This window comes from Streptomyces sp. NPDC006529, assembly GCF_040611795.1.
Taxonomy (GTDB): domain Bacteria; phylum Actinomycetota; class Actinomycetes; order Streptomycetales; family Streptomycetaceae; genus Streptomyces.
On sequence record NZ_JBEXPB010000005.1, the window covers coordinates 171,498 to 229,168 of the forward strand.

The following is a 57,671-nucleotide window of genomic DNA, read 5'->3' on the forward strand; positions in this document are numbered from 1 at the left end:
GGTTGCACGCCCGGCGTGCTGACGGTGGGCGCGGTCGACCGCGACGACACCACCGCCTCCTTCTCCAGCCGCGGGCCGGCCGGCCTCGCGCACACCCTCAAGCCGGAGATCGCCGCCCCCGGCGTCCAGATCTCGGCCGCCGCCATGGGCGGCCGCGGGGTGTACGCCTACCAGGCCATGTCCGGTACCTCGATGGCCACCCCGCACGTCGCGGGCGCCGCGGCCATCGTCAAGCAGCGCCACCCGGACTGGACGGCGCAGCAGGTCAAGGCCGCGCTCGTCGGCTCGGCAGAGACCGGGATCCCGGGCGACGTCCGCGAGACCGGCGGCGGCCGCCTCGACGTGCAGCGGGCCATCGGGACCACGGTCACCTCCGCCCCCGCCGTGCAGGGCGGCGCGTACAACTGGCCGCAGGACCGGAGCGACCGGACCACCGTGACCGTTCCGTACACCAACACGGGCAGCGCGCCGGTCACCCTCCGGCTCGGCGTGGAACACCTCACCGGCAACGACGGCTCCGCGGTCCGCAGCCAGGTCGCCCGCCTGGACCGGCGCGAGGTGACCGTCCCCGCCGGAGCCACCGTCACGGTGCCCCTCGCGCTGGACCCCGCGGCCCGCCTGGAGCGCGCCCAGTACGGCGACGTCACCGGCCGGGTGATGGCCACCGGCCCCGGCGGCGTGCGCGTCTCGACGCCCTTCTCGCTGTACGTGCAGCCCGAGACCGTCACCCTGCGCGTGAAACTGCTCGACCGGGCGGGCAGGCCCGCCGCCGGACCGTCCTCCCTGGACGTCATCGGCACCGACGACGCCAGCGGCGAACGCCGCTTCAACGACGGCTCCGCCGACCAGGTCTACCGGCTCCGCCCGGGCTCGTACTTCCTCTCCTCCTTCGTCGCCACCCCGGACGCGGGCGGCGCCGAGAACGCGCTGGTCGACTCCCTGACCTATCTCGGGCGCCCGCAGGTCGAGTTGCGGAAGGACACCACGATCGTGCTGGACGCCCGCACCGCCGGGCGGCTCGCGATCGAGGCCGACCGGCCCACCGAGACCCGCGGTGCCACGCTCGCCTTCGCCCGCCACTGGGAACCCAACTGGCTGCACGCCGGCACCGCGATGGGCGGCCGCACCATCCGCGGGTTCTACGCCTCCGTCGAAGGCCGGGCCACCGAAGGCGGCTTCGAGTTCGGCAGCTACTGGCGGCAAGCCGCTCCCCTGCTGGCCGAGTTGAAGGTGTCCGGCGGCCCGGTGCTGCACCCCCTCACCGCCTCCACCGGCAGCGACAACCTCGACGGACGCGGCAGCGCCCCGCTCGTCGACGCGGGCGCCGGCACCCCCGCGGAACTGGCCGCGGCCGGCGCGCAGGGCGCGATCGTGCTGGTGAAGACCGGGGACGGCTCGCTGTACGACCTCGCCGAGGACGCGAAGGCGGCCGGTGCCCAGGCCGTCCTCGCCCACCGCGACGCCCCCGGCCGCTGGGTCGGCTTCAACGGCTACACCGGCGGCCCGCTGCCCGCGCTGTCCATCGAGTCCGCCGAGGCCAAGGCGCTGCTCGCCCGGCTCGCGCGGGGCAAGGTGACGCTGACCTGGCAGGGCACCGCGAAGAGCCCGTACGTCTACAACCTCGCCCAGACCGAACAGGGCACGCTGCGCGGCGACCGGACCTACCGGGTGCGCGACCGCGACCTCGGTACGGTCCGCTCCACCTACCGCGCGATGGGTGTCGCCTCCGCCTACATGGACCTGACCGGCGCCTACCGCCCGCTGGGCACGGCCGTGTCCTTCGGCTCCCTGGACACCGTCGCCGTCCCGGGGGAGCGCACCGAGTACTACACCGCCGGGGACACCGCCTGGGACCACATGGTCTCCAGCAGCTTCCCCTGGGGCGAGCTGATGACCGACCAGCAGCGCACCCACACCAAGGGCGGCCGGCGCTCCGAGACCTGGTACGACGGGGTGATCGGCCCGGTCGGCGCCCGCGACGCGAGCGGCAAGCCGCTGCTCGCCGCCGAGCGGCAGGGCAACCTGATCGGCTTCTCCTCCGCGATGTGGGGCGACAGCGGCCACTACGCGCTGCCCGGCTCCTTCGGTGACATCGGCGGCCTGACCCTCACCCGCGACGGCGCGGAGATCGGCACCGGCTGGTACCCGAACGCGGGGGTCTTCGAGGTCCCGGCCGAAGCGGGGACGTACGCGCTCACCCAGACCCTGGAGAAGATCGGCGGACCGGCGCGCGACTGGCAGCGCTCGCAGGGCGTACGGACCACCTGGACCTTCCGCTCCGCGCTCGACGCGTCGGCCTACTCGACGGGCCTGCCGGTCCTCTTCCCGGCGCTCACCCTCCCCGAGGACGGCCTGAAGAACCTCCCCGCCCGGAACGGGCAGCGCATCGGGCTGGGAGTCACCGGGCACGCGGGCTACGCGCCGGGCGCCCTCGCGAGCGCCAAGCTGTCCTACAGCTACGACGAAGAGCACTGGACGCAGGCTCAGGTCGGCGAGCGGGACGGCCGCTGGAGCGCGGTCGTCGACCACGCGGGCGCGGCCGGCAAGCCGGTCTCGCTCCGGGTCGAGCTGACCGACGCGAAGGGAGCCACCGTCACCCAGACGGTCGCACGCGCCTACGACGTCCGGTAACCCGTTCGGCGCCAGAGGGCAAGGGGTCCGCCGGGCAGTAGCCCGGCGGGCCCTTTTCCGCGCGTTCCGCGTTTTCCGCCGCCCCGGGCGGCCGACACTAGGGGCATGAGTCAGCAGGGGGACGCGGACAATTGGTGGCAGAAGCTCTACGAGGACCCGGCCGGGCCGGAGCCGGGACCCACCGGTTCCGCCGCCCCCGCCGATCCCGCCGACACGCTGGACAGCCGCTTCAGCTCGGCGTCGGTGCTGGTGGGAGAGGTACCACCGCCCCGCGATCCGGCCCCGGCAGCGGACACGGCGCCCGGCCCGCTGCCGGGGGCACGGTCCGGCCCGCTGCCCGGCGCCACGCCCGGCCCGCTGCCCGGTACCCGGCCCGGACCGGTGCCCGCCGCGCCGTCCGGCGCGGAGCCGGGGGGCGAGGGGGCGGGCGCCGCCGCGCCGACCGGGTACGCGCTCGGGGACACGGCCGTGCCGCCCGTGCCTCCGCCGCTTCCGCCCCCGCCCCCGCCTCCACCGCCGGCGCCTCCGCTGCCCGCGGCGCCGCCGACGGCCGTCGTACCGGAGCCCCGCCGCGGCGGACCGGGGCACGCCGACCCCCGCCGCCCCGCCCCGGGCCCCGCCGGGCCGCCGCCCGTACCGCGCCCCGAGGTGCGCCACCTGGGGGACCGGGCGCCGACGTACGCCGCGGAGCCCGGCGCGCTGCCCGTGGCCGACCCGGGCGCCCTCGACGCGCTCGTGCCCGACACCGTCCTGGAGGGCGCCCGGTACGGGACCTACACGCTGCGGGCCGCCTCCGTGCGCGGCGACTCCGCCCGCTTCCGCGCCGAGCCGCGGCGCGACGTGCTCCTCACCGCCCGCTTCGGCGGCGGTGACGACGCGCTGGTGCTGGTCGCCCTGGCGGGCGGGGCCCGCGGCGCGCCCGGCGCGCAGGACGCCGCGGCCGAGGTGTGCCGCTGGGTCGCGGCCGCCGTCGGCCGCAGCCGGGCCCGCCTGGCCGACGACATCCGGGCGGGCCGGCGCGACGCCCTGCGCTCGGGCCTGCAACGGCTCACCGACCGCGGGTACGGGCGCCTGCGGGCCCGCGCCGCCGAACTGGGGCTGCCCGAGGAGGGGTACACGGCCGGTCTGCGCGCGCTCCTCCTCCCGGTCGACCCCGAGTGCCGCACCCGGGTGTGCTTCGGGGCGGGGACCGGCGGACTGTTCCGGCTGCGGGCGGGGCAATGGGAAGACCTGGAACCGGCGGGACCGGGCCCCTCACCAGCCGGAGCCCCCGCGCCCGCGCCCGCCGCGGCGCTGCCCGGACCGGCCTCCGCGCCGGGGGAGCCCGCCGGCCCCGGTTTCCGGTTCCGCGCCACCGTGGCCCGTCCGGGGGACACGCTGCTGCTCTGTTCCGGCGGACTGGCCGAACCGATGCGGGAGGAGGCCTCCCTGCCCGCCGAGCTGGCCGCGCGCTGGGACGGCGCGGATCCGCCGGGCCTCGCGGCCTTCCTCGCGGACACCCAGCTCCGCCTGAAGGGGTACGCGGACGACCGCACCGCCGCCGCGGTCTGGGAGGCGTAACAGGCCCGGCCGTGCGTGGATGGGAGGCGCACGCAGAGCCGGACCGGAAAGGGCGCCCCCTCCATGGCCAAGCAGAACGTGGCGGAGCAGTTCGTCGACATCCTCGTGCGCGCGGGGGTGCGCCGGATGTACGGAGTCGTGGGGGACAGCCTCAACCCCGTCGTCGACGCCATCCGGCGGACCGCCGCCATCGAGTGGATCCAGGTCCGGCACGAGGAGACGGCCGCCTTCGCGGCGGGCGCCGAGGCCCAGCTCACCGGGCGGCTGGCCGCCTGCGCGGGCTCCTGCGGTCCCGGCAACCTCCACCTGATCAACGGGCTGTACGACGCCCACCGCTCGATGGCCCCCGTGCTGGCGCTGGCCTCGCACATCCCCTCCAGCGAGATCGGCCTCGGCTACTTCCAGGAGACCCACCCCGAGCAGCTCTTCCGCGAGTGCAGCCACTACTGCGAGATGATCTCCAACCCGAAGCAGATGCCGCGGCTGCTGCAGAGCGCCGTCCAGCACGCCATCGGCCGGGGCGGGGTCAGCGTGGTGACCCTGCCCGGGGACATCGCCTCGCTGCCCGCCCCCGAACGGTCCATCGAGCACGCCCTGGTGACCGCGCGGCCGACCGTACGGCCCGGGGACGCCGAGATCGACACGCTGGTCCGGATGATCGACGGGGCCGACCGGGTCACCCTGTTCTGCGGCAGCGGCACGGCCGGGGCCCACGCCGAGGTGATGGAGTTCGCGGGCCGGGTCAAGTCACCGGTCGGGCACGCGCTGCGCGGAAAGGAATGGATCCAGTACGAGAATCCCTACGACGTCGGCATGAGCGGGCTGCTCGGTTACGGCGCGGCCTACGAGGCCACCCACGAGTGCGACCTGCTGATCCTGCTGGGCACCGACTTCCCGTACAACGCCTTCCTGCCCGATGACGTCAAGATCGTCCAGGTCGACGTGCGCCCCGAACACCTGGGCCGGCGCTCGAAGTTGGACCTCGCCGTCTGGGGCGACGTACGGGAGACCCTGCGCTGCCTGAACGCCCGGGTCAAGGTCAAGACGGACCGCCGGTTCCTGGACCGGATGCTGAAGAAGCACGCGGACGCCCTGGAAGGCGTGGTCAAGGCGTACACGCGCAAGGTGGAGAAGCACACCCCGATCCACCCCGAGTACGTGGCCTCGGTCCTCGATGAACTGGCAGACGACGACGCGGTGTTCACCGTGGACACGGGCATGTGCAACGTGTGGGCCGCGCGCTATCTCTCCCCGAACGGCAAGCGGCGCATCATCGGCTCCTTCAGCCACGGCTCGATGGCCAACGCCCTTCCGCAGGCCATCGGCGCGCAGTTCATCGACCGGCGGCGCCAAGTGGTCTCGATGTCGGGCGACGGCGGCTTCTCGATGCTGATGGGAGATTTCCTCACCCTGGTGCAGTACGACCTGCCCGTCAAAGTGGTTCTCTTCAACAACTCGGCCTTGGGGATGGTGGAGTTGGAGATGCTGGTTTCCGGCCTGCCGTCGTACGGAACCACGAACCACAATCCGGACTTCGCCGCCATCGCCCGAGCGGCGGGGGCCTACGGGGTCCGGGTGGAGAAGCCCAAGCAGCTCGCGGGGGCCCTGAAGGACGCGTTCCGGCACAAGGGGCCCGCCCTGGTGGATGTGGTGACCGATCCCAACGCGCTGTCGATCCCACCGAAGATCAGTGCCGACATGGTCACCGGATTCGCACTGTCGGCCAGCAAGATCGTGCTCGACGGCGGCGTCGGCCGCATGATCCAGATGGCCCGGTCCAACCTGCGCAACGTGCCGCGGCCCTGAGGCCGTGGGGGGCGGTCCGGAAGCCCGGGCCGCCCCCGGGGCCGGGTTAGAGCCGCCCGGCCTTGACGGCGTCGACGAACACCGTCCAGTGGGCATCGGCGACGAGGAGCGCGGGGCCTGCGGGGACCTTCGAGTCACGGACGGGCACGGCGCCGGGGAACTGGCCGCTCGCTACTTCGAGGCACTGCCCGGCATCGCTGCTGTAGCTGGACTTTGCCCATGTCAGACCATGGGCGGATGAGTCTGCGAGAGTGGTCATTTGTGCTCCTGCTTGATTCTTGCGGTGAGGTCGGCCGACGCGGCGAACGGGAGGGCGTGCGCGCGTAGATGCTCGAACGCGGACCCGTAGACGACTACGTCAGCGGCGTCTTCAACGTACAGGGCACTCGCCAGCCCCTCCACGTGCACGACGTCGAGGTCCGCGGACTCGGGGAACGCGAGAACCGTGAAGGGACCGGCCATCCCCGGATGCGCCGGAGCGCCGAGCGGCAGGATCTGTATCGAGACGTGCGGAAGGTCCATGAGATCGAGCAGCCGCTGGCACTGGTCCCGCATGACGCCCCGCGCTCCCACGGTGGGCCGGAGCGCCGCCTCGTGGATGATCGCCCACACCTGCAGCGGCTCCGGGCGGGACAGGACCGCCTGGCGCTGCTGCCGTACCTCGACGAGGGCGTTCACCTGATCGGGTGTGGACGACATGTTGATGGCCGCGATCGACGCACGGGCGTACGCGGCCGTCTGCAGCAGACCGGGGACGAGGAGCGTCTGGTAGGACCGCAGGCTCTTCGCATCGGCCTCTAGCGCGATCAGCTCGGCGTAGGCGGGCGAGATGATGTCCTTGTAGGTCTGCCACCAGCCGCGGCGAGTGCCGGCCTGGGCGAGAGCCGCCAGCGCTTCGCGCTTCTCCGGGTCGCTCACGCCGTACTTGTCGAGCAGCAGTTGGACGACGTCGGGCTTGATGCCCAGCTGGGCGCGCTCCACGCGGGACAGCCGCGTCTTGTCCCATCCCGGGCCCGCTGCCTGCGCGCCCTCCTCCTGCGTCAGCCCCTTGGCTTCGCGCAGGGTCCGCAGTTCGGCCCCAAGTCGTCGCTGACGTACTGACGGAGCGCTCATGGCCTCGCCCTTCCCCTCGTGCCTCACCGGCTTCCCTGCACGCATGCTTCCACACGCGCAACTGTCACCGGGCCATGCAATTTCGCAGAGTCTGCGGCTGTGGTTGCAATACTGCTATGCAACTGCCACGCTGGGTCTGCGAGCACGGTGCGTAGTGCACCGATCACAGTGAGGGGCGACGTATGTCCTACGAGATGAATGCGCCGGTTGTGGCAACGGTCGACCAGCTCTTCCCCCGTGTACCGATCGCTGCGCCCGGATGCGACGTCTGCGGCGCGCTGCTGCGGCAGTGGCGCGGACGCAAGGACCCCCGCTCGCCGGAGTACGACCCGTCGGGTGCGGCTGACGCGGCCGTGGAGATCCGCCGGCACCCGGGCCACGGGCCGTCGTCCGCATGAGCGCCGGCGGCGCCCACGGCTACCGCTTCAGCGCGCGGTACCTGGCGGAACTGGAGCGCGCGGTGAAGACGGCGGTCGAGCAGCGGAGCGCGTCGGTCTTCGCTGTGGCCGCCGCAGAGTACGCACACGACCTCGCGGTGCACCTGGAGTGCCCCGCGGGTGGACCCACGGACCCGCCGCCGGCTGCCCGTTCGGCCGGCGCGCGGAGGGGCGACAGGACCGGAATCGGGTGAGGCCTTCCGGTCCTGTCGCCCCTGACGGCCACACCCGGCGGGACTCGGTCCCGCATCATGGGTGTAAAGCATGACAACTCCTATGCATAAGAGGGGAATCACCATGCTCGAAGACGGCAAGCACGGCGGACCGCCGGAGGACAAGCCGTGGACACCGCCCCCGACCCCGCCGAGCCCCGACGGCGACCGGCCGCGAGCCCGATGAGCGGGCTCGACCGGGCCGTGTGCCGTACGGCGCTGGAGACCATGGCGTTGCTCCGTGAGCCGTGGATGTCCGCGGCGTTCGACGCCGTGGACCGTGAAGCGTTCGTGCCGGCGGCCGTGTGGCTGCCGGAGCGTGACGAGCGGGGCCTCTGGAAGTTCCTCGACCGCGCCACCGACCCGGGGGCCTGGAGCAGTGCCGTGTGGGACCCCCACCGGTCCGTCGTCACGCAGCTCGACGACGGGCGGACCGCCCCGACCGGCGCGGCGGACGGGGACTTTACGTCCTCCGTGTCCGCCCTGGACATCGTGCTGCGCAAGCTGTCCCACTTGAAGCCGGGCGCTGCGGACAGGGTGCTGGAGATCGGGTACGCCTCCGGCTATCACACCGCACTGCTGTGCGAGCGCGTCGGCTCCGAGCGGGTCACGTCCGTCGAAGTGGACGCGGCGCTCGCGGCGCGGGGCGCCGAGAACCTCAAGGCCGCGGGCTACGAGCCGCACCTCGTGTGCGGTGACGGACTCACGGGGGTGCCGGAAAGAGCGCCCTTCGACCGCGTGATCAACACGGCCTCCGTCAGGCGGGTTCCGTGGGCCTGGGTCGAGCAGACGCGGGACGGCGGCGTGATCCTGACGCCGTTCGGCACCGCGTACAGCAACGCCGGGCTGCTCCGGCTCACGGCGCACGGTCGGCGGGCCACGGGCCGCTTCGCGGGCAGCTCCTCGTACATGTGGGTGCGGGACCATCGGCCGCCCCACACCATCCGCGTCGACGGAAGACCGCGCCGCCGGGCGTCCCCCGTCCGCCCCGCGGAGGTGCTGGGCGGCGGATGGGAACAGAACTTCGCCGTGGGGCTCCAGGTCCCGGACGTCACGTACTCGCACCGCGGGGACGGAGAGGAGGAGGAGGTCCAGTTCGTCGACCTGACGGGTACGTCGGTGTCGATCGTCCGATACGGCGGCTGGTGGGAGCCCGATGCCGTCCGCTCGTGGGGACCGCGTGATCTGTGGGCGGAACTCACGTCCGCGTACACCTGGTATCAGGAGCGGGGCCGTCCGCCGGTCACGGAATTCGGCCTGACGGTCGATGAGCGGGGACAGCGGGCGTGGCTGGGGCACAGTGGTAATCCGCTGCCCATGCCCGTCGGCTTGGGCGGTGTGGGCGCTTAGCGTCCCCCGCGGATCACCGGTCACGCGGTGTTCACCCCGGAGAGGGGCATGTGCAATGTGTGGGCCGCGCGCTATCTTTCCCCGGACAGCGCCCTTCCGCAGGCGATCCGTGCGCAGTTCACGACCGGCGGCGTCAAGGGGTCCCGGTGCCGGGCATGGTGGTTTCTCGCTGCCGAGGGGAGATTTCCTCACCCTGGTGCAGTACGACCGCCCAGTCAAAGCGATCCTCTTCGACAACTCCTTTTTGCAATGGTGGAGTTGAAAGTGTTGGTTTCCGGCCTGCGTTCGTACGGAACCATGAACCCCGGGCCAGCAAGATCGTGCCCGACGGTGGCGTCAGCGGCATGATCCGGATGGCTCGATCCCGCCTGCGCCACGTGCCGCGGCCCTGAGGCGCGAGGCGTGCGGATTCCCCCGAAGGGAAGAAGCCCTCCCGTAGGCCTGTTCGAGAAGGATGCGGGATACGGAGGGCTGTCGCCGTGCGGGTGGGGGCGAATACCGGGAAACTGACGAGAAGAGGGCGGCCCGTGCCGCGGGAACCGTCTGCCGTGGCCGACCCGAGCGCGGGGGAGACCCTGTGGGTCACCCGCCGGGTGCGCCGCGCGGACTTGAGTGCCATCGGCGACGTGCGCCGGACTTTACGGGAGTTACTGCGGCACCGCTGCCGGTGCGACACGGCCGACGTGGCGGAGCTGCTCACCACCGAGATCGTCACCAACGCCCTCGTCCACACAGACCGGGGGGCCGAGGTGTACGCCAGCCTCACCGCCGCCCGGCTGCGGGTGGAAGTGCGGGACTACGCCGACCGGCGGCCCAGACCGTACGTACCGACCGCCGACGACGGTACGCACGGGCGGGGACTGGTGCTGGTGCAGGCCCTCGCGGACACCTGGGGAGTGGACGCCCTGGGCAGTTCCCTGGGCAAGGTGGTCTGGTTCGAACTCGACCGGGGCGCCGACGCGGTGTGGGCGGCGGAGCCGGCCTGAGCGCCGGGCGCCCGGTACCGGCCCCCGCCGCCGCGGTGGCCGGCTCCCGGCACCGGCCGACCGGGTGATCAGCCGAACTGCTGTTCCAGATCCTTCAGTTTGCGCTCCAGGGAGTCGAGCCGGGGGATGGTCTGGGTGTCGTCCTCGGCGGTGAGGTCCACCGTCCGGGACGCCGTCTCCGCCGGATCCGATCCGGTGACGGCCTGGAGCGACGGACGCCGTCGCAGCGGCAGTTGGCCCGCCTCGGGTGGGGACGGATCCGCGCCGAGGGCTGGCGTCGCACCCGCCGCCGCACCGGGGGCGGGGACGACCTCCCGGTCCTCCCTGACGACCTCCTCCAATTGGCGGCCCCGCGAGCGGCCGAAGGCCCGGCTCTGGCGACCCATCGCCTTGATGCGGGCCCGGTCCAGCCGGTTCTGGTCCCGCCTGCGGTGCCGGTCCTGCGCCTTCTCCCGCTTGTCCTCGCGGACTTCGTCGACGGCCTCGTCCAGGGTGCGCACGCCCTCCAGCAGCATCAGCGACCACGCGCCGAAGGTCTCCCGCGGAGCCCGCAGCCAGCGCACGATCCGGATCTGCGGCAACGGCCGCGGCACCAGGCCCTGTTCGCGCAGCGCCGCACGGCGCGTCTGCTTCAGGGCCCGGTCGAAGAGGACCGCCGCGGACAGCGACATCCCGGAGAAGAACTGCGGAGCGCCGTCGTGGCCGAACCCCCTGGGCGCGTGGACCCAGTTGAACCAGGCGGCCGCCCCCGCGAAGAGCCACACCAGTATCCGCGAGCCCAGGGCCGCGTCGCCGTGGCTGGCCTCGCGGACGGCGAGCACCGAGCAGAACATGGCGGCGCCGTCGAGCCCGAAGGGGACCAGGTACTCCCAGCCACCGGAGAGGTTGAGGTTCTGCCGGCCGAAGCCGACCAGTCCGTGGAAGGACAGCGCCGCCGCGACGGCTGCGCAGCAGAAGAGGAGGACATACGACGCGGTGCCGTAGACGGCCTCCTTGCGGCGGCGGCGGTCCTCGCTGCGTTCCCAGCTGTCCTCGGACGCGGCCTTCTCGCCCTCGCGCTTGCTCTTGGCCAGCACCGCGACTGCCGCAAGTACGCCCAGGATCAGCAGGCTGCCGGGCAGCAGCCAGTCCAGCGATATGTCGGTCAGTCTCATGCGGTGTCCCTTGCCTCGCGTATGCGGCTTTCCGGGCGCCATAGTGGCCGATCGCGCAAGGGCCGCACGCGGGTTTCGGGGCAAGAGGACGCCAACGGGGGGCGGTGACCGCCGGATAGGGCGTTGTGGGTCGAACTACCGCTCGTACAAGGTCATTTGAGTTCGAAGGGACTCACCCGAACGGGTGGCTTCGCGCGCGGCGTCACGCCGCGGCGGCCGCCGTCAGCCGGGCGACCCGGTCCGCGTCGCGGGTCCGGGGGCAGGTGACGCAGGTGTCCGCCGGGCGGATCGTGTAGAAGAGGCAGCAGCCGGCCCGGTCCCGGGTGGGCAGTTCCTCGCCCGCCGGGCCGGTGAGCGTACGGAAACCGCTGCCGCCGGTGTACGGAGCGGTCGCGCCCGGCAGCAGCAGGTCCAGCTCGGCCCGGGCCCGGCGCCCCTCGCCCCACTGCTCCGCGACGTACCAGAGCCCCTCGACGACCTCGTCGGTCACAATGCCCCACAGGGCGCGGCGGCCGCGTCGCATCCGGGGGCCGAAGCCCTCCAGCACCGGACCGAGGTGCTCGGCCACCGCGGCCCGCACCTCCGCGCGCAGCGCCTCCTCGTCCGGCACCACCCGGGCTCCCGGCAGCGCGGCGGCCGGATCGTCGGGCAAGCATGCGAACCGGTCGGCGCGCACGCTGATGCGCCCCGTGCTCCGGTGGAAGGCCACCTGGTCGGCGGGCAGCCGGGGGACGCGCCGCGCCAGCAGCCACGGGACCGTGAACAGCAGGCAGGCGGGCCACGCGTAGCGGTGCAGGCCGAAGCCGGCGATCACGTCGGGGCGGCCCTGGTGGCCGTAGTCCCGCAGGACCTGGTCGTCGTCCCACGCGAGGAAGGCGTCCAACACGGGCCCGGCGTCGGCCAGTTCGTCCGCGCCGACCCAGCCGGCGCCGCGGGGGGTGGGGTGGGCCGCCGGGCGCTCCGTCACCCGCGGTCCCGCGGGGAGCGTGGCGAGGCGGGCGTAGGCGTCGGCGAGGGGGGACGGCGAGGGCGTCGCCGGGACGGCCGGGGAGACCATGCGTGACCACCGGGGGGATCGGGGGCGGGCGAGGAGGCAGATAGGTAAGGCAAACCTTACCCGATCCGTCTCGTACGGTCCGTACCGGCGGCGACCGCGCTGCGTCACCTATTCTCGGGAGCAGGCGACAGCAGACAGGGCCCGACCGCAGGAGGACCGAGTGCAGGACACGGCCCGTGCCCGGGTGCCCGAACAGGCGCGTACGGAGGGTGACGAGGAGTGCGGCCCGCAAGGCCCGCAGGCCCGTCCCGCGCGGCGTCCGGTGCTCCGCCACTCCGTCCGCGGACAGGTCCTCGACGCGCTGCGCGCGGCGCTGGTCGACGGCGGACTCGTCCCCGGCGAGATCTACTCCGGGCCCGCCCTCGGGGAACGCTTCGGGGTCTCGGCCACGCCGGTGCGCGAGGCGATGCAGCAGCTGGCGCTGGAGGGGGCCGTGGAGTGCCTCCCGAACCGCGGCTTCCGGGTCATCGCCCGGACCGCCGCCGAGCTGGCCGAGTTGGCGGAGGTAAGGGCCCTGCTGGAGGTGCCCGTGATGCTGGGGCTGGTCCGTACGGCCGAACCCGCCGCCTGGGCCGCGCTGCGGCCGCTCGCCGTGGCGGGCGTGGCGGCGGCGGAGGCGGGGGACCTGGCCGGGTACGCGGAGGCCGACCGGGCGTTTCACCGGGGGGCGCTGGGTCTGGCGGGCAACGGTCAGCTGATCCGGGTGGCGGACGAGGCGCACCGGCGGGTCCAGTGGGCGGCGGCCCGCAGCCTCCCCTCGGTGCTGCGCACCGACGCCGGGCAGCACGTCGCCCTCCTGGACGCCTTGGCCGCCGCCGACCTCACCACGGCCGAAGCCCTCATCCGGGCCCACTTCGCCTGGCCCCCGCACTAGGCCCTCAAGCGCCGGGCGGGCTGGAGGGTGGCGGTGCCGCCGCGGCCGGCTGTCGAGCCGAGGCCGGGCAATTCCAGCCCCGCCGGCGTTTGAGGCGCGGGTGCGATGGCCCGGGGTCCGGTTGGTCGGGTGTTCTTGGGTGCGGCCTCCGGCGGGCCCTCAAGCGCCGGGCGGGCTGGGTCTGGTGGGGTGCCGTCGTCGCCCGGCCCCGGTGACGTATGCGGGGCCGGGCAATTCCAGCCCCGCCGGCGTTTGAGGCGAGTGGCCGTCCGGGGGCGGGGGTCGCGGACCCGGCGGCCGGGGTGGTCAGGCTGCGGGGGAGAGGTGGGCGGCCAGCCAGGTGGGGATGCCGCCCAGGAGGCGGAAGAGGCGGAGGGCTTCGGCGCGGAGGCGCGCGGCCTCCGGCTCCGGCTCGGCCTCCGCGAGCGCGGCCAGGGCGGGCGCGGTGCCCACCAGGAACCCCAGCTCCTCCCGGATGCGGAGGGATTCCGCGAAGCCGTGCCGGGCCTCGGCCAGCTCTCCGTCCCGCAGCGCGAGCCCGGCCAGGTGCCGCCAGGTGAAGGACAGCAGCAGGGTGTCACCGTGCGCCGTGGCCCCCGCGTGCGCCCGCCGGTACGCGGGCCGGGCCGCCTGCGGGGAGTCGGCGAGGTGCTCGGCCACCAGTCCGCGCCGGAAGTCCAGCAGGGGCCGCGTCGGCGACCCGGGGGCCAGCAGCGCCGCCGCCCGCCCCAGCGCGGAGCGCGCCTCGTCGGCCCGGTCCCGGACCCCCAGCACCGTGGCCGCGTACGCCAGTTGGCCGCGCTCGCAGGCGGCCGCGCCCCGCTCGTCGTCGTCCCGCGCCACCGCCTCGGCGATCCGCAGCGCGTCCTCCGCCTCGGCCCACCCCTGGCCCGTGAACAGGCACCGCTCGACCAGCAGCGCCGTGCGCTGCACGGCAGGTCCCGCGCTGCCCGCGTGCGGGTCCAGCAGGGCCGCCGCATCCGTCCAGCAGCCCCGCGAGCGAAGCCGCCATATCGCTCGCTGGAGGGGGTCGTCTCCCCCGGTCATTCCGGCACCCGACATGGCGGTGTCCGCCACATTGCCCTCCCCAAAGCAACCACGCAGCGCGCTGCCCGCGCCCTGGGGCGACATGAGAGCACGGATGCGCATGATCGGCCAAGGGGTCGGGTGAACCTTTTCACAAAGTCCGGACACCTCGTCAGCCGCCCCCAGGAGCCCGGCGGAACCCCCGGCCGGGCCGCTGATCAGCTCATCCGCAGCGCCAGGAAGAAGTCCAGCTTGTCCTCCAGCCGCGAAAGATCGCGCCCCGTCAACTGCTCGATCCGCCCGACGCGGTACCGCAGCGTGTTGACGTGCAGGTGCAGCCGGGTCGCGCAGCGGGTCCAGGAGCCGTCGCAGTCGAGGAAGGCCTCCAGGGTCGGGATCAGTTCCGCCCGGTGGCGCCGGTCGTAGTCCCGCAGGGGGTCCAGCAGCCGGGCGGTGAAGGCGCGGCGCACGTCGTCCGGGACGAAGGGCAGCAGCAGGACGTGCGAGGCCAGCTCGTGGTGGCCCGCCGCGCAGACCCGGCCGGGCCGGGCGGCCGCCACCCGGCGCGCGTGCCGGGCCTCCTCCAGCGCCCCGCGCAGCCCCTCGGCGGAGTGCACCGCCGCGCTGACGCCCAAGGTGAGCCGCCCGTCGTCGGCGAGACCGGCCGCCAGGGGCTCCCGTACGGCCGTCAGGAGCACGTCGGCGTGCAGGGCGGTGTCGGGGCCCTTGTCGGCCGCGGGCTCGCCGGACTCCGCCGCCAGCGCGGGCAGCGGTACGAGCGCGATCGCTTCGTCGCCCGCGTGCGCGACGGCGATCCGGTCCGAGGGCTCCGGACCCGACACCGACGGGTCGATCAGGATCTCCTCCAGCAGCGACTGGGCCACCGGGCCGCCGGGGATGTCCCCGCCGTCCCAGTCCACCCGGGCCACCACGACCTGCCAGTGCGGTGCGGCGCCCAGCCCCGGCAGCAGCACCGGGGCCGCGACCCGCAGCCGGGCCGCGATCTCGGCGGGCGGGGCACCCGTCTGGACCAGTTCCAGCACCTCCTGGGCGAGCCGCCGCCGGACCGTACGGGCGGCGTCCCGCCGGTCCCGCTCGACCGCGATCAGCTGGGTGACGCCCTGGAGCAGGTCCAGCCGCTCCGCGGGCCAGTCGCCGGCGTCGGCCTCGACGGCCAGCAGCCAGTCCGACAGCACGCTTTCGCGCACGTCGCGGGCGGCGGGGCCGCCCGGTCCCCGGCCGTGTCCCCTGATCGGGAAGAGCGAGTAGGTAATACCCTGAAGGGAGATCCGGTGCGGGCCCCTGCGGCCGGTCCGGACCGCCGCCAGGTGTTCGCTGGCCAGCGCCGCGCAGATGCCGGGCGCCAGCGGCTCGCCCGCCCCGGCGATCTGCCTGCCCGTGGGGGACAGCACCCAGGCGCGCAGATCGAGGTCGGTGGTGAGCAGATCGAGGACCACATCGGGGCCCCCGCCCGCGGGGCCCGAGGTCATCAGGCGGCGGTGGCGGTCCACGACGGCCGCGAGGTCCCCCGCGCGCTCCCCGGACACCTGCCGGACGACGTACTCGGTGATGGTGGCGAATGCAACGTCTTCGTTCACGGCGAACAACGGCAGCCGATTGCGCCGACAGGCTGATACCAGATCGTCCGGGATGTCTCCCAGCTCGGCCTCACCGGCGGCGAGGCCGGCCACTCCGGCGCTCGCGAGGATTCGTACGAACGGCTCGGAGTCGTCCGAATTTCGTCTCCAGGCCAGGCCGGTGAGGACGAGTTCGCCTCCGGACAGGTATCGGCTGGGATCCCTCAGGTCCGTGGTCATGACGCCCCGGACCGTCCGGTCGAGCTCTTCCTGGCCGCCCAGCAGCCGCAGCCCCAGCGCCTCGGTTTCCAGCAGTGCGCGCAGCCGCATGGTGTCGCCGCCGATCTGTCTCGATGTTGCCGTTGGAAATCGGGCAGGTCAGTGCATCCTGCCTTTCATACGAATCTACAAGACGAGGGAGGCCGTCAGCCAACTCCTTCATGGTTTCGGTGACTGCACCCGGGGGACGCGCGGCTTGTGTACTGACTCCACACCGCGTTAACAGCAGATGAACGACCAGTCGAGGGTCTTTGGGCCCGCTGGCTTGAAGTGATCGACACGATGAAGAAGAAGAGAGCCGCTCATGGACTTCCTTCGCCCCGCCAGCTGGGAGGAGGCGCTCGCCGCTAAGGCCGAGTACCCCTCAGCTGTGCCGATTGCGGGTGGCACCGACGTGATGGTCGAGATCAACTTCGACCACCGTCGGCCGGAGTACCTTCTGGACCTGAACCGCATCGGTCTCCTGCGGGAGTGGGAGGTCGGCGAGGATGTGGTCCGGCTCGGCGCTTCCGTCCCGTACACGCAGATCATGGAGAACCTCCGCACGGAGCTTCCCGGTCTCGCGCTCGCCTCGCACACGGTCGCGTCCCCGCAGATCCGCAACCGCGGCGGCGTCGGCGGCAACCTCGGTTGCGCCTCGCCGGCCGGTGACTCGCACCCCGCGCTGCTCGCGGCCGGTGCCCAGGTCGAGGTGGAGTCCGTACGCGGCTCCCGCCTCATCCCGATCGACGAGTTCTACACCGGTGTGAAGCGCAACGCGCTCGCCGCGGACGAACTGATCAAGACCGTCCACATCGACAAGGCGGACGGTCCCCAGCAGTACTCCAAGGTCGGCTCGCGCAACGCGATGGTCATCGCGGTCTGCGCGTTCGGTCTGGCACTGCACCCGCAAACCCGCACGGTCCGCACCGGCATCGGATCGGCCGCGCCGACCCCGATCCGCGCGAAGGCCGCCGAGGAGTTCCTGAACGCCGCGCTCGAAGAGGGCGGCTTCTGGGAATCCGGCAAGGTCATCACCCCGTCGATCGCCAAGCAGTTCGGTGACCTCGCCTCCGGCGCGGCCAACCCGATCGACGACGTCCGCGGCACGGCGAAGTACCGCCGTCACGCGGTCGGCATCATGGCTCGCCGCCAGCTCGTCTGGACCTGGGAGCAGTACCGCGGTACCGGAAACGGCCGCTCGCTTGAAGGGGCTGCGTAATCATGCGCGTCAATTTCACTGTCAACGGCCGTCCGCAGGAAGCCGACGACGTCTGGGAGGGCGAGTCCCTCCTCTACGTCCTGCGCGAGCGCATGGGGCTGCCGGGTTCGAAGAACGCCTGTGAGCAGGGCGAGTGCGGTTCCTGCACCGTCCGTCTCGACGGCGTGCCGGTCTGTTCGTGTCTGGTCGCGGCCGGTCAGGTCGAGGGCCGCGACGTCGTGACCGTCGAGGGCCTGGCGGAGTTCGCCAAGCAGCGCCAGGAGCACGGCCACGGCGGTGCGTGCGGCACCGGCGGCGGCTGCGGCGGCAAGGGCGGCGTCTCCCTGGACGCGGCCAAGCAGTGGCAGGCCAAGCCCGCTGACTCGCAGACCGGCGAGGGCGTCGAGCTCTCCACCATCCAGCAGGCGTTCATCGACGCCGGCGCCGTCCAGTGCGGTTTCTGCACCCCGGGCCTCCTGGTCCAGGCCGACGCGCTGCTGGAGGAGAACTCCTCCCCGTCCGACCAGGACATCCGTGAGGCCCTGTCCGGCAACCTCTGCCGCTGCACGGGTTACGAGAAGATCCTCGACGCGGTCCGCCTCGCGGCCGCCCGTCAGGGAGAGGCGGTCTGACCATGGCTCAGAACACCCGCACCGTGCCCGCAGGCGCTCCGACGAACGTCAGCCAGAAGCACACCAAGGGCGGCATCGGCGAGTCCACGCTGCGCCCCGACGGCACCCTCAAGGTGACCGGCGAGTTCGCGTACTCCTCGGACATGTGGCACGAGGACATGCTGTGGGGCCAGACCCTGCGCAGCACCGTGGCCCACGCCGAGATCGTCTCCATCGACATCTCCGAGGCCCTGGCGATGCCGGGCGTCTACTCGGTGCTGACGTACGACGACCTGCCCGCCGAGATGAAGAACTACGGCCTGGAGATCCAGGACACGCCGGTTCTCGCCCACGGCCGGGTGCGCCACCACGGTGAGCCGGTCGCCCTCGTGGCCGCCGACCACCCGGAGACCGCCCGCCGCGCGGCCGCCAAGATCAAGATCGAGTACAAGGAGCTGCCGCTCGTCACGGACGAGGCCTCCGCCCTCGCCCCCGACGCGCCGCTGATCCACGAGGGCCGCGACGACCACCACATCGGTCACGTCCCGCACCCGAACATCGTGCACCGCCAGCCGATCATCCGCGGCAACGTGGAAGAGGCCCGCAAGCGCGCCGACGTCATCGTCGAGGGCGAGTACACCTTCGGCATGCAGGACCAGGCCTTCCTCGGCCCGGAGTCCGGTCTGGCCGTGCCGTCCGAGGACGGCGGCGTCGAGCTGTACGTCGCCACCCAGTGGCTGCACTCGGACCTCGGGCAGATCGCTCCGGTCCTGGGCCTGCCGCCGGAGAAGGTGCGCATGACGCTCTCGGGCGTCGGCGGTGCCTTCGGCGGCCGCGAGGACATCTCGATGCAGATCCACGCGTGCCTCCTGGCCCTGGCCACGCAGAAGCCGGTCAAGATCGTCTACAACCGGTTCGAGTCCTTCTTCGGCCACGTGCACCGCCACCCGGCGAAGCTCCACTACGAGCACGGCGCGACCAAGGACGGCAAGCTCACGCACATGAAGTGCCGCATCGTCCTGGACGGCGGCGCCTACGCGTCCGCTTCCCCGGCGGTCGTGGGCAACGCGTCCTCCCTCTCGGTGGGTCCGTACGTCCTGGAGGACGTGGACATCGAGGCGATCGCGCTCTACACGAACAACCCGCCCTGCGGCGCGATGCGCGGCTTCGGCGCCGTCCAGGCCTGCTTCGCCTACGAGGCCCAGATGGACAAGCTCGCGGCGAAGCTGGGCATGGACCCGGTCGAGTTCCGCCAGCTGAACGCCATGGAGATGGGCACGGTCATGCCGACCGGCCAGGTCGTGGACGCCCCGGCGCCCGTCGCCGAGCTGCTGCGCCGGGTCAAGGCCCGTCCGCTGCCGCCCGAGCGCCAGTGGGAGACCGCGGGCGAGGGCGCGGACGTCCGCGCGCTGCCCGGCGGCCTCTCCAACACCACCCACGGCGAGGGCGTCGTCCGCGGCGTCGGCTACGCGGTCGGCATCAAGAACGTCGGCTTCTCCGAGGGCTTCGACGACTACTCGACCGCCCGCGTGCGGCTGGAGGTCATCAACGGCGAGGCCGTCGCGATGGTCCACACGGCCATGGCGGAGGTCGGCCAGGGCGGCATCACCGTCCACGCGCAGATCGCCCGTACCGAGCTGGGCGTCACGCAGGTGACCATCCACCCGGCCGACACGCAGGTCGGCTCCGCCGGTTCCACGTCCGCCTCGCGGCAGACGTACATGACCGGTGGCGCGGTGAAGAACACCTGTGAGGCCGTCCGCGAGGCGCTCCTGGAAATCGGCCGCCGCAAGAACGGCTCCTACCACCCCGCGTGGGCCACCGCCGAGCTGCTGCTCGAAGGCGGCAAGATCGTCACCGACGGCGGCGAGGTCCTCGCGGACATCGCCGAGATCCTCGGGGACGAGGCGATCGACCTCGAACTCGAGTACCGCCACCACCCGACCGTCCCCTTCGACCTGGTCACCGGCCAGGGCAACGGGCACGTCCAGTACACCTTCGCCGCGCACCGCGCGGTGGTCGAGGTGGACACCGAGCTGGGCCTGGTCAAGGTCGTCGAACTGGCGACCGCCCAGGACGTCGGCAAGGCGCTGAACATGCTCTCCGTGGTCGGCCAGATCCAGGGCGGCACCACGCAGGGCCTCGGCGTGGCGATCATGGAAGAGATCATCGTGGACCCGAAGACCGCGAAGGTGCGCAACCCCTCCTTCACGGACTACCTGATCCCGACGATCCTCGACACCCCGACCATCCCGGTCGACGTCCTGGAGCTCGCCGACCCGAAGGCCCCCTACGGCCTGCGCGGCATGGGCGAGGCCCCGACCCTCTCGTCCACCCCGGCCGTCATCGCGGCGATCCGGGCGGCGACGGGTCTGGACATCACCAAGACCCCGATCCGGCCCGAGGCGCTCACCGGCACCCTCTAGGGTCCGGTCCCGCCGGGACCCAAGCTCTCCGGGCGGTGTGGCACGGGAACGTCACACTTGCCAGTCGCACCGCCCGGAGTACGACGTACCGCACCGCTCGCGGTCCGCTTCCCCCCGCAGTACGCAGCACCCGCAGCACCCGCTCCACCGCAGCACCCGCTCCACCGCAGTACCCGCCCCACCCGCAGTACCCGCTTCACCCCGCAGTACCAGTGGTAACGAAGGAGCCGCGGCATCCGCGGCTCACGCGCTTCGTCTCGGGCCGTCCCCCGGGTCGTGCAGCCAAACGCACCATCCCAAATCCCGCGTCTCCAATCTTCATGCGGGTGCCCCTTTGAACCTTGGGAGTTAGGCACCATGACCCAGTCGTCTGTGGAGCCCAAGACCACCGCGGAAGAGGCCGGCGACGGCTCTCTCACCCCCGCCGGGCGGTCTTGGCTCGACCGGTACTTTCACATAACGCACAGAGGATCCACCGTCTCGCGCGAAGTGCGCGGCGGTGTCACCACCTTCATGGCGATGGCGTACATCCTCCTGCTGAATCCCCTGATCCTCTCCGGCAAGGACGTCGCGGGCGACACCCTCAGCCAGAAGGCGCTGATCACGGCCACGGCCTTCGCCGCCGCCGTGACCACCCTCCTGATGGGCTTCGTAGGCAAGGTGCCGCTGGCCCTCGCGGCCGGCCTCTCCGTGTCCGGTGTGCTCTCCTCGCAGGTCGTACCGAACATGACCTGGCCGCAGGCCATGGGCATGTGCGTGATGTACGGCGTGGTGATCATGCTCCTGGTCGTCACCGGCCTCCGCGAAATGATCATGAACGCGATCCCCCTCGCGCTCAAGCACGCCATCACCATGGGCATCGGCATGTTCGTCGCCCTCATCGGCCTCGTGAAGGCCGGCTTCGTGGGCCACGGCTCCGAATTCGGGCCGCCCGTGAGCCTGGGCGCGACCGGCGAACTCGCCGGCTGGCCCGTCCTGATCTTCGCCGTGACCCTGCTGACCATCTTCATGCTGCAGGCACGCAAGGTGCCCGGCGCGATCCTGATCGGCATCGTCTCCGGCACCGTCCTCGCCGTCATCCTGAACGCGGTGGCGGACATCGACCCCAAGGCCTGGCGCAGCGGCGCCCCGGAGCTGTCCGGCTCCGCGGTGTCCATGCCCGACTTCTCGCTCTTCGGCAAGGTCGAGTTCGGCGGCTGGGGCGACGTCGGCGTGATGACGGTCGGCATGATCGTCTTCACCCTGGTGCTGGCCGGCTTCTTCGACGCGATGGCCACCATCATCGGCGTCGGCACCGAGGCCAAGCTCGCCGACGACAAGGGCCGCATGCCGGGCCTGTCCAAGGCGCTGTTCATCGACGGTGCCGGCGGCGCCATCGGCGGCGTCGCGGGCGGCTCCGGCCAGACCGTGTTCGTCGAGTCCGCGACCGGCGTCGGCGAGGGCGCCCGTACCGGCTTCGCCTCCGTCATCTCGGGCCTGCTCTTCGCGGCCTGCCTCTTCTTCACCCCCATCACCCAGATCGTCCCGGGTGAGGTCGCCTCGGCCGCCCTGGTCGTCATCGGCGCGATGATGATGCAGAACGCCCGCCACGTGGACTGGTCCGACACGGCCACCGCCATCCCGGTCTTCCTGACCGTCGTGCTCATGCCCTTCACCTACTCGATCACGGCCGGTGTCGCCGCCGGCGTCATCGCCTACGTCGCCATCAAGGTGGCCCAGGGCAAGGCCCGCGAGATCGGCGGGTTCATGTGGGCACTTACGGTGATCTTCGTGATCTTCTACGCGCTCCACCCGATCGAGGGCTGGCTCGGCGTCAGCTGAGCCACCCGGGTCGGGCGTACGACTCCTGACCCTCCACGCCATCCCGTCACCGGACACCGAACCTCCGAGGAGGCCGCAATGCTGGACATCGCCGAAGAACTCAGCCGGTGGGTCGAGCAGGGACGCGACTTCGCCGTCGCCACGGTCGTGGCGGTCGGCGGCAGCGCGCCCCGGCAGCCCGGTGCGGCCCTCGCCGTCGACGGCGAGGGCACTGCGATCGGTTCGGTTTCCGGCGGTTGCGTGGAGGGTGCGGTGTACGAGCTGTGCCGGCAGGCGCTGGAAGACGGGAAGACCGTCCAGGAGCGCTTCGGGTACAGCGACGACGATGCCTTCGCCGTGGGTCTGACCTGCGGCGGAATCATCGACATCCTGGTGACTCCGCTCCCCGTGGGGTCACCCGCCCGGGCGGTCTTCGAGGCCGCGCTGGCCGCCGCCGCCGGGGGTGAGGCCGCCGCGGTCGCCCGGATCGCGGACGGTCCGGCCGAGCTGATGGGCCGGGCGATCCTGGTCCGCCCCGAGGGGCCCCACGAGGGCACCCTGGGCGGCCATCCGGAGCTGGACCGCACGGTCGCCGAGGAGGCGCGCGCCATGCTGGACGCGGGGCGGACCGGGACGCTGGAGATGGGGGCCGACGGTGGGCTGTGCGGGCGTCCGGTCACCGTGCTGGTGGAGTCGAGCGTGCCGGCGCCGCGGATGATCGTGTTCGGGGCGATCGATTTCGCTTCGGCTCTGGTGCGGGTGGGGAAGTTCCTCGGGTACCACGTGACGGTGTGCGACGCGCGGCCGGTGTTCGCCACGTGGAACCGTTTCCCCGAGGCCGATGAGATCGTGGTGGACTGGCCGCACCGGTATCTGGCGGCCACCGGTGTGGATGCCCGTACGGTGCTGTGCGTGCTGACGCACGATGCGAAGTTCGACGTACCGCTGCTGGAACTGGCGCTGCGGCTGCCCGTGGCCTATGTGGGTGCGATGGGTTCGCGGCGTACGCACGAGGACCGCAACGCGCGGCTGCGGGAGGTGGGTGTGACCGAGCGGGAGCTGGCCCGGCTGCGTTCGCCCATCGGTCTGGATCTGGGGGCGCGTTCCCCGGAGGAGACCGCGCTGTCCATCGCGGCGGAGATCGTCGCCATCCGGCGCGGCGGCAGCGGACGCGCCCTCACCGGCGCCCACACACCGATCCACCACGACGGCTCCGCCCCCGTGGTCGGCCGGATAGGCGCCGTCGCCTGACAGGGTGAGCCGCGGGACTGACGCAAGGGCCTGACCCCCTGGGGGTTGCGCCCTTTGACCGTGGGGCCTATTTTACCGGCCGGTAACAGCGCCTTTTCCCCACGGAGTTGAGCGAATGTCCCGGACCTCCTCGTTACGCGTCCTCGCGGCCGTCAGCGCCCTGGCCGCCGCCCTGCTCACGGCGGGCCCGGCGCCCGCGGCCGCCACCGCCACCGCCGACCCGGCCCTGCGCGAGGTGCTCTTCGTCGGGAACAACTGGGAGGGCACCGCCGATGTCCTCGCCTCGACCGGCAGCCTCGGCAAGGTCGGCCGGATCAACGTGATCCCGGACAAGGAGGAGCGGCTGCGGGAGATCTACCTGAACCCCGTGAAGCTCGGTTTCTTCCTGGGGATCCGCGGCACCGCCGGTGAGGGCCACGACCAGTTCGTGGACGACATGTACACCACCCCGGACGGCAGCGCCGTGGTCGTCTCCCGCCCCAGCTTCGCCGATGTCGTCTCCGTCGACGTGCGCACCGGGCGGCTCAACTGGCGCTTCCCGGTGGCGGGTTACCGGGCCGACCACATGGCGGTCTCGCCGGACGGCAGCCGGGTCGCCGTCTCCGCCTCCACCGCCAACACCGTGCACGTCCTCGACATCGCCACCGGCCGCCAGCTCGGCTCCTTCGCCACCGGCGACAAACCGCACGAGAACACCTTCACGCACGACGGCCGCTACCTGTGGAACAGCTCCATCGGGGACGTGACCTCCGCCCTCGACGCGTCCTGGCTGGACTGGACGAAGGGCGACCGGAAGATCACCGTCGTCGACACGCAGACCTTCCGCACGGTCCGCGTCATCGACATGCGCGAGCGCCTCGACGCCTTCGGCCGACCGGACCTCTCCGACGCGATCCGCCCCATGTCGTTCAGCCCCGACGAGTCGAAGCTCTACTTCCAGGTCTCCTTCTTCAACGGGTTCCTGGAGTACGACGTGGCCACCGACAAGATCACCCGGATCAAGACCCTCCCCACCAACCCGGCCACCAACACCGACCGCACGACCTGGGTCAACGACTCCCGTCACCACGGCATGTCGATGAGCCCCGACGGTGCCAAGCTCTGCATCGCGGGAACCATGGACGACTACGCCACGGTCGTGGACCGGGCGACCCTCGCCGAGGGCCCGCTGGTGGCCGCCGACAAGCCGTACTGGGCCACCGTCGACGGTGACGGCACCGGCTGCGTGATCTCCGAGAGCGGCGCCGACCGGGTCACGGCCATCGACTTCGCCACCGGGACCAAGCGGGTCTCCGTCCCCGTCGGTGACCACCCCCAGCGGGTCCGGCTCGGCCACGTCCCGGCGGGCTGGACGGGCCCGGCCGCCCGCTGATCCGTCCGGCCGCCCGCTGAGCCGTACGCCCCGGTGCGCGGGGCGGTCCGTACGCGGGGCGCGCCGGTCCGTACGCGGGGGGCGCGCCGATCCGTACGGGCGCCCCGCGCGCCGGACCGTACGCGCCCGGCGCGCGGTGATCCCTGCGCCCGGCGCGCGCTCCGTCCCGGCCCGCCCCCGCCGTACGCCCACGCGCGCGACCCGCACGGGTTGCTCCGTACCGCCGCCCGGGTAACCGCCCTTGACCCGGGCGGCGCGGCTGCGCGAGCGTCGCCGGGCATGCGCCACCGACACCTCGCCCGCACGGGCCTGCTCGTCGCCGTCCTCGCCGCGCTCACCGCGCCGGCGTCCGCGACCGCCCGCACCGCCCCGCCGCCCCTCACCGCGCCCGCAGCGGTCCGGGCCGCCACCGGCCACGGCCGGACGCTCTTCGTGCCCCCCGCCCACCCCGGAGCCGCCGTCCAGGCGCGGGAACTGGCCGCCGCCGGCCACCTCCGGGAGGCCGCCGGGATCACCGCCATGGCCGCCACCCCGCACGCCGTCTGGCTCGGCGACCAGAGCCCCGCCCGCGCGGAAGCCGAGGCGCGGGCCGTCACCGAGGCCGCCGCCGGACAGGGGGCGCTGCCCGTGCTGGTCCTCTACAACGTGCCCGGGCGGGACTGCGGGCAGTACTCCGCGGGCGGCGCCAGGGACGGCGCGGCCTACCGCGCCTGGGTCGACGCGGTCGCCCGCGGCATCGGCGACCGCCCGGCGAGCGTGATCCTGGAGCCCGACTCGCTGGCCCTGCTGCCGCGGGAATGCGCCCCCGCGACGGGCGGCGCCGACGGCGCGGCCGTCCGCTCCGCGGAGGAGACGGCCGGACGCCGGACCGCCGCCCGCCTCGCGCAGATCGGGTACGCCGCCCGCGTCCTGGAGGCCGGGCCCGCCACCGCCGTGTACCTCGACGCGGGACACGCGGCCTGGCACCCCGTGCACACCATCGTCCCCCGACTGCGGCAGGCGGGGATCGCGGCCGCCACCGGCTTCGCCGTCAACGTCGCCCACTACCAGTCGGACGAGGCCACCAGCTGGTTCGCCACCCTCGTCTCCGCCTGCCTCGCCCACGTCGAGACCGGCGGCCTCGCCACCGACTGCCCCGACCAGTGGCGTCCGCGCGCCGAGGCCCGCGCCTGGCTCGCCACGCACCCCGGCACCGCCGCCCGGGCCCGGATGAAGCACTACGTCAGCGACACCAGCCGCAACGGCAGGGGCGCCTGGACCGCACCTGCGGGCCGGTACCGCGACCCGCAGGACTGGTGCAACCCGCCCGGCCGGGGCCTCGGCGCCCGCCCCACCACCGCCACCGGCGACCCGCTGGAGGACGCCCGGTTCTGGATCAAAACCCCGGGCGCCTCGGACGGCGCCTGCCTGCGCGGCACCGCGGGCCCGCTGGACCCCGAACGCGGGACCGCCGGACCCCCGGCCGGTGACTGGTTCCCGCAGCAGGCGCTCGAACTCGTCAGGCGGGCGAATCCAGCCATTTTGCGGTGACCGGTCCATCCGTGAGCGATTAGTCTCCCGATCATGGCGGACATGCGGGCGGAGCGGAGCGGAGACAAGACGGTGGAGATTCGTGAGGTGCCCGAGTCCGATGTGGACCGGGCCCTGGAACTCGCGTACATGGTCTTCCACGACCGCCCCGCGAAGGAAGTGCGCGCGCACCACCGCACGATGCTGCTCGGCTGCGAGCGGCTCGCCGCCTACGACGGGGACGCGCTGGTCGGTTTCATGGCCGCGCACCGCTTCCGGCTCTCGGTGCCCGGGGCGGACCTGCCCTGTCCCGGGATCACCTTCGTCTCCGTCGCCCCCACCCACCGGCGGCGCGGCGTGCTCACCGCGCTGATGGAGGAGATGCTGCGCCGCACGGCCGACTCCGGGCGCCCCGTCGCCGCGCTCTGGGCCTCCGAATCCCTCATCTACGGCCGTTTCGGCTACGGTTCGGCGACCCAGGGCGCCACCATCGAGATCGACTCGACCCGCCCGCTCGCCCTGCGCGTCGGCCCCGACGGGCGCCCGCTGCGCCTGATCGACCCGGCGGACGCGCCGGACGTGCTCGGCCCCCACCACGAGGCCTCCCGCGCCCGGCGCGCCGGACGTCCCACCCGCGACGCCTACCGCTGGCGCGAGGAATGGCTGCGCGAGGAGGACGAGGAGGACGAGGAGCTCAGCCCGCCGCGGATCATCGCGCTGGGGGAGGCGGGGGAGCCGCTCGCCGGATACGTCCTCTACCGCACGAAGCCGGAGGGGGACGGCGGGCCCCTCAAGGCCCCCGGACTGGTCCGGGTCGACGAGCTGGAGGCGGACACCCCGGCCGTGGCCGCCGCCCTGTGGAGCTGCCTGGCCGCCCTGGACCTGACCGGGAGGGTGGTCGCCCACAACCGCCCGCTGGACGATCCCCTGCTGCACTTCGCCGCCGACCGCGACCAGGTACGGGTGACCGGCCAGTACCCGGCGCTGTGGCTGCGGCTGGTCGACGTACGCGCGGCGCTGACCGCGCGGTCGTGGGCGGCGCCCGTCGACCTCGTGCTGGAGGTGGCCGACGGGCGCCTGCCCGCCAACGCGGGCCGGTTCCGGCTGGCGGCGGGGCCGGACGGGGCGGCGTACGAGACCACCGGGGCGGCCGCGGACCTGGCGCTCGACGTCCGCGACCTGGCGGCCTGCTACCTCGGCGGGACCCGGGTCGCGGAACTGGTGCGCGCGGGCCTCGTCGAGGAACGCACACCGGGTGCGGCGGCCGCCCTGGACGACGCCCTGCGGACGGGTGTCCTGCCGCACACCTCCGACGAGTTCTAGGGGGTCGGCGCGGCCCGCAGTGCGTCGATCGCCCTGACCGCGGACATCCCGAAGTCCGCACCGAGCCGGGGGAAGACCGAGGTGCCCGCCGCCCCGGAGGCGCCGGTGAACCCGGGACCCGGGCCCTGCGGCAACGCGTGCAGGTCCTCCGCGCGGTAACGCTTCACCTTCTGGTGCCAGTTGAGGATGCCCGCGAGCCAGTCCTGGAGCTCGTGGACATAGGCGTCGAGTCCGGCCCGGGCCTGCGCGTCGAGCTTCCAGTCGTCGTAGAGGAGCGGCAGCTGGGTGCGCGCGATGTGCTCGAACTCCTCGGTGCGCTGCGCCTGGAGGGCGTGGCAGATGTGCAGGGCCCGGGGGTAGTCGATGTCGAAGAAGTTCCGGGTGACGAGCACGTAGTTGTGCACCTCGCCCTCGACCTCGATCTCCTTCTGGTAGGAGAAGATGTCGTTGATCAGGCACGCCGCGTCGGCCGCGGCGTTCTCCAGGGACCGGATGATCCCCGACCGGTAGATGTCCTCCGGGATGCCGCGGCCGGCCTGTCCGAGCCGGCACAGGTACATCGTGAGGTTGCTGCCGAAGGTGGCGCGGCGCATCTCGGCGTAGTCGACGGGGTCCGGGATCCGGTTCAGGATCTGGTTCTCCACCTCCCACAGCCAGCTCGACATCATGTCCACCAGCGTGGCCCGGAACTCGCCGCGCACCGTCTCGTCCATGTCGGCCGCGGTCCGCAGCCACAGGTCGGCGAGCCCGCGCTCCATGGCGGTCACCGGCACCAGCGCCTCGGCGGGATCCACCGGGATCATGCCGATCAGCCGCGCGGTGGCCGCCTTGGCGGCGGTCAGGTTCTTGGGGTGCGCGAAGGCCACGGGGTAGTAATCGTCCCCGTACGTTCCCCAGCTCAGCCAGCACGCGTTCAGCGCGAGGGCTTCGGGCGTGGCGTCCGGGTCGATCCCGGCGGAGCAGAGCGCGAAGTCGTAGCCCCGGAACTTCTCTTCGGTCCAGATGGCGGAAGCGGGATCGCCCGGCTGCGGTTCGAGCATGCCCATCCGGTGGCACCAGGCCACCGACTCCTCCAGCGCGTGGGCGTGGTGGGGGCTGAGTTCGAGCGGGAAGGGCATGCGGATGTCCGGGATCACGGACGGGCCGGTGCGCTCGAAGGGGACGTGGGTGAAGCTGCGACGGCGCAGGTCGTGGGCGCGCGGGGCGAACACCGAGCGGACGTCCAGGGCGGTGGTGCCGAGCCCGGAGGGCAGGAAGGGCAGGGTGAGCGGAGTGGTGGACCGCGCTTCCTTGTTCATGTAGCGGCTGGAGACCATGTGCCACTCGTGGCCGCCGGACTGCCAGTCCTGCAGGCCCTTCGTGTAGGCGAGGACCGCCGCGATCTCGGCCGGATCCAGGGCGTGGTCGGCGAAGAGCTGGGGGAGTTCGGCGAGCGCGGTGTGCTCGAACTGCTGGAGCCGCGAGGTGAGCAGGTCGTTGGAGGCCTCGGCGGCCTCCTGGGTGGTGCAGTCCAGGAAGGTCTCCAGCACCAGGATGGCGTTGGACAGCTCGCCTTCGTCGGCCACCTCGCGCTGGTAGCTGAAGATGTCGTTCCGGATGTGCACGGCGTCGGAGAAGGCGTCGCGCAGCACGCCGAGCGGGCGCGAGTGCGCGATCCGGGCGGGCACCTCGGCCGACACGTACTCGATCAGACCCGCGGACCAGGGGGCGCCGCCCACCTTGCGGCGCATCTCGATGTACTCCAGCGGGTTCGCGATCCGCCCGATGTTGATGTTGGCGAGTTCCCACATCGACTCGTTGAGCAGGTTCCTGGTGCTCACGGAGAACCGCTCGCGCCAGGCCATCGACATGTGGGGGACGGTCCGGGCCCACAGATCGGCCAGGCCCGCCTCCACCGGGTTCGTGGCCTCGGGGAAGCCGTCGGCGAGGTCCATGGGCATGAAGGCGGCGAGCCGGTCGAGGTAGTCCTTGGCGCCGTCGCGGTCCTGGGAGCGCTTGTACATCTCCAGGAAGTGGTCGTCGAAGAAGAAGACCCACACGTACCAGTCGGTGACGAGCGAGAGGGCCTCGCTGTCGCAGTCCGGGTGGGTGTAGGAGCAGAGCAGCGCGTAGTCGTGCGAATCCAGGTCGTGCTCCTCCCAGACCCCGGACCCCTCCAGCATCCCGAACGTGCGCGCCCACTGCTTGGTGTGGGCGCGCGCGGATTCGAGGTGGGGGTTCAGGCGCGCCGGATACGGCACGTAGAAGTCCGGCAGTTGGAACGGCTGCGTCACGGGAGGCTCGGCCTTTCGTCAGGGCGTGCGGGGGTGCGGATCCGGCGGCGCCCCCGCACGAGGTCAGCAGGGCCCTACCCCTGATGCCGGTCGGATAAGGGGTAGTTCACTTCTTCAGGTGACACGTGCGGGGTTCGGTGGCGCGGGCGGGCGCGATGTGGTGGGGACCCGGGACGGTGGTGGGCGGGGCTCGGCGGGGAGGGGCGGGCATGATGGGTGGGGGCGTGCTACGGGGGCCCGGTGGCGGGTGTCCGGATTCGGGGCCGGGGCCATGGAAGAAGGGGGAGTGCTCGTGTCGTATCTGTACCGAGGGGTTGGCAGGGTCGTGGGGGCGGCCGGGCTGGTGCTGCTCGTCGCGGTGGGGGCGGCGGGGCCGGCGGGAGCGGTGGGTGTGGTGAATGTGGCGGGTGTGGCGGGTCCGCTGGAGTTCCCGCGGGCCGACGACGGGCCGCGGCTCGGCTTCTCCGGGGCCACCACCCTCCAGATCGAGACGGGTGAGCGGGTCTACGTCGGCCTCGAAGGGATGCCCGAGGGCTGGAAGGAGGCCGTCGTCTCCTCGCCCGCGCTGGCGGAGCCGGTTCCGTTCGTCCCCGCGCCCGGGGGGCCGCCGGGCACCGGCCAGGTCGCCGATCCGGCGCACACCTACCTCGTCCGCGCCGGCATCGCCCCCGGCACGTACCCCGTCGCAGTGAGCAGTGGGGGACGTACGGTCGCCACCGACCGGATCACGGTCGTCGCGCCGGGAGCGGCGTACATCAGCCGGTTCGCCTTCGGCCCGAGGGAGGACTTCCTGGGCGGCAGCGACTCGACGCCCGTCCGGCCGGGCGCGGAGGCCCGCATCGTCCTCACCGACTACCGGCCCGCGGACGGCGAGAAGACCGTGGTGGTCACCTCGCCCGTCTTCGCCGGTCCGGTGACGCTCCGCCGGGACGGTCCGGACGACCCCGGCTGCAAGTGCGACGACGGCGGCACCGTCTACGCGGGGCACGCCCGGGTCCGCGCCGGCACGGCGGTGGGGACGTACCCCATGACCGCCGTCAGCCATCACGGCAAGGAGACCACCACCCGGCAGGTGACCATCGCCGGTGAGCGGGTGCCGGACACCCGCCCCTGGCTGATCGGCGGGATCGGGGCCGCCGTGCTCCTCGGGCTCTCGGCGGTGTTCCGGTCGGTGCTCGCCCGGCGCGGCCGCAAGGCGGCCGACCGGGCGTAACGGCTTCCGGGGGGCGCGGCGCACCCCGTCCGGGAGGGGGCGCGCGCGCCCCACCACCGCGGCATGCCATGGGCGCCGCGGCCCCCGGGACGTCACCCCGCGGGGGTCCCGGTGGTGTCCTGGTCCGGTGCGCAGGCGCTCTGCTGCGGGAGGACGGGCGGGCCGCCGTCGGCGCTCGCGTGCCCCCCGGCTTGCCCGTGCGGTCCCTGCTGCCCGTACTGTCCGGCCTGCATCCGGAACATCGCCGCGTAGCGGCCGCCGAGGGCCAACAGGTCTTCGTGGCCGCCCTGTTCGACCAGCCGTCCCTCGTGCAGCACGTAGATCACGTCGGCGTACCGCACCCCGGACATCCGGTGCGGCACCAGGACCACCGCCCGCTGCGGACCGGCCAGGCCGCGGATGCTGTCGAAGGCCGCGATCTCCGCCTCCGGGTCGAGCGCCGAGGTGGGCTCGTCCACGATCAGGACGCGGGCGTCGCGGTAGTGCGTGCGGGCCAGCCCGAACTTCTGCCACTGGCCGCCGGAGAGTTCCGACGCGCCCCGGAACACCCGGGCGAGCAGGGTCTCGTAGCCGTGCGGCAGCGACTCCACCACCCGGTCGGCCCCGGCGTACCGGGCGGCCGCGACCACCTCGGCGGCCCATTCGACCGAGCGGTCCGCCTCCGCCGGGTCCGGCCGGCCGATGGCGATGTTGGTAGCGGCGGTCACCGGCCAGCGCTCGAAGTCCTGGGTGAGCAGCGCCACCCGGTCGAAGACCGCAGCCCGGTCGGCCTCCCGGACCTCCACCCCGTCCCAGGTCAGCGTCCCCGTGTCGGGCAGGTGCAGCCCCGCCAGGACCTTGACGAGGGTGCTCTTGCCGGAGCCGTTCTCGCCGACCAGCGCGACGACGCTGCCCGCCTCGATGCTCAGCGAGATGTCCGTGAGCGCGGGCTCCGACCGATCCGGGTAGCTGAACCCGACCCCCGCGAGGCGGACCGTACCGAGGCGATCGGGCAGCGGCAGGCCGCCGGAGGGGATCGCGCGGCCCTCGGCGGCCTCGACGAAGCGGTCCAAGTCCCGTACGTACAGCGACTCTTCGTGCAGGGTGTTGGTGGTATCGACGAGCGCGCCGAGCGCGGCGGAGCCCGTCCGGACGGCGAGCACCGCGGTACCGGCCACCGCGAGGTCCATCCGGCCGCTCGCGATGAGCGCGCCCATCGCGGCGTACGTCACCAGCGCCGCGGCCCCGGACAGCGCGGCGGCCAGCAGTTCCGTGGCGGCCTTGTCCTTCGCGAGGCGGGTGGCCTCGGTCTCGGCGTGCTCGGCCATGGTGCGGTAGTGGCCGAGGAGATAGCGGCCGACGCCGTGGACCCGTACCTCCGCGGCGGACGTACGGCTGATCAGGAGCTGGCCGATCAGCCGGGCCGCGCGGACGTGCTCCACCCAGGTGATGACGGACAGGTAGCGCCGCTGCGCCACCCGCATCGCGCCCCAGCCGCGCGGGGCGGCGATCAGCACCAGCAGCGGCAGGAGCGCGGGATGCAGCACGGTGAGCACGCCGGCGGCGGCGACGAGCGAGAGCAGACCGTTGAGGGTGGCCACGCAGGCGCCGACCATCCGGCGGGCGGACGGCGGCCCCCACTGGGCGCTGTCGAGGAGCCTGCGGAACTCGCCGTCCTCGATGGCGTCGAGTTCCACGGTGATCGAGGCCTGCAAGTACCGCTCCGTGGCGGCCCGTTCGACCTTGGGTTCCAGCCGTCCGGCGGCAGCGGTGGACCGGGAGGCGAGGACGGCGCCCAGTACGGCGACCAGCGCGCCCAGGGCCAGGGCGGGCAGCGCGGAGTGCAGGCGGTCGGCGGGGCTGCCTCCGCCGAACAGGGTCCGCAGCACCTGGTTGACGACCAGCAGCCCGACGGCTGAGGTCAGCCCCTGGCCGGCCTCGGCGACGGCCACCGTCACCAGGGCGGCCCGGTCGGTGGCCCAGGCGAGCCGCAGCGTCCCGCCGACCATGCGGGGCATGGTCCGCAGGGTGCTCAGGAGCCGGCTCTCCAGCTGGGCGTAGTCGTGGCTGGCCCACCCGGCGTCGTAGCGCAGGGGGCCGCCGAAGAGCTGCCGCTCGCTGGCGGAGGCGGTCGGCCGCTCGGGCACGGAAGGCCGCCTAAGGAGCCTCATGCGCGCCCACCCCCCGCCGCGCCGCGTCCGCCCGGGCGGACGTCGGCGGAGCCGCTCCGCGGACCTTCGTGATCGAACACCACACGAACACGCTGAGCACGCACGGAACGCACGATTCCTCCCGAGATGACGCCACTGCGAACTGACGCCGCTAGAACGGCCCTGTTCAGGACAGGGTCACGACCGCCCGGGAGCTAATGCCCGCTCGAATGTGCGGAGTCGGAGCCACGCCCCAAGGCCCACCGGCTTCCCTCCCCGTGATCCGGCGTTCGAACCACCCGGACGATGCGCCACCCCCCAACGAGGGATTGCGCCGCGGCGGAAGACCCCGGAGGATCGGGGTCACGGCAACGGGCCCGCCCGGCCAGGTCTGGTGACCTGGGCGGATGGGCCCGTCAGCGTGCGGGAGAGGGGGAGCGTTACTCCGCTTCCGCCTCCAGGTTGCCTTCCGTGTCCAGGTACACCTGGCGCAGGGCTTCCAGCGTCGCCGCGTCCGGCTTTTCCCACATGCCGCGGGATTCCGCTTCCAGGAGGCGTTCGGCGATGCCGTGGAGGGCCCAGGGGTTGGCCTCCTCCAGGAAGGCGCGGTTCTCGGGGTCCAGGACGTACGTCTGCGTCAGCTTGTCGTACATCCAGTCGGCGATCACGCCGGTCGTGGCGTCGTAGCCGAACAGGTAGTCCACCGTCGCCGCCAGTTCGAAGGCGCCCTTGTAGCCGTGGCGGCGCATCGCCTCGATCCACTTCGGGTTGACCACGCGGGCGCGGAAGACGCGCGAGGTCTCCTCCACCAGGGTGCGGGTGCGGACCGTCTCCGGGCGGGTCGAGTCGCCGATGTACGCCTCGGGGGCCGTGCCGCGTAGGGCGCGGACGGTGGCGACCATGCCGCCGTGGTACTGGAAGTAGTCGTCCGAGTCGGCGATGTCGTGCTCGCGGGTGTCCGTGTTCTTGGCGGCCACCGTGATGCGCTTGTACGCGGTCTCCATCTCGGTGCGCGCGGAGCGGCCGTTCAGGCCGCGGCCGTAGGCGTAGCCGCCCCACACCGTGTAGACCTCCGCCAGGTCGGCGTCCGTGCGCCAGTCGCGGGAGTCGATCAGCTGGAGGATGCCCGCGCCGTACGTGCCCGGGCGCGAGCCGAAGATACGGGTGGTCGCGCGCCGTTCGTCGCCGTGTTCGGCCAGGTCCGCCTGGGCGTGGGCCCGGATGAAGTTCTGCTCCGCGGGCTCGTCCAGGCCCGCCGCCAGCCGTACCGCGTCGTCCAGCAGGCCGATGACGTGCGGGAACGCGTCGCGGAAGAAGCCCGAGATGCGCAGCGTGACGTCGATGCGCGGACGGCCCAGCTCCGCGAGCGGGACGGGCTCGACGCCCGTCACGCGCCGCGAGGCCTCGTCCCACACCGGGCGGACGCCGAGCAGCGCCAGCGCCTCGGCCACGTCGTCGCCCGCGGTGCGCATGGCGCTCGTTCCCCACAGGGACAGGCCGACGGAGGCGGGCCACTCGCCGTTGTCCGTGCGGTAGCGGGTCAGCAGCGAGTCCGCGAGGGCCTGGCCGGTCTCCCACGCGAGGCGGGAGGGGACGGCCTTCGGGTCCACGGAGTAGAAGTTGCGGCCGGTGGGCAGGACGTTGACCAGCCCGCGCAGCGGCGAACCGGACGGGCCCGCCGGGACGAAGCCGCCCGCCAGCGCGTGCACCGCGTGGGTCAGCTCGTCCGTCGTGGCCGCCAGGCGCGGGACCACCTCGGTCGCGGCGAAGGCGAGGATGTCCGCGACGCCGGCCGGGTGGCCCTCGGCGACCGCGGCGACGGCCGAAGGGGCCCAGTCGGCCGCCTCCATGGCCTCGACGAGGGTGCGGGCCACGGCCTCCACCTCGTCGGCCGAGGTCCGGGTGGGCGCGGCCTCGTCCAGGCCGAGCGCCTCGCGCAGGCCCGGAAGCGCCGTCGTACCGCCCCAGATCTGGCGGGCGCGCAGGATGGACAGGACCAGGTTGACGCGGTCCGGGCCGGCCGGGGCGCCGCCCAGCACGTGCAGGCCGTCGCGGATCTGCGCGTCCTTGACCTCGCAGAGCCAGCCGTCGACGTGCAGCAGGAAGTCGTCGAAGCCGTCGTCGTCCGGGCGGGCCTCCAGGCCCAGGTCGTGGTCGAGCTTCGCGGCCTGGATCAGGGTCCAGATCTGGGCTCGGATCGCGGGCAGCTTGGCCGGGTCCATGGAGGAGATCTGCGCGTACTCGTCCAGGTGCTGCTCCAGGCGCGCGATGTCGCCGTACGACTCCGCGCGGGCCATCGGCGGCACCAGGTGGTCGACCAGGGTCGCGTGCACGCGGCGCTTGGCCTGGGTGCCCTCGCCCGGGTCGTTGACCAGGAACGGGTAGACGAGCGGGAGGTCGCCGAGCGCGGCGTCCGGCGCACAGGAGGCGGAGAGGCCGGCGTTCTTGCCGGGCAGCCACTCCAGGTTGCCGTGCTTGCCCAGGTGGATCATGGCGTCGGCGCCGAAACCGCCGTCCTCGGCCGCGGCCTGGATCCAGCGGTAGGCGGCGAGGTAGTGGTGCGAGGGCGGGAGGTCCGGGTCGTGGTAGATCGCGATCGGGTTCTCGCCGAAGCCGCGCGGCGGCTGGATGAGGATGAGCAGGTTCCCGCGGCGCAGCGCCGCCAGCACGATGTCGCCGTCGGGGTCGCCGCCGGCCGCGGTGCGCGAGCGGTCCAGGAACATGTTGCCGGGCGCCTGCCCCCAGTGCTCCTCGACGCCTTCGCGCAGCTCGCCGGGGAGCGTGGCGTACCAGCGGCGGTAGTCGGCGGCCGGGATCCGGACCGGGTTGCGGGCCAGCTGCTCCTCGGTGAGCCAGTCCTGGTCGTGGCCGCCGGCCTCGATCAGCGCGCGGATCAGCTCGTCCCCGTCGCCGGAGACCAGACCGGGGATCTCCTCGGCCGGGCCGAAGTCGTAGCCCTCCGCGATCAGGCGGCGCAGCAGTGCGACGGCGCTGGCGGGGGTGTCGAGACCGACGGCGTTGCCGATGCGGGAGTGCTTGGTGGGGTACGCGGAGAGGACGAGCGCGATCCGCTTCTCGGCGTTCGGGGTGTGCCGCAGCCGGGCGTGGCGTACGGCGATGCCCGCGACGCGGGCGGCCCGCTCGGGATCGGCGACGTACGCCGGGAGGCCGTCCTCGTCGATCTCCTTGAAGGAGAACGGGACGGTGATCAGCCGGCCGTCGAACTCCGGTACCGCGACCTGGCTGGCCGAGTCGAGCGGGGACAGGCCCTCGTCGCTCTCCTGCCACGTCTCGCGGGAACCGGTCAGGCACAGCGCCTGCAGGATCGGTACGTCGAGGGCGGCGAGCGCGCCCGCGTCCCACGACTCGTCGTCGCCGCCCGCCGAGGCCTCGGCGGGGCGGGTGCCGCCCGCCGCCAGGACCGTGGTCACGATGGCGTCCGCCGTCGCCAGCTCCGCGAGCAGTTCCGGCTCGGGGGAGCGCAGCGAGGAGACGTACAGCGGCACGGGCACGCCGCCCGCGTCCACCACGGCGTCCGCGAGGCCGTGCACGAAGGCGGTGTTGCCGCTCATGTGGTGGGCGCGGTAGTAGAGCACCGCGATCCGGGGGCCCGTGGCCGGCACCGCCGCGCGCTCCAGCCTGCCCCAGGTGGGCGCGGCCGCGGGCGGGTCGAAGCCGTGGCCGGTGAGCAGCACGGTGTCCGAGAGGAAGCGGGCCAGCTGCTCCAGGTTGGCCGGGCCGCCGTGCGCGAGGTAGGCGTGGGCCTCGGCCGCGATGCCGATGGGGACGGTGGAGGCCTCCATCAGCTGGGCGTCGGGGGCCTGTTCGCCGGTCAGGACGACGACCGGCCGGGGCTGGTCGGCGGCGAGGAGCAGGTCGAGCCCCTCCTGCCAGGCGCGCAGGCCGCCGAGGAGGCGTACGACGACCAGGTCCACGCCGTCGAGCAGCGCGGGGAGGTCGTCGAGGGGGAGCCGGGAAGGGTTCGCGAACCGGTACGGGACCGGGCCGTCGTCCGAGGCGCGGGCACTGAGCAGATCGGTGTCGGACGTCGACAGCAGCAGGATCATGCGGCGGCGGGCCTTCCTCGGGGTTTCCGCGCCCCGGGCAGTGAGGACGACGGGAGTTCCTGACTCACCCGGTGGCGCGGTGGGGCGCTGCCGGATTCACAGTGGCGGGACCGCGCCGGAATCGCACCGGGCTTCCTCCCATGTCGCCGTCCTCGGCGATGACGGGCCGAATGGCCCGTCGAGGGGCCATCTTAGGTGCCGGGGCGAGCGGATGGCAGGTGGGGGCGGTTCCCGGGGTGGATCGCTGGCGCGGGGCCGGGGTTTGGTGGTGCGGGGCCGGGTTTTGGCGGCGGGTGCGGGTCGTGGGGCCTGTGGTGTGCCCTCAATCGCCGGGCGGGCTGGATTTGGTTCGGGTGGTCGGGTGGCCGCGGGTGCTGGGCGGGCTGGGTGTGGCTGGGGGTGGGTGTGTGGCTGCGGGTGTTGGGCGGGCTGGGATTGGCAGGCGGGTGGGTCGTTGGGCCGGGGTGGTGGTGGCCTTGGCTGTGTTGGCGGGTGCGGGTGGTGGGGCCTCCGGCGGGCCCTCAAACGCCGGGCGGGCTGATTTTGGCGACCGGGGTGCCGGGCAGGCCGGATCGGACTGGGGTGGTTGTGTGGCCAGGGTGTGGGGGCTGGAATTGGCTGCGCCGGGATGCGGGCAAATTTCAGCCTCGCCGGCGTTTGAGGCGCCGCCGGAGGCTCCACATGGCGGCAGTCGCCAACGCACCGGCGGCTGACGGGCGCGCAGGCCCGGGCCGCGGGGCCGGCGGCATCTGGGCGTGCGCCGGGCCGGGTCGGTGGCATGGGGGCGTGCCGGGCCAGGCCGGGCCGGGTCGGTGGCATGCGGGCGTGCCGGGCCAGGTCGGGCCGGGGCGCGGCGACGGCATGCGGGCGGGCAGAGCCCGGGGCGGCGGGGCGTGGCCGGGGGGACGGGGCGTGGTGACGGACACAGGTCGGCGGGCGCCGATCGTGGGTATGCTCGCCGCCATGCCCCCGCCCTCTTCCGCCGCATCCCGGGACGAACCCGTCATACGGGACCGCGGCGACGCCTGCCCCGGCGCGCTGCGCTTGCACGCGGCGGACGACGGGCACCTCGCCCGGATCCGGATCCCCGGGGGTCTGCTCACGGCGGATGCCGCCGCCGCAGTGGCCGACGCCGCGGACCGGCTCGGCGACGGGCACCTCGACCTCACCTCGCGGGGCAACGCGCAGCTGCGCGGCCTCGGCGCGAGCTGCGGCGGCGAACTCGCCGCCCTGCTGACCGCCGCCGGACTGCTGCCCGCCGCAGCGGCCACCCACGAACGCGTCCGCAACATCGTCGCCTCGCCCCTCTCCGGGCTCGACCGGCAGGGTCGCCCCGACGTCACGCCGTGGGTCGGCGCGCTGGACCGGCTGCTGTGCGCGAGCGGGCCCGCGGCCGCGCTGTCCGGGCGCTTCCTCTTCGCCCTCGACGACGGACGCGGCGACGTGTCCTCGCTCGCACCCGACGTGCACGTGCTGGCCCTGAAGCGCGGAATGGCCGTGCTGTGGACGCACGATGACACCGACGCGGTCGCCGTGGGCCACCAGGACGCCCCCCGGGCGGCCCTGACGGTCGCCCGGTACTTCCTCGACGTGGTCCACGAAGCCGGCACCAAGGCCTGGCGGGTGAGCGAGCTTCCCGTCGAACAACGCCCGGAGTCCGGGGAGTTGCTCAAGCGGTTGCGGGAGCGGGGCATTTCGGCCGAGCGGGCCCACGGCTTCCGGCGCCGGACCGGACCCGGGCCCCGCCCGGGTCCGGTGGCGGGACTGGACCCGGACCACGTCGCCCTCTCGGTACTGGCCCCGCTGGGCCGGCTGACCAGCGCCCAGTGGCGCCTGCTCGCCGCCACGGCCACCGCCGCGGCCGGGACCCTGCGGCTCACGCCCTGGCGCGGGATCGTCGTTCCCGGTGTCCGCGCGGCCACGGCCGCCGACACCCTCGCCCGGCTCGCCGACGCCGGGCTGGTCACGGCGCCCGGCGACCCGTGGGAGAACGTGAGCGCCTGCACCGGGCGGCCCGGCTGCGCGAAGGCGCTGGCCGACGTACGGGCCGACGCCCGCGCGGTCGTGGCCCGTTCGGGCGCGGCGGGCGGACCGGACGCACCGGTCCCCGCGGCACCGGCACTGCCCGTGCACTGGTCCGGGTGCGAGCGGCGCTGCGGGCACCCGCGCGCCCGCGCCTGGGTGGACCTGGTCGCCGGGCCCCGGGGGTACGGCGTCACCGTGGCCGGCCCGCGCGCCGGGCACGCGGTGCGGGAGGACGTACCGGCCACCCCCGAGGACCTGACCGCCGCCCTCGCGGAAGCGGATGCGGAAGCCGCGTTCCACCAGCCCCACCCGACCCAGCACACCCAGCAGCCTCAGCGGCAGATGTAGTTGAAGAGATGAGCGAGTACACAGTGTTCGAGTACGAGAAGGACGGCGCCGCGATCTACCGCCAGTCCTTTGCCACGATCCGCGCCGAGGCGGACCTCGCCGGGCTGCCCGCCTCGGTGTCGCAGGTCGCCGTACGCATGATCCACGCGTGCGGGATGACCGACCTGACCAAGGATCTGGGGTACACGCCGGACGTGGTGCTGCGCGCCCGCGCCGCGCTGAACGCGGGGGCGCCCATCCTGTGCGACGTCCGCATGGTCGCCAGCGGGGTCACCCGCAAGCGGCTGCCCGCCGACAACGAGGTGATCTGCACCCTGTCGGACCCGGCCGTACCGGACCTGGCCGCGAAGATGGGCACCACGCGCAGCGCCGCCGCCCTCGAACTCTGGCGCAACCGCGACCTGTTGGAAGGCTCCGTGATCGCCGTCGGCAACGCGCCGACCGCCCTCTTCCGGCTGCTGGAGATGATCGAGGAAGGCGCGCCCCGTCCGGCCGCCGTCATCGGCGTGCCCGTCGGATTCATCGGCGCCGCCGAATCCAAGGACGCGCTCGCCGCCCACCCCTCGGGGCTGGACCACCTGATCGTCCGGGGGCGGCGCGGCGGCAGCGCCATCGCCGCCGCCGCCGTCAACGCGATCGCGAGCGAGGAAGAATGAGCGCCACCAGCGCCACCAGCGCGACGACCACCCCCGCCACCACCGGTGCCGCCGGTACGGGAGCCGCGGCCGGACGGCTCTACGGCGTGGGCCTCGGCCCCGGCGACCCCTCCCTGATGACCCTGCGGGCCGTTCAGGTGATCGCGGAGGCGGACGTCGTCGCCTACCACAGCGCCCGCCACGGACGTTCCATCGCCCGCTCGATCGCGGCCGCCCACCTGCGCGCGGACCACATCGAAGAGCCGCTGGTCTACCCGCTCACCACCGAGAGCACCGATCACCCCGGCGGCTACCAGGGAGCGATGGAGGAGTTCTACGAGGCCTCCGCCGCCCGGCTCGGCGCCCACCTCGACGCGGGCCGGACCGTGGCCGTGCTCGCCGAGGGCGACCCGCTCTTCTACGGCTCGTACATGCACATGCACAAGCGGCTCGCCGACCGGTACGCGACCGAGGTGATCCCCGGGGTCACCTCCGTCAGCGCCGCCGCCGCCCGCCTGCAGACCCCCCTCGTCGAGGGCGAGGAGGTGCTCACGATCCTGCCCGGCACGCTGCCCGAGGAAGAACTGACGGCCCGTCTGGCGGCCACCGACTCCGCCGTGGTGATGAAGCTCGGCCGCACCTTCCCCGCCGTGCGGCGGGCGATGGAAACGTCCGGGCGGCTGCCCGAGGCGCGCTACGTCGAGCGCGCGACGATGGCCGGGGAGCGCACCGGGATGCTCGCGGACACCGACCCCGAGACCGTGCCGTACTTCGCCGTGGCCGTGCTGCCGAGCCGGATCGGCAACCCCGGCTGCCGGCCCGCGCCCGCGCCGGGCGCCGTCGGCGAGGTCGTCGTCGTGGGCACCGGACCGGCCGGTCCCCTGTGGCTGACCCCGGAGACGAAGCGCGCGCTGGCCGACGCGGACGCGCTGGTCGGGTACACGACCTACCTCGACCGGGTGCCCGTACGGCCGGGCCAGGTCCGGCACGGCTCCGACAACAAGGTCGAGTTCGAGCGGGCCGAGTTCGCGCTCGACCTGGCCCGGCGCGGGCAGCGCGTCGCGGTGGTCTCCGGCGGCGACCCGGGCGTCTTCGCCATGGCCACGGCGGTCCTGGAAGTCGCCTCGCAGGACGAGCACGCGGACATTCCGGTCCGGGTGCTGCCCGGGGTCACCGCCGCCAACGCGGCCGCCGCGGCCGCGGGCGCGCCGCTCGGCCACGACTACGCCACGATCTCGCTGTCCGACCGGCTCAAGCCGTGGGAGGTCATCGCGCAGCGGCTGCACGCCGCGGCCGGAGCCGACTTGGTGATCGCCCTGTACAACCCCGGTTCGCGTAGCCGCACTTGGCAGGTCGGCAAGGCCCGCGAACTGCTGCTGGAGCACCGGGCGCCGGACACCCCGGTGGTGCTGGCCCGTGATGTGGGCGGCCCGGAGCAGTCCATCCGGATCGTGCGGCTCGCGGATCTGGACCCGGCGCAGGTGGACATGCGGACGCTGCTGCTGATCGGCTCGTCGCAGACGCGGGTGGTCCGGCGCGGGGACGGGCGGCAGATCGTCTGGACGCCGCGGCGCTACGGGTAGTCCCGGTTACGGGCGGGCCCCTGGGGTTCCGGGCGGCCCCGGGTCCCGGGCGGGGTCCGGGTCAGGCGTCCCGGGTGCGTGCGCGCACCCAGGTCGCCGCCGCCCGGGCCGACTCGGCGACCGGTACGCCCTGCGGGACCGGCGGGCGGTCGACCACGAGCACCGGGATGCCCGCCTCGCGGGCCGCCGTCAGCTTGGGGGCCGTCGCGGAGCCGCCGCTCGCCTTGGTCACCAGTACGTCGATCCGGTGCTCGCGGATCAGGGCGCGCTCGCCTTCGAGGCTGAACGGGCCCCGGTCCAGGAGGACTTCGGTCTGCCGGGGCAGCGGGGCGGTGGGGGCGTCCACGGAGCGGACCAGGAACCAGGTCGCGTCCAGGTGCGCGAAGGCGGCGAGGCCGGTGCGGCCCGTGGTCAGGAACGCGCGCCTCCCCAGGGCGGGGAGGGCGGCGGCGGCCGCGGCCAGGGTGGGGACGTGGTGCCAGTCGTCGCCGGGGGCCGGGGTCCAGGCGGGGCGGCGCAGGGCCAGCAGGGGGGTGCCGGTGGCTGCGCAGGCCGCTGCCGCGTTGAAGCTCATCCGCTCCGCGAAGGGGTGCGTGGCGTCCACGACGGCGTCCACGGCGTGGCTGCGCAGCCAGTCGGCCAGGCCTTCGGGGCCGCCGAAGCCGCCGATGCGGGATGCGCCCGGGGGGAGGGTGGGGTGGGTGACGCGGCCGGCCAGGGAGGTGGTGACGAGGGTTCGCCGGGTTTCGGGGGTTGCCGTGCCTTCGGCGAGGTCCTCGGCGAGGGCTTCGGCCAGGTGGCGGGCCTCGGTGGTGCCGCCGAGGATAAGCACGTGGTGCGCGTGGTGGGGGCGGGGGGTGGTTCTTGCCGCCGGTCCGGTGCGGGGTGCTGGTGCCTCCGGCGGGTCCTCAAGCGCCGGACGGGCTGGGTGTGGCTGGGCTGGCTGGGCTTGTTGGTCAGCAGGCATGGCGGTTGCGGGTGGGGGAGTAGAGGTGGCTGTCCGGGAACTGGGCGGCGGAGAGGGTGCGGCCCACGATGATCACCGCGGTGCGGACCAGGCCCGCGGACTTCACCGCGTCCGCGATGTCCGACAGGGTGCCGCGCAGGATCAGTTCGTCCGGGCGGCTGGCCATCGCCACCACCGCGACGGGACAGTCCGCCCCGTAGTACGGGAGGAGTTCGTCGACCACCCGGTCGACGTAGCGCGTGGCCAGGTGCAGGACCAGGAGCGCCCCGCTGCGGCCCAGGGTGGCGAGGTCCTCGCCCTCCGGCATCGGGGTGGCCTGCTGGGCGATCCGGGTCAGGATCACCGTCTGGCCCACCGTCGGCACCGTCAGCTCCCGCTTCAGCGCAGCGGCCGCCGCCGCGAACGCCGGTACGCCCGGGACTACTTCGTACGGGATCCCGGCCGCGTCGAGGCGCCGCATCTGCTCCGCGACCGCGCTGAAGACGGACGGATCGCCGGAGTGCAGCCGTGCCACGTCCAGGCCGGCCGCGTGCGCGGCGGTGAACTCGCCCAGGATCTCGTCCAGGTTGAGCTGCGAGGTGTCCACCAGCCGGGCATCGGCCGGGCATTCGGCCAGCAGCTCGCGCGGGACCAGGCTGCCCGCGTACAGGCACACCGGACTGGCCGCCAGCCGGCGCGCGCCGCGCACCGTGATCAGGTCGGCGGCGCCGGGGCCCGCTCCGATGAAGTACACGGTCATGTGCGGTCCTCTCCTGTTTCCTGCGCCGCCGGTTCGCCCGCCGGTTCTTCCGCTGTCTTGGTCACCGACCACTGGGTGACCGCCATCGCCTGGCGCCAGCCGGTGAATCCGCCGACCGCCACCGCGTGCGCGACGGCGAGCTTGACCAGGTCGCCGCCGTGGCGCCGGTACCACCGCGCGAGCAGTGCCTCCGACTCCAGGGTGACCGTGTTGGCCACCAGCCGCGCGCCCACCGGCAGCGCCGACCACACCGCCTCCAGCAGCCCCGGCGCGGTCAGCCCGCCGCCGATGAACACCGCGTCGGGCGCGGCGAGTCCGTCGAGGGCGGCCGGTGCGGCGCCGAGGACGACGTGCAGCGCGGGCACGCCCAGGGCGTCGGCGTTACGGGTGATCCGCGCCGCCCGCTCCGGGTCGCGCTCCACCGTCACCGCGCGGCACGACGGGTGGGTGCGCATCCACTCGATGCCGATGGAGCCGGAGCCGCCGCCGATGTCCCACAGCAGTTCGCCGGGCGCGGGCGCCAGGGCGGCCAGGGTCGCGGCCCGGACGTGGCGCTTGGTGAGCTGGCCGTCGTGCTCGTAGGCGGAGTCAGGCAGACCCGGGCCCGCGCCCAGGCGCTGCGCGTCCGCCGCTCGGCGGCAGTCGACGGCCACCACGTTCAGGGGGTCGCCCGGCGCGTGGTCCCACTGGTCGGCCGTGCCGTCGTACGTACGCTCGTCAGCGGATCCGAGCTGTTCCATGACCCGCATCCGGCTCGGGCCGAAGCCCCGCTCCCGCAGCAGAGCGGCGATCTCGCCCGGGGTGCCCGCGCCCGCGCTGAGCACCAGCACGCGGCGTCCCTCGTGCAGGGCGGCGGCTAGCCGGGCGACCGGCCGGCCCACGGTGGTGACCACCTCGGTGTCCTCCACCGGCCAGCCCGCCCGCGCGCACGCGTAGGACACGGACGAGGGGTGCGGCAGGACCCGCAGGGCCTGCGCGCCCAGTTCCTGCGCCAGGGCGCGGCCGATCCCGTAGAACATGGGGTCCCCGCTCGCCAGCACCGCGATCCGGCGCCCGGCGTGCTCCGCCAGCAGCCGCGGCACGGCGGGGCGCAGCGGGCTGGGCCAGGACACCCGCTCGCCCGCGCACTCGGTGTCCGGCAGCAGCACCAGCTGGCGCGGCCCGCCGATCAGCACGTCGGCGGCGGTCAGGGCGGCCCGGGCGGTGCCGGTGAGCCCGGCCCAGCCGTCCGCGCCGATGCCGACGACCGTGACGGCCGGTCCGGCCGTCGCGGGGGAGGGGGGCAGGGGGCTCATGGCGCGGTACCTCGGAGGAAGGGGGTGGGACCGCACTCTACTGGCCCGCTTCCGGCGGCCCGGACCGGGGGTGACCACGGCGAAGGCCCGCGACGGGCCGCGTCGCGGACCCGTCCCTGCGAGTACGTGGCCCCCCCCGGGCCGCTAGGGTGGGGGCCGATGTGGTTACCGTCGGTAATCGCGGTGGTGCGGTGGAGGAGCCGGTATGCCGGGCTGGACAGCGAACGACATCCCCGACCAGAGCGGGCGCACGGCCGTGGTCACCGGAGCCAACAGCGGCATCGGCTACGTCGCCGCCCGCGAACTCGCCCGGCGCGGGGCACGGGTGGTGCTGGCCTGCCGCAGCGAGGCCCGCGGGCGGGCCGCCGAGGCACTGCTCCGGCGTGAAGTCGCTTCAGTCATGGTGGAGTTCAGTCCGCTGGACCTCGCGGACCTGCGCTCGGTGCGGGAGTTCGCCGCCCGCTACGGCTCCGGGCGCGAGGCCCTCGACCTGCTGGTGAACAACGCCGGGGTGATGGCCCTGCCGTACGGGCGGACCGCCGACGGGTTCGAGACCCAGTTCGGCGTGAACCACCTCGGCCACTTCGCCCTCACCGGCCTCCTCCTGCCGCATCTGCTGCGCACGCCCGGCGCCCGGATCGTCTCCCTCTCCAGCGGCTTCCACGCCCTCGGCGACATCGATCTCGCCGACCTCAACAGCGAGCGGCACTATCGGCGCTGGGTCGCCTACGGCCGTTCGAAGACGGCGAACCTGCTCTTCGTGCACGAGCTGTCCCGGCGGCTCGCGGCCGCCGGGTCGGATGTCGTCGCGGCCGCCGCCCACCCCGGTTACGCGGACACCAACCTGCAGACCGCCGCCGCCCGGCAGGAGGGCCGCAAGGCCGCCGAGCGGGTGATGGCGCTCGCGAACGCCGTCATCGCGCAGCCCGCCGCCGCGGGCGCGCTCCCCACGCTGTACGCGGCCACCGCGCCCGGCGTGCGCCCGGACGCCTTCATCGGGCCGAAGCTCGGCTGGCGCGGAGCGCCCGTCCGCTCCTGGCGGGCGAAGTGGACCCTCGACGACGCCTCCGGCGAAGCGCTCTGGGCCGCCTCCGAGAAGCTCACCTCCGTCTCCTACACCGCTCTCGCGCGCTGACCGTCCCGGGCGTCCGGGCCGGCCCGGCCCGATCGCCCCTCCTCGCGGGCGCCCCTGGGACACCTGCGGTCTTCCCCTGCTTCACCCAACTCCCTTACGCTCCAGCCGACTTGCCGCCGCATCGGCGTCGGCCGGACCGATAGGGGAGTCACCAGCATGAGATCCCGCAACCGGGCGGCCGCGGCCGTCGCCGTCGCCGTGGCCGCAGTCCTCGCGCTCGCCTCCGTCCCCGCCGGGGCCGCCCCGGCCGGGGCGGCGGCGCAGGGTGCGGGGCTGTCCTTCGCCGGATCCACCGGCGTCGGCGTGCACAACGCGTACGAGAAGGCCAAGTACCCCTATTTCGCGGACGCGTTGGACTCGGGCGCGGCGATGCTCGAACTCGACGTGTGGACCAACTTCTTCGGCAGCTCCTGGCGGGTATCCCACAGCAACCCGATCGGCAACGACAACAACTGCGAGAACGCCACCACCCCGGCCCAGCTGCGCACCAAGTCCCGCAACCAGAACCTCGCGGGCTGCCTCGCGGATCTGCGCAGCTGGCACGACGCGCACCCCGGCCACCGCCCTGTCATCCTGAAGATGGAACTCAAGGACGGCTTCGCCGCCAACCTCGGCCGGGGCCCGGCCGACCTCGACGCGCTCCTGGGCGCCCGACTCGGCGACGCCCTCTACCGCCCCGGCGACCTGGCCGCGGGCCACCCCGACCTCGACAGCGCCGCCCGCGCCGGAGCCTGGCCGAGCCGCGCCGCGCTCGCCGGGAAGTTCCTGGTCGAGCTGATCCCGGGCACCGTGGAGGAGGGCAACTCCGCGGACACCCTCTGGACCGACCGCGAGTACGCCACCCACCTGCGCGACCTCGCCGCCGCCGGGCGCCTCGGGCAGGCCGCCGCCTTCCCCGCCGTGCACCGGGCCGATGCGGGTGACCCCCGCGCCCGCTACGCCGACGCCTCCCTGCGCCCGTGGTTCGTGGTCTTCGACGGGGACGCGAGCGCCTACACCGCGCCCGCCGTCGACACCGGCTGGTACGACCGCAACCACTACCTGCTGATCGCCACCGATGCCCAGGGCGTCGCCCCCGCCATCGACGGGACCCGCCCCACCGAGGCCCAGGCCCGCGACCGGGTCGCCCTGCTCGCCGGGCAGTACCACGCCTCCGTGGTCTCGGCGGACTGGTACCCGCTGCCCGCCGTCCTCGCGACCGTGGTCCCGCGCGGCTGACCTCCCGGCCCCGGGCGCCCGGCTGGGACATCCCGGCCGGGCTCCCCGTCAGGACCCGTTGAGCAATCCGGCCACCTGAGCGACCGTCAGGCAGCCGACCGACGGCAGGATTTCGGCAACCTGCGAGGTGAACACCGTCGAGGCCGCAAGGATCTCGGCGGCCGCTCCTTCCGCGACGGCCTCGCCCTCCGCCATCATCACCACCCGGTCGGCGGCCCGTACCGCGAACTCCACGTCGTGCGTGGCGATCAGCACCGCCCGGCCCGCCGCCGCCAGGTCGTCGAGGATCCGGATCAGCGCCGTCTTGGCCCTGCGGTCCAGGCCGCGCGTCGGCTCGTCCAGCAGCACCACCCCGGGCGCCGCGGTCAGCCGGACGGCGAGGACGAGCGCCAGCTTCCGGCCCTCCGAGAGGTCCCGGGGGTGCATGGCGTCGTCGATGCCGGGGGCCAGCCGGTCCAGCAGCTCCCGCGCGGGCCCGGCGCCGGACCCGGCCCCCTCCGCGTCGCCCTGGGCCAGTTCCTGCCGTACGGTCCCCCAACTGAGCAGGTCGGTGGGCGTCTGGGGGACCATCCCCACCAGGCGCCGGGCCTCCGCGGCCGGCAGCGCCCCCGGATCGATCCCCGGAGCACCCCCTGCGCCCCGGACCGTCACCGTGCCGGAGCGCCGCGGCCCCGATCCGTGCAGGGCGCACAGCAGAGAGGTCTTCCCGGAGCCGCTCGGACCCATCAGCGCGGTGACCTCTCCCGCGCGCAGGACCAGGTCCACCTCCCGCACGGCGGGCAGTCCCATGTGGGTCACGGTCACCGCACGCGCCCGCAGCGCCTCGGTCCCGCCCGCCCCCGCGGCCGGGTCCGCCGTCCTGGCGGGACGCACCGGCGCGGGGGTCCGTCCCGCCAGCCGGGCCCGTAGCGGTGCGGCGACCCGCCGGGCGGCCTGCGCCGACAGCGGCAGGGGGTCCCAGCCCGCGAGCCGGCCCAGTTCCACGACGGGCGGCGCGACCGTCGACGTACGGAACACCTCGGCCGGGGGCCCGCAGACCACGGTCCCGTCCCCGGGGAGGTGGATGACCCGGTCCGCGTACTGGGCGACCCGCTCCAGCCGGTGCTCCGAGAGCAGCACCGTCACGCCCAGGTCCCGCACCAGCCGGGTCACGGCCGCCAGCACCTCGCCGGCCGAGGCCGGATCCAGGGCGGAGGTCGGCTCGTCCAGGACCAGCACCCGGGGGTGCGCGGTCAGCACGGAGCCGAGGGCCACGCGCTGCTGCTGGCCACCGGACAGCTCGTGCAGCGGCCGGTGGCGCAGCTCGGTCAGGTCGAGCAGTTCGAGGGTCTCCTCGATCCGCTTGCGCCGGACCGCCGGGTCCACGCCGAGTTGCTCCACCGCGTAGGCCAGCTCCTCCCCGACGGTGTCGGTGACGAAGCCGTCGAGCGGATCCTGGCCCACCACGCCCACCAGGTCGGCCAGTTCGCGCGGCGGGTGCTCGGCCGTGTCCCGGCCGCCGACGGTCACCCGTCCGTAGAGGGTGCCGCCGGTGAAGTGCGGGACGAGGCCGTTGACCGCGCCCAGCAGGGTGGACTTGCCGGCACCGGTCCGCCCGACGACCAGGCACAACTCCCCTTCGCCGATGGTCAGGTTCACGTCCCGCAGCACTGAGCGGGGCGCGTCGTCGTACTTCACGCTGACGTTTTCGAAGCTGATCACGGGGATTCCTTGGCAGTGCGGGCCAACTGTGGGACGAGACAGGCGTGTTGAGGTTGGTCGGATGGTAACCGACACCCTGGTCAGGGGCAGCTGCCCGTGAAAACCCGCCTGTTCCGCACCCGTCCCGCAGCGGGGAATCCCGTGATCCCTCAGCGGCGCCGGCTCAGCCGGCCGGGCTCACCTGCACGGTGGTCAGCGCCCCTCCCGCGGCCTCCTTCACCACCGCGATGCGGGTCCCGGTGTCCGGCACCTTCACCCCGACCTGCGGCAGGTCGGCGTTCCAGTACTGGCCGTGCCGGTCGTCGAAGACGGGCACGCCCGGCCGCGCGGGCACCACCAGCGGGGCCCCGGCCTTGTGCAGCACGATCCGGTCGCTCGGCCGCAGCGAGAACGGCGCGTCGAAGGTCTGCGCCCGCGCGTTGACCAGGGAGCCGTCGGTGAAGCGCAGCGCCGCGGGCCGGGCGTCGACCGGCAGCAGCAGTCCTCCGCCGGGGTGCGCCTTGGTGGTGTTGTCGCTGTAGGCGGTGTCCCACAGCCAGATCAGCACGCCCTGCTGGTAGGGGTAGAACTCGACCGAGTCGTCGCCCCGGCCGAAGTTGTACGGGCCCGTCCTGAGGTACTCGCCGAATCCGGTGTAGCGCCGGTTCTCCACCACGTAGGCGCGCGGGTGCTGGGCGGTGCCCGTACGGCCCTCGGTGCGCGACCACTTGAGCGCGGTCCAGCCGTTGTCGCCCTGCTCCGCGCCGTCGTGCAGCAGCTCCCGGCCGTCCGCGGTGATCCGCAGCTCGTCGAAGGCCGCGCCCTTGCCGTGGGTGTTGCTGTCGGAGGTGACCCGCAGCCGCAGCGAGACGCTCCTGCCCGCGTACGCGTCCAGCGGCACCCCGAGCGCCGCCCAGCCGCCCGAGGTTCCGGAGATGCCCTTCGCCGGGATCGGGGCGCCGCCGACCGTGCCGGGCAGCGCCGCCCAGGTGGCGCCGCCGTCGGTGGAGGCCTCCACGGTCAGGAAGTCGAAGTCCTGCTCCACGTCGTACCAGACGCGCGCGTCCAGCCGGGCGGGGGCGCCGGCCGGGACCCCCGTCAGGTCGACCGTGCGGGTGAGGGTGTTGTCCATGAAGTCCCCGGTGCCGCTCCACCACTGGGACGTGCCCTCGTACGGATCGGCCAGCTCGGTCCGCGTCACCGACGGCGGCAGGTGCACCAGCAGTGCCTGCGGATCCTCGGTGTTGTAGCCGGAGACCCCGAGGACCGCCCTGGTCCTGCGGCCCGCGTCGGCCTCGGTGTATTCGAGCCAGCCCAACTGGAGCTTGCTCCAGGCGTCCAGGTCGCCGGGGAAGGCGCCGGTGGTGCCGCGGCCCTTGCCGAGGTAGGAGGCGGAGGACATCAGCGACCAGAAGTTGACGCTGTTGTCGCCGTCCGAGCTGTACAGGTCGGGCAGGCCGAGGTCGTGGCCGAACTCGTGGGCGAACAGGCCCACTCCGCTGTTCTCGCCGCCGGTCAGGTAGTCGCCGGCCCAGATCCCGGAGTCGCCGACCGGGGTGCCGCCCGCCTTGTTGCCCGCCGGGCCCGCGGTGCCCGCCCGGTCGTAGTACGCGAACCAGCGGTGCGCCCAGACGGCGTCCTTGCCCTGCGCACCGCCGCCCCAGGTCTGGTCCTTGCCCGCGTGGACGATGACCAGGTGGTCCAGGTAGCCGTCCGGCTCGTTGAAGTTGCCGTCGTGGTCGGCGTCGTAGCGGTCCCAGACGTCGTACTCGGCCAGCTGCGCCTTGATCTGGGCCGGGGTGCGGCCCTTGGCCACCTCGCCCTTGTACCAGGTGTCGGTGGCGTCGCGGACGAGGTCCCAGTTGGTGCGGCACTGGCCGGGCTCGGCGCAGTTGTCCGTGCCGTAGCGGGCTTCGTTCCAGGGGAGCTTCACCCAGGCGCTGACCTGGCCGTCCATGTCGTAGCGGCCGGACGACTGGAGGTCGTAGTAGGAGCGCAGGCTCACCGTGCCGGGGGCGTCGGAGAAGAACTGCTGCTGGTAGAAGGACTGGCTGAAGTCCTTGCGCCACAAGGTGTGGTTGTCGCTCGCGCCGGGCTTGTCGATGGTGTTGTGCCGGGGACCGGGCGTGCCGCCGAAGCGCGGCTTGCCCTCGTACTGGGTGGTGTTGTCCACCTGGTCGCCGAACTCGGCCAGGATCACGAACACCTTGTCCTTGCGTTCCTGGGCCAGTTCCACGTAGCGCCTGCCGACCTTGGCGGTGCGGGGGAGGGTGCCGTCCGCCTCGGCCCGCAGGGCGCCGGGGCCGCCGCCGGGGCCCGCCGCGACGTCTTCGAGGGCTTGGCGGCGCAGGGCCTGGCGCTGGAGTTCGAGGGGCGCGGGCGGCGGCGAGGCCGCCTCCTCGCTGCGGGTGACCTGCTGCCCTGGGGGCGGTGGGGCCGCGGCGAGCGCGGTGGGGGAGAGCACGGGAGTGGCGAGGAGGGCGAGGGCTATCGCCGCTCCTGCCGCGACGAGTCTGCGCAACGTGGCTGTCCTTTCTGGGAGTTCGGTGGGGGCGGAGGTAATATTTCACATGTCACAGATCACGCATAGGGGTGTGGAACCCGTTCCTTCGGGCCCCCGCGCCGCGGCCACCCGCCGCCCGGGCAGGCGGGTGGAAAGACCTGGTCCGGGAGGAGCGCGGTGTGCGATCTTGGCTCATGAGCACCCAGCGGACCGCCCCCGACGAGAGCGACGACCCCGGCGAGCGGCGCGGATTCGGCGCGAGGATAGGAACGGCGGCCCCCGCGTCCGCCGTGACCGCCGGACTGATCGCGGTCCTGGTCGGCGTCACCAGTTCCGCCGCGATCGTCTTCACCGCCGCCCGGGCGGCGGGCGCCGACGCGCGGGAGGTGACCTCCTGGATGCTGGCCCTCGGCGTCGGCATGGGCGTCACCTGCATCGGCCTCTCCCTGCGCCACCGCGCGCCGGTCATCACGGCCTGGTCCACGCCGGGCGCCGCCCTGCTGGTGTCGGGGCTCCAGGGGGTCACCATGGCGCAGGCGGTCGGCGCCTTCCTCGTCTCGGCCGCCCTGATCGTGCTCAGCGGGGTCACGGGATGGTTCGAGCGGATCATGGGCCGGATCCCGGTACCACTCGCCTCGGCCTTGCTGGCGGGCGTGCTCGTACAGTTCGGCACCGGACTCTTCCGCAGCATGGACGGCCACTTCGCCGTCGTCTTCGCGCTCTTCGCGACCTACCTGCTGGCCCGTCGGCTGCTGCCCCGGTACGCGATCATCCTGGCGCTCGCCGTCGGGGTCGCCGTCGCCGCCGGGCAGGGCTCGCTGCGGCCCGGACTGGTCCACTTCGCCCTCGCCGAGCCCGTGTTCACCGCGCCCGCGTTCTCCTGGCAGGTGATCGTCAGCGTGGCGCTGCCGCTGTTCGTGGTGACCATGGCCTCGCAGAACCTGCCCGGTGTGGCGGTGCTGCGCGGCGCCGGGTACGGCAGGGTGCCGGTGTCCCCGCTGATCGGCTGGACCGGCGCGGTCAACTTCCTGCTGGCGCCGTTCGGTTGCTTCGGCCTGAACCTGGCCGCCATCACGGCCGCGATCTGCACCGGCCGCGAGGCCCACGAGGATCCCGGCCGCCGGTACCTCGCCGGGGTCTGGGCCGGGCTGTTCTACCTGTGCGTCGGCGTCTTCGGCGGCACGGTCAGCTCCCTGCTGACCGCGCTGCCGACGGCGCTGGTCCTCGGCATCGCCGGACTCGGGCTGCTCGGCACCATCGCCAACTCGCTGTCCGCCGCGTTCCTGGACGAGAAGTACCGCGAAGCCGCCGTGGTCACCTTCCTGGCCACCGCCTCCGGCGTGACGCTGCTGGGGATCGGCTCGGCCTTCTGGGGGCTGCTCGCCGGGGCGCTGACGCTGCTGGTGACGAACGGTTTCCGGCGCGCGGAGCCCGCCCCGCCGCCCCTCGCGCCCCCTGCCGTGCAGGTGGCCCCCGCCGTGGCCCGGGGCCTGGCCGCCCCTGCCGACCGGGACGGCGCGACTCCCGCCGCGTGAGGCCCATCGCGTCGGGTCCGGCGCGTCGGGTGCGGTGGCCGGGGCGCCTCGGGAACCCTCAGCCCGTCGGCGCCTCGCCGCGCAGGTGGGCCAGTACTGCCAGGACCCGGCGGTTGCCCTCCGTCGGATCCAGGTCCAGCTTCATGAAGACGTTCCCCGCGTGCTTGACCACCGAGGCCTCGGTCACCGTCAACCGCTGGGCGATCGCCTGGTTGTTGAGGCCCTCGGCCATCAGCGCCAGCACCTCCCGCTCGCGCGGGGTCAGCCGGGCCAGCGGCCTGTCCGCGCTCTGCTGCTGGAGCAGGACCCGGACCACCTCGGGGTCGATGACGGTCTGCCCCTGCGCGACCCGGTCCAGGGCGTCCATGAACTCCGACACCTCGCCGACCCGGTCCTTGAGGAGGTAGCCCAGGCCCCCCTCGGCCGAGGAGGCGCCGCTGAAGAGCTGGGTGGCGTACGCGGTGGCCACGTACTGCGAGAGCACCAGCACCGGCAGGTCCGCGTGGCGGGCGCGCAGGGCGAGGGCGGCCTTCAGCCCCTCGTCGCGGAAGCCGGGCGGCATCCGCACATCGGTGATGACGACGTCGGGCCGGTCCGCGTCCACCGCGCGGGCGAGCTCCTCGGCATCGCCGACGGCGGCGACGACCTCGTGGCCGACCCGGGAGAGCAGTTCCACCAGCCCCGCCCGCAGCAGGACGGAATCCTCGGCGAGCACTAGGCGGAGCACGGCACCTCCACCCGGAGCTGGGTCGGTCCGCCGACGGGACTGGTCACGATGAGCCTGCCTTTCACGATGGCCACACGGTCCGCCAATCCTTGCAAACCGGACCCGGCGAGCGGATCGGCGCCGCCCCGCCCGTCGTCGGTGATCAGCAGCACCAGCCGCTCACCGTGCATCCGTGCGACCACCGCGACCGCGTCCGCGCCGCTGTGCTTGGACGCGTTGGTCAGCGCCTCGGTGACGGTGAAGTACGCCACGGTCTCCACCGGGGACGGCAGCCGCCCGGGCAGGTCGATGTCCACGCTCACCGGGATCGGGTTGCGCAGCGCCAGTTCGGCGACGGCAGCGGCCAGCCCGTGGTCGGTGAGCACCTGCGGATGGATCCCGCGGACCAGGCCGCGCAGCTGCTCCAGCGCCTGCCGGGCCTCGCCGCGGGCCCGGGCGATCAAAGGAGACGCGGCCGACTCGGCACCGCGCAGCTCCAGTTCGGCCAGCCCCAGGGTCATGGTCAGCGCCACGAGCTGCTGTTGGGCGCCGTCGTGCAGGTCCCGCTCGATCCGGCGCCGTTCCGCCTCGAAGGCGTCCACCAACCGGGCCCGGGAGCGGGTCAGTTCGATGACCCGGTTGCCGAGGTCCTCCTCGCGGGCGGAGAGCAGGAACTGCGCGATCCACACCTGCGCACCCGCCAGCGCCCCGCCCGCGTACGCCGCCACGACCAGCCCGAGCAGCCCGGCGGCGGTCCCCGGCAGGGCGGCGAGCGGATCCTCGATGGCATGCCCGGGGCCCAGCATCACCCGGTCGGGGGCGATCGCCCACACGATCGCCGGGGTCGCCACCAGCAGCAGCGACAGACCGAGCAGGGCCGTGAACCCGATGCCGGTCGCCGTGAAAACCACGCCGAGGAGGGGTACGTACGCCAGCTCGCGCCAGGTCGCCCGTTCGCGCAGCCGGGTCCGCAGCCAGGGCAGGGCGCCGGTCCCCGGCAGCGAGCCGTGCGGGTCCAGCAGCGGCTCCGGCTCCACCAGGCGCAGCCGCTGCCGCTCGGCGGCGGCGACCGGGATCCCGAAGACGGCGGCTCCCAGCAGCACGAGCAGCCCGACCCCGAGCACGGACAGCCCGAGTCCCACGAACAGCAGCAGGGCGAAGCCGAGCAGCACCAGGAAGCCCCAGGGCGTGCCGCCGAGCAGGAAGGCGGCGGCGCGCAGCGGCCAGCGGGACACCAGGTAGCGCAGGGGACGCCGCCGCAGGGCCTCCCAGACGGCGACGGTCGTCATGGCGGGGGCCTCCAGCGTCACGGTCCGCAGCGACCAAGGATCATGGTCCGTGCTCGACTCTAGGGGATCACGGGACCCGCCGGCGGTAGGGGAAACCCCACCCCGAGGTCTCCGCGCAGACCCACTGCGCGGGCCGGTCCCACCCTGCTGAACTGGGCGCATGCCCCTGCTGACCGATACCCAGCTGCCCGCCGTCCACATGGCCTCCGTGACCAAGAGCTACCCCAGCGCCGCGGGACCCGTCCCCGTCCTGCACGCGGTCAGCGTGGGCTTCCCGCAGCGGGCGCTGACGGCGGTGATGGGCCCCTCCGGCTCCGGCAAGACCACGCTCCTGCACTGCGCGGCGGGCCTGGACACCCCCGACAGCGGGCAGGTCTTCCTCGGCGACACCGACCTCGCCGCCTGCGGCGAGCGCGAGCTGACCCGGGTCCGGCGCGACCGGATCGGCTTCGTCTTCCAGCAGTTCAACCTGCTGCCCATGCTCACCGCCTACGAGAACGTGGCGCTGCCGCTGCGGCTCCAGGGCGGCCGGGTCAGGAAGGCCCGCGTCGTGGAGGCCCTGGCGCAGGTCGGGCTGGCGGACAAGGCGGACCGGCGGCCGGCCCAGCTCTCCGGAGGCCAGCAGCAGCGGGTCGCGATCGCCCGCACCCTGGTCGCGGAACCGGAGATCGTCTTCGCCGACGAGCCGACCGGCTCCCTGGACCGGCAGACCGGCCGGCAGATCATGGCGCTGCTGCGCGACATCGTGGACCGGGCCGGCCGTACCGTCGCCATGGTCACCCACGACCCGGCGGCCGCCGCCTGCGCGGACCGGGTGATCTTCCTGTCCGACGGCCGGGTCGTCGGCCGCCTCGACCACCCGACGGCCGACGCGGTCGCCGCCCAGCTGAGCGTGTGGGAACGCTGATGTGGCGCATCTCGGTGCAGTCCGTGCGCCACTACTGGGCCCTGTTCGTCGGTACGTTCGTCGCGCTCGCCCTCGGCGTGGCCCTCATCGGCGTCTCGGCGGCCGCCCTGGCCGCCACCTGGTCGGTGCCCGCCCCCGCCGCCGACCTCCCCTCGGTCACCCTCACCGACGGCACGGGCAAGGCCCGCACCCTCTCCGGCGGCGCCCTCGACATGGGCGGCGTGCAGAGCGTGCTGGCCATGGCCGGGGTGGTCTCGGCCTTCGTCACCGTCTTCGTCATCGCGGGCACCTGCGCCTTCGGCATCGCGCTGCGCCGCCGGGACATGGGCCTGCTGCGCCTGGTCGGCGCGGGCGGCCCGCAGGTGCGCCGGATGGTGCTGGGCGAGTCCCTCGCGGTGGCCGTGCCCGCCGCCCTGACCGGCTGCCTCGCCGCGGCCGTCGCCGCGCCCGCCGTCCTGGACGCCCTGAACGGAACCGGCCTCTCCCCGGTCGAACTGCACTTGGGACCGGTGCTGTGGCCCCTGCTGTTCGCGGCCGGCAGCGGTCTGCTCATCGCCGTCCTAGGCGCCTACGCCGCCTCGAAGCGGGCGGCCCGGGTGCGGCCCACCGAGGCCCTGCGCGAAGCCGACCTGGATGCCCGGACGATGACCGGCGGGCGCGCGGTGAGCGGCGCCGCGCTCCTGGTGGGGGGAGCGGTCATGGTGGTCCTCGCCCCCGGCGCCGGCGCCGAGGCGGCCACCCCGCTGGCCCTCTTCGGCACGATGGCGCTGGCCGTCGCGGCGACCCTGCTCGGCCCGGTGTACCTGCCCGCCCTGCTGGGGCTGCTCTCGCTGCCGCTGCGCTGGGCCGATCCGGTCGCCGGGCGGATGGCCGCCGCGTCCCTCACCACCTCGCGCCGCCGCACCGCCTCCCTGGTGGGACCGGTCCTGGCGATCACCGCCGTCGTCGGGGTGTTCACCACCGTCCTGTCCACCGCCGGAGCCGCCACCGAGGCGGACGACCGGGCCCGTACCACCGCCCAGTTGGTCGTCGAGCCCGTGGGCGACGGCGGGCTGAGCGCGGCGGACCTGGCGGCGCTGCGCGCCGACCCGCGGGTGGCCGCCGTCTCCGCGCCCGCCCCGCTCGACGTGGCGGTCGCGGGCCCGATCGAGGTGTGGAAGGACCAGGCGGCGGTCGCCGACCCGGCGAGCCTCACCCGGACCCACCGCATCACCGTCACCGAGGGGAAGGCGGGCACGCTCGCCCCCGGAACGGTCGCGGTGTCCAAGGAGTTCGCCGACTGGTACGGGCGCCACGCGGGCAGCGAGGTGACGTACGGCATCTTCGGCGGCCGGCCCGTCAAGGCCACGGTGGCCGCCGTCCTGGACGGCGGGTCCGCGGTGCCGCACCTGCTGCTCCCGGCGGCGGACGCCGGGGGCGCGGCCGCCGCCCCCGAGCGGGCGAGCGTCCTGCTCGACCCGCAGGCCGCGGGCTCGGCCGGCGCGGTCGCCGCCGAACTGACGCGGCGCCTGGGCCCCGAGCGGGTCAAGGTCACCGAGAGCGCCCACTGGTTCGACCACGCCTCCACCGGCCAGGACCGGCTGAACCGCCTGGTCCTGTTCGTCCTGACCGGGCCCGCCTCGCTGTACGCGCTCATCGCCGTGGCGAGCACCCTGGTCATGTCCTACAGCAGGCGCGGCCGGGAGGTCGCCGGGATGCGCATGATAGGCGTCAGCACCGGTCAACTGCGCCGCACCGCCGTGTGGGAGACCCTCGGCACCACCGTCGCGGGCGTGGGGATCGCCGCCGTCCTCGTCTCCCTCGGCGCCCGCTCCTACCGCGGCGCGCTCACCGTCCTCGGCGGTGAAGCCCCGCTGAGCGTGCCGTGGGCGCTGCTCGCGGGCCTGGCGG

The 57,671-nt window shown here is 73.8% G+C and carries 41 protein-coding genes, 1 pseudogene and 1 riboswitch (2 of these 43 cut by a window edge); of the genes and pseudogenes, 26 read left to right on the top strand and 16 right to left on the bottom strand.

The genetic code is table 11. From position 1 onward, the window contains the following. The 3 genes from ABZY31_RS06790 to ABZY31_RS06800 all read left to right on the top strand — a co-directional run. Positions 1–2,631, top strand: the 3' portion of a protein-coding gene (locus ABZY31_RS06790) for a S8 family serine peptidase (RefSeq protein ID WP_356405556.1). The gene continues 1,143 nt to the left of window position 1, outside the view; the window shows 2,631 of its 3,774 coding nt (coding positions 1,144–3,774); its start codon lies off the left edge, out of view; it ends in the stop codon at positions 2,629–2,631. A 105-nt stretch (positions 2,632–2,736) separates the two neighbouring features. Beyond that, entirely contained in the window at positions 2,737–4,191 is a 1,455-nt protein-coding gene (locus ABZY31_RS06795; RefSeq protein WP_356405558.1) for a protein phosphatase 2C domain-containing protein, read from the top strand. A 63-nt stretch (positions 4,192–4,254) separates the two neighbouring features. Next, positions 4,255–5,997: a pyruvate dehydrogenase gene (locus ABZY31_RS06800; RefSeq protein WP_356405560.1), complete on the top strand. Its 1,743-nt coding sequence runs from the start codon at positions 4,255–4,257 to the stop codon at positions 5,995–5,997. Between the two features lie 46 nt (positions 5,998–6,043). On the opposite strand, the gene ABZY31_RS06805 is transcribed toward ABZY31_RS06800, so the two are convergent. Together ABZY31_RS06805 and ABZY31_RS06810 are read right to left on the bottom strand one after the other, a co-directional pair. Further along, the gene (locus ABZY31_RS06805; RefSeq protein WP_356405562.1) at positions 6,044–6,256 is read right to left on the bottom strand and encodes a DUF397 domain-containing protein; all 213 of its coding nucleotides are present in this window, start codon (positions 6,254–6,256) and stop codon (positions 6,044–6,046) included. Further along, positions 6,253–7,110, bottom strand: coding sequence for a helix-turn-helix transcriptional regulator (locus tag ABZY31_RS06810; protein ID WP_356405564.1), 858 nt, complete (start codon positions 7,108–7,110; stop codon positions 6,253–6,255). The genes ABZY31_RS06805 and ABZY31_RS06810 overlap by 4 nt, the downstream gene beginning before the upstream one ends. 182 nt (positions 7,111–7,292) lie before the next feature. Between ABZY31_RS06810 and ABZY31_RS06815 the strand changes: the two genes are divergently transcribed. From ABZY31_RS06815 to ABZY31_RS06835, 5 genes and pseudogenes are all read left to right on the top strand, one after another. Next, positions 7,293–7,508, top strand: coding sequence for a hypothetical protein (locus ABZY31_RS06815; protein ID WP_356405566.1), 216 nt, complete (start codon positions 7,293–7,295; stop codon positions 7,506–7,508). Next, complete coding sequence (locus ABZY31_RS06820; protein WP_356405567.1) at positions 7,505–7,741, top strand: hypothetical protein; 237 nt, start codon at positions 7,505–7,507, stop codon at positions 7,739–7,741. Before ABZY31_RS06815 ends, ABZY31_RS06820 begins: the two co-directional genes overlap by 4 nt. 147 nt (positions 7,742–7,888) lie before the next feature. Beyond that, positions 7,889–9,109 carry a methyltransferase domain-containing protein gene (locus ABZY31_RS06825; RefSeq protein WP_356405569.1) on the top strand — a complete coding sequence of 407 codons (1,221 nt, stop codon included), beginning with the start codon at positions 7,889–7,891 and terminating at the stop codon, positions 9,107–9,109. Between the two features lie 24 nt (positions 9,110–9,133). Further along, a pseudogene (locus tag ABZY31_RS06830) lies at positions 9,134–9,501 on the top strand (thiamine pyrophosphate-dependent enzyme); the annotation flags it as partial. 156 nt (positions 9,502–9,657) lie between these two features. Further along, on the top strand, positions 9,658–10,095 hold the full coding sequence (locus tag ABZY31_RS06835) for an ATP-binding protein (protein ID WP_356405570.1): 438 nt from the start codon (positions 9,658–9,660) through the stop codon (positions 10,093–10,095). A 68-nt stretch (positions 10,096–10,163) separates the two neighbouring features. Here ABZY31_RS06835 and ABZY31_RS06840 read toward each other — a convergent pair whose 3' ends face one another. Both ABZY31_RS06840 and ABZY31_RS06845 read right to left on the bottom strand, forming a co-directional pair. Beyond that, on the bottom strand, positions 10,164–11,249 hold the full coding sequence (locus ABZY31_RS06840) for a DUF2637 domain-containing protein (protein ID WP_356405572.1): 1,086 nt from the start codon (positions 11,247–11,249) through the stop codon (positions 10,164–10,166). Positions 11,250–11,451: 202 nt separating this feature from the next. Further along, positions 11,452–12,306, bottom strand: coding sequence for a (2Fe-2S)-binding protein (locus ABZY31_RS06845; protein ID WP_356405574.1), 855 nt, complete (start codon positions 12,304–12,306; stop codon positions 11,452–11,454). Positions 12,307–12,466: 160 nt separating this feature from the next. On the opposite strand from ABZY31_RS06845, the gene ABZY31_RS06850 reads away from it, so the two are divergent. Beyond that, positions 12,467–13,180 carry a GntR family transcriptional regulator gene (locus ABZY31_RS06850; RefSeq protein ID WP_356405575.1) on the top strand — a complete coding sequence of 238 codons (714 nt, stop codon included), beginning with the start codon at positions 12,467–12,469 and terminating at the stop codon, positions 13,178–13,180. A gap of 306 nt (positions 13,181–13,486) precedes the next feature. Here ABZY31_RS06850 and ABZY31_RS06855 read toward each other — a convergent pair whose 3' ends face one another. Together ABZY31_RS06855 and ABZY31_RS06860 are read right to left on the bottom strand one after the other, a co-directional pair. Further along, the gene (locus ABZY31_RS06855) at positions 13,487–14,227 is read right to left on the bottom strand and encodes a hypothetical protein (protein ID WP_356405577.1); all 741 of its coding nucleotides are present in this window, start codon (positions 14,225–14,227) and stop codon (positions 13,487–13,489) included. A 197-nt stretch (positions 14,228–14,424) separates the two neighbouring features. Next, a complete protein-coding gene (locus ABZY31_RS06860; protein WP_356405579.1) occupies positions 14,425–16,113 on the bottom strand; it encodes a PucR family transcriptional regulator ligand-binding domain-containing protein in 1,689 nt (562 codons plus the stop codon). Between the two features lie 253 nt (positions 16,114–16,366). On the opposite strand from ABZY31_RS06860, the gene ABZY31_RS06865 reads away from it, so the two are divergent. From ABZY31_RS06865 to ABZY31_RS06900, 8 genes are all read left to right on the top strand, one after another. Beyond that, a complete protein-coding gene (locus ABZY31_RS06865; RefSeq protein ID WP_354379267.1) occupies positions 16,367–17,263 on the top strand; it encodes a xanthine dehydrogenase family protein subunit M in 897 nt (298 codons plus the stop codon). A 2-nt stretch (positions 17,264–17,265) separates the two neighbouring features. After that, entirely contained in the window at positions 17,266–17,874 is a 609-nt protein-coding gene (locus ABZY31_RS06870; protein WP_356405581.1) for a (2Fe-2S)-binding protein, read from the top strand. 2 nt (positions 17,875–17,876) lie between these two features. After that, a complete protein-coding gene (gene pucD / locus ABZY31_RS06875; RefSeq protein WP_356405583.1) occupies positions 17,877–20,279 on the top strand; it encodes a xanthine dehydrogenase subunit D in 2,403 nt (800 codons plus the stop codon). A 357-nt stretch (positions 20,280–20,636) separates the two neighbouring features. Beyond that, positions 20,637–22,100 (top strand): NCS2 family permease, encoded by a 1,464-nt coding sequence (locus ABZY31_RS06880; RefSeq protein ID WP_356405585.1) that lies wholly within the window; start codon positions 20,637–20,639, stop codon positions 22,098–22,100. A 78-nt stretch (positions 22,101–22,178) separates the two neighbouring features. Then, positions 22,179–23,330 carry an XdhC/CoxI family protein gene (locus ABZY31_RS06885; protein ID WP_356405586.1) on the top strand — a complete coding sequence of 384 codons (1,152 nt, stop codon included), beginning with the start codon at positions 22,179–22,181 and terminating at the stop codon, positions 23,328–23,330. A 115-nt stretch (positions 23,331–23,445) separates the two neighbouring features. Then, positions 23,446–24,702, top strand: a complete 1,257-nt coding sequence (locus ABZY31_RS06890; RefSeq protein ID WP_356405588.1) for a YncE family protein — start codon at positions 23,446–23,448, stop codon at positions 24,700–24,702. 279 nt (positions 24,703–24,981) lie between these two features. After that, complete coding sequence (locus ABZY31_RS06895) at positions 24,982–26,232, top strand: glycoside hydrolase family 6 protein (RefSeq protein ID WP_356405590.1); 1,251 nt, start codon at positions 24,982–24,984, stop codon at positions 26,230–26,232. A gap of 33 nt (positions 26,233–26,265) precedes the next feature. Continuing rightward, positions 26,266–27,534 (top strand): GNAT family N-acetyltransferase, encoded by a 1,269-nt coding sequence (locus tag ABZY31_RS06900; RefSeq protein WP_356405591.1) that lies wholly within the window; start codon positions 26,266–26,268, stop codon positions 27,532–27,534. On the opposite strand, the gene ABZY31_RS06905 is transcribed toward ABZY31_RS06900, so the two are convergent. Further along, positions 27,531–29,807 carry a germacradienol/geosmin synthase gene (locus ABZY31_RS06905; RefSeq protein ID WP_356405593.1) on the bottom strand — a complete coding sequence of 759 codons (2,277 nt, stop codon included), beginning with the start codon at positions 29,805–29,807 and terminating at the stop codon, positions 27,531–27,533. The two genes, ABZY31_RS06900 and ABZY31_RS06905, sit on opposite strands and share 4 nt — an antisense overlap. A gap of 292 nt (positions 29,808–30,099) precedes the next feature. Here ABZY31_RS06905 and ABZY31_RS06910 point away from each other — a divergent pair, with 292 nt between their 5' ends. Beyond that, a complete protein-coding gene (locus ABZY31_RS06910; protein WP_356405595.1) occupies positions 30,100–31,020 on the top strand; it encodes a hypothetical protein in 921 nt (306 codons plus the stop codon). A gap of 92 nt (positions 31,021–31,112) precedes the next feature. On the opposite strand, the gene ABZY31_RS06915 is transcribed toward ABZY31_RS06910, so the two are convergent. Together ABZY31_RS06915 and cobN are read right to left on the bottom strand one after the other, a co-directional pair. Beyond that, positions 31,113–33,170: an ABC transporter ATP-binding protein gene (locus ABZY31_RS06915; RefSeq protein ID WP_356405597.1), complete on the bottom strand. Its 2,058-nt coding sequence runs from the start codon at positions 33,168–33,170 to the stop codon at positions 31,113–31,115. A 419-nt stretch (positions 33,171–33,589) separates the two neighbouring features. Beyond that, entirely contained in the window at positions 33,590–37,216 is a 3,627-nt protein-coding gene (gene cobN / locus ABZY31_RS06920) for a cobaltochelatase subunit CobN (RefSeq protein ID WP_356405599.1), read from the bottom strand. 32 nt (positions 37,217–37,248) lie between these two features. Continuing rightward, positions 37,249–37,412, bottom strand: a riboswitch (cobalamin riboswitch). Between the two features lie 767 nt (positions 37,413–38,179). On the opposite strand from cobN, the gene cobG reads away from it, so the two are divergent. Genes cobG through ABZY31_RS06935 form a run of 3 tightly spaced genes read left to right on the top strand, consistent with a single transcriptional unit; the run spans position 38,180 to position 41,807 of the window. Beyond that, positions 38,180–39,589, top strand: coding sequence for a precorrin-3B synthase (gene cobG, locus ABZY31_RS06925; RefSeq protein WP_356405601.1), 1,410 nt, complete (start codon positions 38,180–38,182; stop codon positions 39,587–39,589). Between the two features lie 8 nt (positions 39,590–39,597). After that, positions 39,598–40,245: a precorrin-8X methylmutase gene (locus tag ABZY31_RS06930; RefSeq protein ID WP_356405603.1), complete on the top strand. Its 648-nt coding sequence runs from the start codon at positions 39,598–39,600 to the stop codon at positions 40,243–40,245. Then, a complete protein-coding gene (locus tag ABZY31_RS06935) occupies positions 40,242–41,807 on the top strand; it encodes a precorrin-2 C(20)-methyltransferase (RefSeq protein WP_356405605.1) in 1,566 nt (521 codons plus the stop codon). The genes ABZY31_RS06930 and ABZY31_RS06935 overlap by 4 nt, the downstream gene beginning before the upstream one ends. 61 nt (positions 41,808–41,868) lie before the next feature. Here ABZY31_RS06935 and ABZY31_RS06940 read toward each other — a convergent pair whose 3' ends face one another. The 3 genes from ABZY31_RS06940 to cbiE all read right to left on the bottom strand — a co-directional run bounded on the left by ABZY31_RS06940 (position 41,869) and on the right by cbiE (position 44,808). After that, positions 41,869–42,639 (bottom strand): cobalt-precorrin-6A reductase, encoded by a 771-nt coding sequence (locus ABZY31_RS06940; protein WP_356405607.1) that lies wholly within the window; start codon positions 42,637–42,639, stop codon positions 41,869–41,871. A gap of 124 nt (positions 42,640–42,763) precedes the next feature. Further along, on the bottom strand, positions 42,764–43,513 hold the full coding sequence (gene cobM / locus ABZY31_RS06945) for a precorrin-4 C(11)-methyltransferase (RefSeq protein ID WP_356405609.1): 750 nt from the start codon (positions 43,511–43,513) through the stop codon (positions 42,764–42,766). Next, a complete protein-coding gene (gene cbiE / locus ABZY31_RS06950; RefSeq protein ID WP_356405611.1) occupies positions 43,510–44,808 on the bottom strand; it encodes a precorrin-6y C5,15-methyltransferase (decarboxylating) subunit CbiE in 1,299 nt (432 codons plus the stop codon). Before cbiE ends, cobM begins: the two co-directional genes overlap by 4 nt. Before the next feature lie 205 nt (positions 44,809–45,013). Between cbiE and ABZY31_RS06955 the strand changes: the two genes are divergently transcribed. Together ABZY31_RS06955 and ABZY31_RS06960 are read left to right on the top strand one after the other, a co-directional pair. After that, on the top strand, positions 45,014–45,943 hold the full coding sequence (locus tag ABZY31_RS06955) for an oxidoreductase (protein WP_356405613.1): 930 nt from the start codon (positions 45,014–45,016) through the stop codon (positions 45,941–45,943). A gap of 156 nt (positions 45,944–46,099) precedes the next feature. Then, entirely contained in the window at positions 46,100–47,161 is a 1,062-nt protein-coding gene (locus ABZY31_RS06960; RefSeq protein ID WP_356405615.1) for a phosphatidylinositol-specific phospholipase C domain-containing protein, read from the top strand. A 48-nt stretch (positions 47,162–47,209) separates the two neighbouring features. On the opposite strand, the gene ABZY31_RS06965 is transcribed toward ABZY31_RS06960, so the two are convergent. Next, positions 47,210–48,862 (bottom strand): ATP-binding cassette domain-containing protein, encoded by a 1,653-nt coding sequence (locus ABZY31_RS06965; protein ID WP_356405617.1) that lies wholly within the window; start codon positions 48,860–48,862, stop codon positions 47,210–47,212. A gap of 163 nt (positions 48,863–49,025) precedes the next feature. Next, a complete protein-coding gene (locus ABZY31_RS06970) occupies positions 49,026–51,362 on the bottom strand; it encodes an immune inhibitor A domain-containing protein (RefSeq protein WP_356405618.1) in 2,337 nt (778 codons plus the stop codon). Positions 51,363–51,538: 176 nt separating this feature from the next. Here ABZY31_RS06970 and ABZY31_RS06975 point away from each other — a divergent pair, with 176 nt between their 5' ends. After that, positions 51,539–52,879 (top strand): benzoate/H(+) symporter BenE family transporter, encoded by a 1,341-nt coding sequence (locus ABZY31_RS06975; protein ID WP_356405620.1) that lies wholly within the window; start codon positions 51,539–51,541, stop codon positions 52,877–52,879. Positions 52,880–52,937: 58 nt separating this feature from the next. Here ABZY31_RS06975 and ABZY31_RS06980 read toward each other — a convergent pair whose 3' ends face one another. Both ABZY31_RS06980 and ABZY31_RS06985 read right to left on the bottom strand, forming a co-directional pair. Beyond that, positions 52,938–53,606, bottom strand: coding sequence for a response regulator transcription factor (locus tag ABZY31_RS06980; protein ID WP_356405622.1), 669 nt, complete (start codon positions 53,604–53,606; stop codon positions 52,938–52,940). Further along, complete coding sequence (locus tag ABZY31_RS06985) at positions 53,594–54,874, bottom strand: sensor domain-containing protein (protein ID WP_356405624.1); 1,281 nt, start codon at positions 54,872–54,874, stop codon at positions 53,594–53,596. The genes ABZY31_RS06980 and ABZY31_RS06985 overlap by 13 nt, the downstream gene beginning before the upstream one ends. Before the next feature lie 160 nt (positions 54,875–55,034). Here ABZY31_RS06985 and ABZY31_RS06990 point away from each other — a divergent pair, with 160 nt between their 5' ends. Continuing rightward, entirely contained in the window at positions 55,035–55,781 is a 747-nt protein-coding gene (locus ABZY31_RS06990) for an ABC transporter ATP-binding protein (protein WP_356405626.1), read from the top strand. Beyond that, a protein-coding gene (locus ABZY31_RS06995) for an ABC transporter permease (protein ID WP_356405628.1) crosses the window boundary here: on the top strand, positions 55,781–57,671 show its 5' portion. It continues 95 nt past the right edge of the window; only the first 1,891 of its 1,986 coding nucleotides appear in the window; it begins with the start codon at positions 55,781–55,783; its stop codon lies off the right edge, out of view. The genes ABZY31_RS06990 and ABZY31_RS06995 overlap by 1 nt, the downstream gene beginning before the upstream one ends.

Bases quoted from the DNA above. Each gene is read 5' to 3' on its own strand.
- ABZY31_RS06975 (WP_356405620.1), top strand. From the start codon at position 51,539: ATGAGCACCCAGCGGACCGCCCCCGACGAGAGCGACGACCCCGGCGAG.
- ABZY31_RS06930 (WP_356405603.1), top strand. From the start codon at position 39,598: ATGAGCGAGTACACAGTGTTCGAGTACGAGAAGGACGGCGCCGCGATC.
- ABZY31_RS06990 (WP_356405626.1), top strand. From the start codon at position 55,035: ATGCCCCTGCTGACCGATACCCAGCTGCCCGCCGTCCACATGGCCTCC.
- ABZY31_RS06810 (WP_356405564.1), bottom strand. From the start codon at position 7,110: ATGAGCGCTCCGTCAGTACGTCAGCGACGACTTGGGGCCGAACTGCGG.
- ABZY31_RS06960 (WP_356405615.1), top strand. From the start codon at position 46,100: ATGAGATCCCGCAACCGGGCGGCCGCGGCCGTCGCCGTCGCCGTGGCC.
- ABZY31_RS06805 (WP_356405562.1), bottom strand. From the start codon at position 6,256: ATGACCACTCTCGCAGACTCATCCGCCCATGGTCTGACATGGGCAAAG.
- ABZY31_RS06885 (WP_356405586.1), top strand. From the start codon at position 22,179: ATGCTGGACATCGCCGAAGAACTCAGCCGGTGGGTCGAGCAGGGACGC.
- ABZY31_RS06865 (WP_354379267.1), top strand. From the start codon at position 16,367: ATGGACTTCCTTCGCCCCGCCAGCTGGGAGGAGGCGCTCGCCGCTAAG.
- ABZY31_RS06800 (WP_356405560.1), top strand. From the start codon at position 4,255: ATGGCCAAGCAGAACGTGGCGGAGCAGTTCGTCGACATCCTCGTGCGC.
- cbiE (WP_356405611.1), bottom strand. From the start codon at position 44,808: ATGAGCCCCCTGCCCCCCTCCCCCGCGACGGCCGGACCGGCCGTCACG.
- ABZY31_RS06855 (WP_356405577.1), bottom strand. From the start codon at position 14,227: ATGACCGGGGGAGACGACCCCCTCCAGCGAGCGATATGGCGGCTTCGC.
- ABZY31_RS06890 (WP_356405588.1), top strand. From the start codon at position 23,446: ATGTCCCGGACCTCCTCGTTACGCGTCCTCGCGGCCGTCAGCGCCCTG.
- ABZY31_RS06820 (WP_356405567.1), top strand. From the start codon at position 7,505: ATGAGCGCCGGCGGCGCCCACGGCTACCGCTTCAGCGCGCGGTACCTG.
- ABZY31_RS06795 (WP_356405558.1), top strand. From the start codon at position 2,737: ATGAGTCAGCAGGGGGACGCGGACAATTGGTGGCAGAAGCTCTACGAG.
- ABZY31_RS06955 (WP_356405613.1), top strand. From the start codon at position 45,014: ATGCCGGGCTGGACAGCGAACGACATCCCCGACCAGAGCGGGCGCACG.
- ABZY31_RS06935 (WP_356405605.1), top strand. From the start codon at position 40,242: ATGAGCGCCACCAGCGCCACCAGCGCGACGACCACCCCCGCCACCACC.
- cobN (WP_356405599.1), bottom strand. From the start codon at position 37,216: ATGATCCTGCTGCTGTCGACGTCCGACACCGATCTGCTCAGTGCCCGC.
- cobM (WP_356405609.1), bottom strand. From the start codon at position 43,513: ATGACCGTGTACTTCATCGGAGCGGGCCCCGGCGCCGCCGACCTGATC.
- ABZY31_RS06900 (WP_356405591.1), top strand. From the start codon at position 26,266: ATGGCGGACATGCGGGCGGAGCGGAGCGGAGACAAGACGGTGGAGATT.
- ABZY31_RS06860 (WP_356405579.1), bottom strand. From the start codon at position 16,113: ATGCGGCTGCGCGCACTGCTGGAAACCGAGGCGCTGGGGCTGCGGCTG.
- ABZY31_RS06895 (WP_356405590.1), top strand. From the start codon at position 24,982: ATGCGCCACCGACACCTCGCCCGCACGGGCCTGCTCGTCGCCGTCCTC.
- ABZY31_RS06840 (WP_356405572.1), bottom strand. From the start codon at position 11,249: ATGAGACTGACCGACATATCGCTGGACTGGCTGCTGCCCGGCAGCCTG.
- cobG (WP_356405601.1), top strand. From the start codon at position 38,180: ATGCCCCCGCCCTCTTCCGCCGCATCCCGGGACGAACCCGTCATACGG.
- ABZY31_RS06845 (WP_356405574.1), bottom strand. From the start codon at position 12,306: ATGGTCTCCCCGGCCGTCCCGGCGACGCCCTCGCCGTCCCCCCTCGCC.
- ABZY31_RS06880 (WP_356405585.1), top strand. From the start codon at position 20,637: ATGACCCAGTCGTCTGTGGAGCCCAAGACCACCGCGGAAGAGGCCGGC.
- ABZY31_RS06815 (WP_356405566.1), top strand. From the start codon at position 7,293: ATGTCCTACGAGATGAATGCGCCGGTTGTGGCAACGGTCGACCAGCTC.
- ABZY31_RS06870 (WP_356405581.1), top strand. From the start codon at position 17,266: ATGCGCGTCAATTTCACTGTCAACGGCCGTCCGCAGGAAGCCGACGAC.
- pucD (WP_356405583.1), top strand. From the start codon at position 17,877: ATGGCTCAGAACACCCGCACCGTGCCCGCAGGCGCTCCGACGAACGTC.
- ABZY31_RS06915 (WP_356405597.1), bottom strand. From the start codon at position 33,170: ATGAGGCTCCTTAGGCGGCCTTCCGTGCCCGAGCGGCCGACCGCCTCC.
- ABZY31_RS06985 (WP_356405624.1), bottom strand. From the start codon at position 54,874: ATGACGACCGTCGCCGTCTGGGAGGCCCTGCGGCGGCGTCCCCTGCGC.